The 55,585-nt window shown below is 61.3% G+C and carries 56 protein-coding genes, 2 tRNA genes and 1 pseudogene (1 of these 59 cut by a window edge); 41 read left to right on the top strand and 18 right to left on the bottom strand.

The features are described 5' to 3' along the window. Together B7X30_RS06115 and B7X30_RS06110 are read left to right on the top strand one after the other, a co-directional pair. Nucleotides 1-1,114: the 3' portion of an HDOD domain-containing protein gene (locus B7X30_RS06115; protein WP_286729848.1), read on the top strand. Its footprint begins 47 nt before the window's first position; the window shows 1,114 of its 1,161 coding nt (coding positions 48-1,161); its start codon lies off the left edge, out of view; the stop codon is at nt 1,112-1,114. Further along, nucleotides 1,108-1,743 carry a GGDEF domain-containing protein gene (locus B7X30_RS06110; RefSeq protein WP_286729847.1) on the top strand — a complete coding sequence of 212 codons (636 nt, stop codon included), beginning with the start codon at nt 1,108-1,110 and terminating at the stop codon, nt 1,741-1,743. The genes B7X30_RS06115 and B7X30_RS06110 overlap by 7 nt, the downstream gene beginning before the upstream one ends. Nucleotides 1,744-1,760: 17 nt before the next feature. On the opposite strand, the gene B7X30_RS06105 is transcribed toward B7X30_RS06110, so the two are convergent. The 5 genes from B7X30_RS06105 to yjgA form a co-directional block, all read right to left on the bottom strand. Continuing rightward, entirely contained in the window at nt 1,761-2,918 is a 1,158-nt protein-coding gene (locus B7X30_RS06105) for an ABC transporter ATP-binding protein (protein WP_286729845.1), read from the bottom strand. Continuing rightward, on the bottom strand, nt 2,906-3,730 hold the full coding sequence (locus B7X30_RS06100; protein ID WP_286729843.1) for an ABC transporter permease: 825 nt from the start codon (nt 3,728-3,730) through the stop codon (nt 2,906-2,908). The genes B7X30_RS06105 and B7X30_RS06100 overlap by 13 nt, the downstream gene beginning before the upstream one ends. 196 nt (nt 3,731-3,926) lie before the next feature. Further along, the gene (locus tag B7X30_RS06095) at nt 3,927-4,877 is read right to left on the bottom strand and encodes an extracellular solute-binding protein (protein ID WP_286729841.1); all 951 of its coding nucleotides are present in this window, start codon (nt 4,875-4,877) and stop codon (nt 3,927-3,929) included. Nucleotides 4,878-4,974: 97 nt separating this feature from the next. Beyond that, nucleotides 4,975-5,598, bottom strand: a complete 624-nt coding sequence (gene mog / locus B7X30_RS06090) for a molybdopterin adenylyltransferase (RefSeq protein WP_286729840.1) — start codon at nt 5,596-5,598, stop codon at nt 4,975-4,977. After that, a complete protein-coding gene (gene yjgA / locus B7X30_RS06085) occupies nt 5,576-6,148 on the bottom strand; it encodes a ribosome biogenesis factor YjgA (RefSeq protein ID WP_286729839.1) in 573 nt (190 codons plus the stop codon). Before yjgA ends, mog begins: the two co-directional genes overlap by 23 nt. Nucleotides 6,149-6,238: 90 nt before the next feature. Between yjgA and pmbA the strand changes: the two genes are divergently transcribed. From pmbA to B7X30_RS06070, 3 genes are all read left to right on the top strand, one after another. Further along, nucleotides 6,239-7,594 (top strand): metalloprotease PmbA, encoded by a 1,356-nt coding sequence (gene pmbA / locus B7X30_RS06080; RefSeq protein ID WP_286729838.1) that lies wholly within the window; start codon nt 6,239-6,241, stop codon nt 7,592-7,594. A gap of 231 nt (nt 7,595-7,825) precedes the next feature. Continuing rightward, nucleotides 7,826-8,908: a TRAP transporter substrate-binding protein gene (locus tag B7X30_RS06075; protein WP_286729837.1), complete on the top strand. Its 1,083-nt coding sequence runs from the start codon at nt 7,826-7,828 to the stop codon at nt 8,906-8,908. Between the two features lie 134 nt (nt 8,909-9,042). After that, nucleotides 9,043-10,128 (top strand): TRAP transporter substrate-binding protein, encoded by a 1,086-nt coding sequence (locus B7X30_RS06070; RefSeq protein WP_286729836.1) that lies wholly within the window; start codon nt 9,043-9,045, stop codon nt 10,126-10,128. Nucleotides 10,129-10,178: 50 nt separating this feature from the next. Here the strand turns inward: B7X30_RS06070 and B7X30_RS06065 are convergent, their stop codons facing one another. Next, nucleotides 10,179-11,087 (bottom strand): LysR family transcriptional regulator, encoded by a 909-nt coding sequence (locus tag B7X30_RS06065; protein ID WP_286729834.1) that lies wholly within the window; start codon nt 11,085-11,087, stop codon nt 10,179-10,181. Nucleotides 11,088-11,178: 91 nt separating this feature from the next. Between B7X30_RS06065 and B7X30_RS06060 the strand changes: the two genes are divergently transcribed. Then, entirely contained in the window at nt 11,179-12,243 is a 1,065-nt protein-coding gene (locus B7X30_RS06060) for a DMT family transporter (protein ID WP_286729832.1), read from the top strand. Here the strand turns inward: B7X30_RS06060 and B7X30_RS06055 are convergent. The 5 genes and pseudogenes from B7X30_RS06055 to B7X30_RS06035 all read right to left on the bottom strand — a co-directional run. Then, a pseudogene (locus B7X30_RS06055) lies at nt 12,217-12,531 on the bottom strand (phosphatase PAP2 family protein); the annotation flags it as partial. The gene B7X30_RS06060 and the pseudogene B7X30_RS06055 overlap by 27 nt on opposite strands. A 183-nt stretch (nt 12,532-12,714) precedes the next feature. After that, a complete protein-coding gene (locus tag B7X30_RS06050; protein WP_286729830.1) occupies nt 12,715-13,212 on the bottom strand; it encodes an RDD family protein in 498 nt (165 codons plus the stop codon). 35 nt (nt 13,213-13,247) lie between these two features. Then, nucleotides 13,248-13,928 carry a DUF3106 domain-containing protein gene (locus B7X30_RS06045; protein ID WP_286729828.1) on the bottom strand — a complete coding sequence of 227 codons (681 nt, stop codon included), beginning with the start codon at nt 13,926-13,928 and terminating at the stop codon, nt 13,248-13,250. Then, the gene (locus B7X30_RS06040) at nt 13,928-14,347 is read right to left on the bottom strand and encodes a DUF3619 family protein (protein WP_013123714.1); all 420 of its coding nucleotides are present in this window, start codon (nt 14,345-14,347) and stop codon (nt 13,928-13,930) included. Before B7X30_RS06040 ends, B7X30_RS06045 begins: the two co-directional genes overlap by 1 nt. Further along, complete coding sequence (locus B7X30_RS06035) at nt 14,344-14,907, bottom strand: RNA polymerase sigma factor (RefSeq protein WP_286729826.1); 564 nt, start codon at nt 14,905-14,907, stop codon at nt 14,344-14,346. Before B7X30_RS06035 ends, B7X30_RS06040 begins: the two co-directional genes overlap by 4 nt. A gap of 376 nt (nt 14,908-15,283) precedes the next feature. On the opposite strand from B7X30_RS06035, the gene B7X30_RS06030 reads away from it, so the two are divergent. From B7X30_RS06030 to dusA, 11 genes are all read left to right on the top strand, one after another. Further along, nucleotides 15,284-17,074: an acetolactate synthase 3 catalytic subunit gene (locus tag B7X30_RS06030; RefSeq protein ID WP_013123712.1), complete on the top strand. Its 1,791-nt coding sequence runs from the start codon at nt 15,284-15,286 to the stop codon at nt 17,072-17,074. A 188-nt stretch (nt 17,075-17,262) separates the two neighbouring features. Continuing rightward, nucleotides 17,263-17,754 carry an acetolactate synthase small subunit gene (gene ilvN / locus B7X30_RS06025; protein WP_013106403.1) on the top strand — a complete coding sequence of 164 codons (492 nt, stop codon included), beginning with the start codon at nt 17,263-17,265 and terminating at the stop codon, nt 17,752-17,754. A gap of 75 nt (nt 17,755-17,829) precedes the next feature. Next, the gene (gene ilvC / locus B7X30_RS06020) at nt 17,830-18,846 is read left to right on the top strand and encodes a ketol-acid reductoisomerase (protein ID WP_286729823.1); all 1,017 of its coding nucleotides are present in this window, start codon (nt 17,830-17,832) and stop codon (nt 18,844-18,846) included. An 86-nt stretch (nt 18,847-18,932) separates the two neighbouring features. Beyond that, on the top strand, nt 18,933-19,574 hold the full coding sequence (locus tag B7X30_RS06015) for a phosphatidylserine decarboxylase (protein WP_286729821.1): 642 nt from the start codon (nt 18,933-18,935) through the stop codon (nt 19,572-19,574). Nucleotides 19,575-19,616: 42 nt separating this feature from the next. After that, nucleotides 19,617-20,510 (top strand): CDP-diacylglycerol--serine O-phosphatidyltransferase, encoded by an 894-nt coding sequence (pssA, locus tag B7X30_RS06010; RefSeq protein WP_286729820.1) that lies wholly within the window; start codon nt 19,617-19,619, stop codon nt 20,508-20,510. 62 nt (nt 20,511-20,572) lie between these two features. Then, nucleotides 20,573-20,648: transfer RNA gene (locus B7X30_RS06005), tRNA-Gly, on the top strand. 170 nt (nt 20,649-20,818) lie between these two features. Next, a tRNA-Cys gene (locus tag B7X30_RS06000) sits at nt 20,819-20,892 on the top strand. 295 nt (nt 20,893-21,187) lie between these two features. Continuing rightward, nucleotides 21,188-21,754: a serine O-acetyltransferase gene (locus B7X30_RS05995; RefSeq protein WP_013106399.1), complete on the top strand. Its 567-nt coding sequence runs from the start codon at nt 21,188-21,190 to the stop codon at nt 21,752-21,754. A gap of 100 nt (nt 21,755-21,854) precedes the next feature. After that, nucleotides 21,855-23,006 carry a glycosyltransferase family 4 protein gene (locus B7X30_RS05990; protein WP_286729819.1) on the top strand — a complete coding sequence of 384 codons (1,152 nt, stop codon included), beginning with the start codon at nt 21,855-21,857 and terminating at the stop codon, nt 23,004-23,006. Next, nucleotides 22,993-24,516 (top strand): lipopolysaccharide biosynthesis protein, encoded by a 1,524-nt coding sequence (locus B7X30_RS05985; RefSeq protein WP_286729818.1) that lies wholly within the window; start codon nt 22,993-22,995, stop codon nt 24,514-24,516. The genes B7X30_RS05990 and B7X30_RS05985 overlap by 14 nt, the downstream gene beginning before the upstream one ends. Before the next feature lie 83 nt (nt 24,517-24,599). Next, nucleotides 24,600-25,658, top strand: a complete 1,059-nt coding sequence (dusA, locus tag B7X30_RS05980) for a tRNA dihydrouridine(20/20a) synthase DusA (protein ID WP_286729816.1) — start codon at nt 24,600-24,602, stop codon at nt 25,656-25,658. Here the strand turns inward: dusA and mnmH are convergent. Next, a complete protein-coding gene (gene mnmH, locus B7X30_RS05975) occupies nt 25,628-26,755 on the bottom strand; it encodes a tRNA 2-selenouridine(34) synthase MnmH (protein WP_286729815.1) in 1,128 nt (375 codons plus the stop codon). The two genes, dusA and mnmH, sit on opposite strands and share 31 nt — an antisense overlap. After that, nucleotides 26,752-27,375: an arylesterase gene (locus tag B7X30_RS05970; RefSeq protein ID WP_286729892.1), complete on the bottom strand. Its 624-nt coding sequence runs from the start codon at nt 27,373-27,375 to the stop codon at nt 26,752-26,754. Before B7X30_RS05970 ends, mnmH begins: the two co-directional genes overlap by 4 nt. A gap of 105 nt (nt 27,376-27,480) precedes the next feature. Here B7X30_RS05970 and B7X30_RS05965 point away from each other — a divergent pair, with 105 nt between their 5' ends. Both B7X30_RS05965 and rlmB read left to right on the top strand, forming a co-directional pair. Further along, nucleotides 27,481-28,074 (top strand): ABC transporter ATP-binding protein, encoded by a 594-nt coding sequence (locus tag B7X30_RS05965; RefSeq protein ID WP_286729814.1) that lies wholly within the window; start codon nt 27,481-27,483, stop codon nt 28,072-28,074. Beyond that, nucleotides 28,071-28,799, top strand: a complete 729-nt coding sequence (rlmB, locus tag B7X30_RS05960) for a 23S rRNA (guanosine(2251)-2'-O)-methyltransferase RlmB (protein ID WP_013106392.1) — start codon at nt 28,071-28,073, stop codon at nt 28,797-28,799. Before B7X30_RS05965 ends, rlmB begins: the two co-directional genes overlap by 4 nt. 7 nt (nt 28,800-28,806) lie before the next feature. Here rlmB and B7X30_RS05955 read toward each other — a convergent pair whose 3' ends face one another. Further along, complete coding sequence (locus B7X30_RS05955; protein ID WP_286729813.1) at nt 28,807-30,114, bottom strand: DUF3422 family protein; 1,308 nt, start codon at nt 30,112-30,114, stop codon at nt 28,807-28,809. Between the two features lie 427 nt (nt 30,115-30,541). On the opposite strand from B7X30_RS05955, the gene rpsB reads away from it, so the two are divergent. From rpsB to B7X30_RS05875, 16 genes are all read left to right on the top strand, one after another. Beyond that, the gene (gene rpsB / locus B7X30_RS05950; RefSeq protein WP_013106390.1) at nt 30,542-31,300 is read left to right on the top strand and encodes a 30S ribosomal protein S2; all 759 of its coding nucleotides are present in this window, start codon (nt 30,542-30,544) and stop codon (nt 31,298-31,300) included. 120 nt (nt 31,301-31,420) lie between these two features. After that, nucleotides 31,421-32,299: a translation elongation factor Ts gene (gene tsf, locus B7X30_RS05945; protein WP_156054779.1), complete on the top strand. Its 879-nt coding sequence runs from the start codon at nt 31,421-31,423 to the stop codon at nt 32,297-32,299. A gap of 140 nt (nt 32,300-32,439) precedes the next feature. Then, entirely contained in the window at nt 32,440-33,150 is a 711-nt protein-coding gene (pyrH, locus tag B7X30_RS05940; RefSeq protein ID WP_286729811.1) for a UMP kinase, read from the top strand. Between the two features lie 86 nt (nt 33,151-33,236). Further along, on the top strand, nt 33,237-33,797 hold the full coding sequence (frr, locus tag B7X30_RS05935) for a ribosome recycling factor (RefSeq protein ID WP_286729809.1): 561 nt from the start codon (nt 33,237-33,239) through the stop codon (nt 33,795-33,797). Between the two features lie 66 nt (nt 33,798-33,863). Further along, entirely contained in the window at nt 33,864-34,601 is a 738-nt protein-coding gene (gene uppS, locus B7X30_RS05930) for a polyprenyl diphosphate synthase (RefSeq protein WP_286729808.1), read from the top strand. Nucleotides 34,602-34,625: 24 nt separating this feature from the next. Further along, on the top strand, nt 34,626-35,468 hold the full coding sequence (locus B7X30_RS05925) for a phosphatidate cytidylyltransferase (protein ID WP_276709405.1): 843 nt from the start codon (nt 34,626-34,628) through the stop codon (nt 35,466-35,468). Next, a complete protein-coding gene (gene ispC / locus B7X30_RS05920) occupies nt 35,465-36,670 on the top strand; it encodes a 1-deoxy-D-xylulose-5-phosphate reductoisomerase (protein WP_286729805.1) in 1,206 nt (401 codons plus the stop codon). Before B7X30_RS05925 ends, ispC begins: the two co-directional genes overlap by 4 nt. A gap of 9 nt (nt 36,671-36,679) precedes the next feature. Next, the gene (gene rseP, locus B7X30_RS05915) at nt 36,680-38,044 is read left to right on the top strand and encodes an RIP metalloprotease RseP (protein WP_286729803.1); all 1,365 of its coding nucleotides are present in this window, start codon (nt 36,680-36,682) and stop codon (nt 38,042-38,044) included. Further along, nucleotides 38,044-40,347, top strand: coding sequence for an outer membrane protein assembly factor BamA (bamA, locus tag B7X30_RS05910; RefSeq protein ID WP_414718220.1), 2,304 nt, complete (start codon nt 38,044-38,046; stop codon nt 40,345-40,347). The genes rseP and bamA overlap by 1 nt, the downstream gene beginning before the upstream one ends. A gap of 96 nt (nt 40,348-40,443) precedes the next feature. Next, nucleotides 40,444-40,929 (top strand): OmpH/Skp family outer membrane protein, encoded by a 486-nt coding sequence (locus tag B7X30_RS05905; protein WP_156055315.1) that lies wholly within the window; start codon nt 40,444-40,446, stop codon nt 40,927-40,929. A gap of 32 nt (nt 40,930-40,961) precedes the next feature. Beyond that, a complete protein-coding gene (lpxD, locus tag B7X30_RS05900; protein ID WP_286729801.1) occupies nt 40,962-42,029 on the top strand; it encodes a UDP-3-O-(3-hydroxymyristoyl)glucosamine N-acyltransferase in 1,068 nt (355 codons plus the stop codon). Continuing rightward, a complete protein-coding gene (gene fabZ, locus B7X30_RS05895; RefSeq protein WP_013106379.1) occupies nt 42,026-42,475 on the top strand; it encodes a 3-hydroxyacyl-ACP dehydratase FabZ in 450 nt (149 codons plus the stop codon). Before lpxD ends, fabZ begins: the two co-directional genes overlap by 4 nt. Nucleotides 42,476-42,483: 8 nt before the next feature. Continuing rightward, nucleotides 42,484-43,275, top strand: coding sequence for an acyl-ACP--UDP-N-acetylglucosamine O-acyltransferase (gene lpxA, locus B7X30_RS05890; protein WP_286729798.1), 792 nt, complete (start codon nt 42,484-42,486; stop codon nt 43,273-43,275). Nucleotides 43,276-43,279: 4 nt separating this feature from the next. Beyond that, on the top strand, nt 43,280-44,431 hold the full coding sequence (gene lpxB / locus B7X30_RS05885; RefSeq protein WP_286729797.1) for a lipid-A-disaccharide synthase: 1,152 nt from the start codon (nt 43,280-43,282) through the stop codon (nt 44,429-44,431). Next, nucleotides 44,428-45,072 carry a ribonuclease HII gene (rnhB, locus tag B7X30_RS05880; protein WP_286729795.1) on the top strand — a complete coding sequence of 215 codons (645 nt, stop codon included), beginning with the start codon at nt 44,428-44,430 and terminating at the stop codon, nt 45,070-45,072. The genes lpxB and rnhB overlap by 4 nt, the downstream gene beginning before the upstream one ends. Further along, a complete protein-coding gene (locus B7X30_RS05875) occupies nt 45,069-45,857 on the top strand; it encodes a TrmH family RNA methyltransferase (protein WP_013106375.1) in 789 nt (262 codons plus the stop codon). Before rnhB ends, B7X30_RS05875 begins: the two co-directional genes overlap by 4 nt. 3 nt (nt 45,858-45,860) lie before the next feature. On the opposite strand, the gene B7X30_RS05870 is transcribed toward B7X30_RS05875, so the two are convergent. Continuing rightward, entirely contained in the window at nt 45,861-46,919 is a 1,059-nt protein-coding gene (locus B7X30_RS05870; RefSeq protein WP_286729793.1) for a DegV family protein, read from the bottom strand. A gap of 12 nt (nt 46,920-46,931) precedes the next feature. Then, a complete protein-coding gene (ppsR, locus tag B7X30_RS05865; RefSeq protein ID WP_013106373.1) occupies nt 46,932-47,750 on the bottom strand; it encodes a posphoenolpyruvate synthetase regulatory kinase/phosphorylase PpsR in 819 nt (272 codons plus the stop codon). Between the two features lie 140 nt (nt 47,751-47,890). Here ppsR and ppsA point away from each other — a divergent pair, with 140 nt between their 5' ends. The 6 genes from ppsA to dnaB all read left to right on the top strand — a co-directional run bounded on the left by ppsA (nt 47,891) and on the right by dnaB (nt 53,371). Beyond that, complete coding sequence (gene ppsA / locus B7X30_RS05860; protein ID WP_286729790.1) at nt 47,891-50,278, top strand: phosphoenolpyruvate synthase; 2,388 nt, start codon at nt 47,891-47,893, stop codon at nt 50,276-50,278. A gap of 157 nt (nt 50,279-50,435) precedes the next feature. Then, nucleotides 50,436-50,798 carry a 30S ribosomal protein S6 gene (gene rpsF / locus B7X30_RS05855; RefSeq protein WP_013106371.1) on the top strand — a complete coding sequence of 121 codons (363 nt, stop codon included), beginning with the start codon at nt 50,436-50,438 and terminating at the stop codon, nt 50,796-50,798. Continuing rightward, the gene (gene priB, locus B7X30_RS05850) at nt 50,795-51,112 is read left to right on the top strand and encodes a primosomal replication protein N (RefSeq protein ID WP_286985907.1); all 318 of its coding nucleotides are present in this window, start codon (nt 50,795-50,797) and stop codon (nt 51,110-51,112) included. Before rpsF ends, priB begins: the two co-directional genes overlap by 4 nt. Before the next feature lie 3 nt (nt 51,113-51,115). Further along, complete coding sequence (gene rpsR / locus B7X30_RS05845) at nt 51,116-51,406, top strand: 30S ribosomal protein S18 (RefSeq protein ID WP_013123685.1); 291 nt, start codon at nt 51,116-51,118, stop codon at nt 51,404-51,406. Between the two features lie 15 nt (nt 51,407-51,421). Further along, a complete protein-coding gene (gene rplI / locus B7X30_RS05840; RefSeq protein WP_276709475.1) occupies nt 51,422-51,874 on the top strand; it encodes a 50S ribosomal protein L9 in 453 nt (150 codons plus the stop codon). A 138-nt stretch (nt 51,875-52,012) separates the two neighbouring features. Continuing rightward, the gene (dnaB, locus tag B7X30_RS05835; RefSeq protein ID WP_041608999.1) at nt 52,013-53,371 is read left to right on the top strand and encodes a replicative DNA helicase; all 1,359 of its coding nucleotides are present in this window, start codon (nt 52,013-52,015) and stop codon (nt 53,369-53,371) included. A 23-nt stretch (nt 53,372-53,394) separates the two neighbouring features. Here dnaB and B7X30_RS05830 read toward each other — a convergent pair whose 3' ends face one another. Together B7X30_RS05830 and B7X30_RS05825 are read right to left on the bottom strand one after the other, a co-directional pair. After that, nucleotides 53,395-55,071 (bottom strand): PhoH family protein, encoded by a 1,677-nt coding sequence (locus B7X30_RS05830; protein ID WP_286729779.1) that lies wholly within the window; start codon nt 55,069-55,071, stop codon nt 53,395-53,397. Nucleotides 55,072-55,329: 258 nt separating this feature from the next. Further along, on the bottom strand, nt 55,330-55,585 hold a 256-nt coding region (locus B7X30_RS05825; protein WP_286729777.1), incomplete at its 5' end, for a peroxiredoxin.

The raw sequence follows: 55,585 nt of genomic DNA, 5'->3' as shown, positions 1-55,585 counted from the left end.
CGCCGAGAACCGGCTCCTGCCGTCGCCCAGCGCGGTCGCGCTTGAACTCATGCGCGCGCTGGAGCGGCGCGATCTGGGTATGCGCGACATCGCCAACATCGCGCGCAAAGACCCGGCCCTGGTGGCGCGCATGATTCAGCTCGCCAACTCGGCCATCTTCGCGGGCATGCGTCCCGCGGTGGCCATTGAAGAGGCGGTGCTGCGCATTGGCACGGGCGGGCTGGCGCGGCTGGCCATTGCGCTGTCGCTCATGCAGGCGAGCAAGGCCACGGATATCGAAGGTTTCGATCTGCGCCGGTTCTGGATGACCTCGATCCAGCGCGGTCTGGTGTTCCAGTATCTGTCGCAGCGTGTGGGCAAGATGCCCAGCGCCGAAGCCTTCAGCCTGGGCCTGCTCGCCGATGTGGGGCAACTCGCGATGGCTGTCAGTCTGGGCGCCCAGGCGGTCTATATCGAAGCCGAAGGTTCGGTGCAAGGGTTGCTGGCTCAGCAGTTGCAACAGTACGGCTACGACCAGGGCGACGCCAGTGCGGTGCTGCTCGCGCACTGGGGCTTTCCGCAGACCTTGGCGCAGGCCGTGCGTATTCGGCCGCAGACGCCGGGGGCTGCTGGCAGCCGTGAAGCGCAGCTGGGCGAGTGCGTGGCGCTCAGCCGCAGCCTGCAGCTTCGCCCAGGTAGTGTGGCGGCCGATGCCGGGCAGATGCGCAGCCTGGCCGAACATCTCCAGCTCAGCGAAAGCGATCTGCAAGGTGTGCTCGCCAGCGCAGCACAAGACATGGCGGGCATGGCCGCGGTATTCGAGATGAAGCTCGAACAGGCCGAGGTGGATACCGAGTTCGACCGCCTGCGCCGCGCTCTGGCCACTCCGCCGCTGCTCGACGAACCCATTGCCGACGAAGTGCTGATTGTGTCGAAAGACGCCGCGCTGCGTCTTGGCCTGCGGCAGGCGCTGGAATCGGCTGGGCACGCGCTCGCCGAAGCCGCCACCCCGGCCGAGGCGTTTGAGATCGTGCAGATTCAGGGGCCGCGGGTGGTCGTGCTCGATTGGGCCGACGGCGACAGCGTGGCGGCGCTCTGCCGCAGCCCTTTGCCCCCGTCTTGCCGCAAATGCTGATCGCCAAGGTGCAGACCGGAGCGCGCGCCACGCGGGTGCTGGCCGCTGCCGAGGCCGAGCGCAGCCACGGCTTGCGCACCCTGCGCACGCTCGAGCAGCGCAACGCCGAGTTGCTGCAGGCCGCGGGTACCGACGAACTGACTGGCCTGGGCAACCGCCGCGCGCTCGACGCTTTTTTGCCACCGCTTTTCGCCCAGGCCGTGGCCGAGGGCCAGCCGCTGGCGTGTCTGATGTTCGACCTCGATGAGTTCAAGCGCATCAACGACCGGCTGGGCCATGACGTGGGAGATCAGGCCTTGCGTGCCGTGGGGCGTGTGCTGCGCCAGCAGTCGCGCGGCATGGATTTTGTTGCACGGGTGGGAGGCGAAGAGTTTTTGATGCTCTGCCCGCAAACGACCGAAGAGGCCGCGATGCGCGTGGCCGAGCGCATCCGCGCCGCCATTGCAGTCCCACAAGCCGATTTGCCGCCCTTGTCGGTCAGCGTGGGGGTGGCTCTGGGCGCCGCGGGTTTTGCCGACGCCGCATCGCTCATCCGTGCCGCCGATCAGGCTTTGCTGCAGGCCAAGCGCCTGGGGCGCAACCGGGTTTGCCTGGCGCCGACTGCTTCCTCTGCGGCGGCGAGCAATTGATCTGAATGATCTGAATTTCAGACCAGCAGATGCAGGTTGGCCTGCCGGATACGCAGGCCAAGGGGGCCGCCGATTTCCAGCGCGAGTTCCCGCCAGAGCGTCGGCAAGGAGTAGGTCTCGGCTTCCAGCCCGCAGGGCAGCGCACAGCGCAGCCGCCACAGTGGGCCTTCGCATCGGGCTTCGATCAGGCGGGCCGTCAGGGTGAGGCTGTCGTCGTCTTGAGTCACTAAAGCCGAGGCCGATGCCGGGCAGGGATGCACCGCCTCGGCGCGAACGGCCAGGGTGACTCGGGCGCCGACTTGCAACTCGGCGCCAGCAGGCAGCGTGCCGCGCCAGTCCAGCATGGGCTGCGCTTCGATGCCGAGCGAGAGCACGTCCTGTGCGCCCAGCCGCGACTGTGCCAGCACTTGAAGCGGCCACAAATTGTCCACACCCGCCAGTCGCGCCGTGGGCAGATCGGCCGGGCGCTCGAACACTTGTTGTGGCGTGCCTGCCTGCAGCAGACGCCCGCCATCGAGCACGCCCACGAGGTCGCCCAGCAGGCGTGCGTCCACCGGGTCGTGCGTCACCAGCACGGTGGTAATGGCACGCTCGCGCAGCAGTGCAGCCAGGGTGCGTCGCAAGCTAGGGCGGGCCTCGGGGTCGATGGCCGAGAAGGGTTCGTCGAGCAGCAGCAATTCGGGCGCACCGACCAGCGCCCGTGCCAGCGCAACCCGCTGCCGCTGGCCACCGCTGAGTTGGTGCGGGTACTGGTTCAACCAGGGCCGTAGATCGAGCGCGTCGAGCAGCGGATCGAGATCGGCCTGTGCGCCTCGGCCGAACTGCAGATTGCGCGCAATCGTCCAGTGCGGAAACAGCGCATCGCGCTGGAACATATAGCCGATGCGGCGCTTCTCCGGCGGCTGGGCGGTGAGGTCTTGCGCGCCCAGTTGCACCTGCCCGGCGCGCGCGGGCAGAAAGCCGGCGAGAGTGTCGAGCAGGGCGCTCTTACCCGCGCCGTTGTGGCCCAGCAAAACCAGGGTCTGGCCGGGCGGAACTTGCAGATCGACGACGGCCGACTGCCAGGCGCCGATGCCCCATTGCAGCCCGCGTAAACGCAGAGCGCCAGGCACGCCATGAGCCGGGCTGGTGACTGCGGGCGTTGCCAGGACGGTGCGTTGCGTCAGTGCAGCCATGCCTTTTGCCGGTCTTGCGCGGGCTGCGGCGCGCGTGCCGAGGCGAGCAGCCTCAGTCCCCAGAACAGCGCCATGACCACCAGCAGAAACAGCACCGAAGCCGCCACGGATTGCCGCAGCCCGGACTGCAGGAACAGGTCGTAGATGCGTATGGGCGCGGTCATCGGGTAATAGGCCAGCAGCACCACAGCGGCAAACTCGCCGATGGCGCGGGCGAAGCACAGCGTCAGCCCAGTGCCAATGCCCTGACGGGCCAGCGGCAGGGTGACGCGGCGAAATACCTCCCACGGCGCCGCGCCCTGAATGCGCGCGGCGCGCTCGATCTGCAGGTCCACCGCCTCGAATCCGCCGCGGGCGGCGTTCACCGCATAGGGCAGGCCGACATAACTCATCGCCAGCACGATGCCGGCAAACGTGCCCCAGAACTCCAGGCCGATGTGGGCCAATGGTGCGCCCAGCCAGCCGCCCCGGCTGAACACCAGCAGCAGCGCGATGCCCGCAATGGTGTGCGGAATGGTGAGCGGCAGATCGACCAGCGCTTCCACCGCGCTCTTGCCACGAAACTGCTGCCGCGCCAGCACATAAGCCAGCGGTACGGCGAACATCGCAGCCAGCACCGTGCTGAACAGCGCCGCGCCCAGACTCAGGCCAATGGCGCTGCGCACATCCGCCATCGCCGCCACCTGCCGCAGATCGCCCAGCGTGGGGTGCAGCAGCAGGGCCAGCAAGGGCAGGGCGATGAAGGCCAGCAGCGTCGCGCCGATCAGGCAGAACACCCAGAACATCGGGCTGCGCGCCTCACGCCTCAACATGGTTTGCGTTCCTCGGCGAGGTAATCACAGTGACACGCCCGCCGGGCCGCCCCAAGGGCGTGGCGCCCCTTGAGGGGCAAGCCAAGCGCAGCGCAGGCTTTCGGGGTGGGCATAAGGCCACGCCCGCCGGGCCGCCCCAAGGGCGTGGCGCCCCTTGAGGGGAGAGCCAAGCGCAGCGCAGGCTTTCGGGGTGGGCTCATCTTGGCCAGGCCACTGTGAGTTTGCGCAGGTCCGCAGGAACTTTGTCGCGGTTCATGGCGTAGGCTTGCTTGAGCGGAATGAAGCCATTGGCCGCAATGACCTTTTGCCCTGCTGGTCCGAGCAGGTAGGCGATGAACTCCTTCGCCAGCTTGGGGTGCGGGGCGGTCGTTGGGATCGTGACCGCGTAAATGATGGGACGGCCGGAAAGTTCGCCGTTCTTGGTCTTGGCGCTGGCCTTGGCGTAGTCGGCGTCGAACTTGGGATCGCTGAGATTGATCTGCGGCGGCAGGTCGATGGACTCCATGTGATGCTGCACGGCATCGGAGCGGTAGATGGCGAGATAGTCGATTTGACCGAGCTGCAGCGCCGAGATCAGATCGGTCTCGGTATCGCGCATATTGCTCTCGGGCGAGTTGGCCAGCACCTTGGCTTCAAGGTCGGGCTGTTTGTAGTAGCGGCCGGCCAGATCGAGCATCTGCAGAGTTTGATAGCCCGAGGGATCGGTGTTGGGGTTGGATCGCCCGATCTGCACGCCGGGTTCGGAGAGAATTTTCCACCAGTTGTCGGCGTTGATCTCTTTTGCGCCCTTGCTCTTGGGGGTGTAGATGAAGGTGATGGCGTTGCCCAGAAAGCCGATGGACCAGTCGGCCGTGGGTTTGTTGCCCTCATCGCCCTTGAACATGTACTTGGGGATGACCGAATAGTCGGCCACCGCCACTACGTCCGCCGGCTGGTGCAGAACAGTGACCTGCTTGACCATTTTGACGCTGCCGCCGAATTGCGGCTGCACGGTCACGCCGGGATGCAGCTTCTCGAAGCCGCGTGCCAGGGTGGTGAAGGTTTTGCCGAGAGTGCCCGCGGCGAACACGGTCAGGGTTTCAGCCTGGGCCGTGGTGCAGGCGGCAGCCAGCGCCAGTGCGCTCAAGGTGAGAGGGAGTGTTTTCATCGGGTGCATTGCAAGTCTCCTGTCGTTGTGCATTTTGAGCATAACGCGAAAGGCCGACGTTTGTCGTGCCCGCAGAAAGCAAGGTGGTGAGAGCGTGTTACGAAACCCGTGGCGGCCGCTGCGCCGACTTGGGGCGGAAGGCCACGCACACTGCGGGGTCGGTTTCCAGATACGGCCCGCCGATCAGATCGACGCAATACGGCACCGCGGCGAACAGGCCCGGCACGGCGCTTTGCCCGGCGGCGTCGCGCACGCCTTCGAGCGTTTCGGCAATCGACTTGGGCTGGCCCGGCAGATTGATGATCAGCGTTTTCGCGCGGATGACTGCGGTTTGCCGCGAAAGAATGGCGGTGGGCACGAAGTGCAGGCTGATGCGGCGCATCTGTTCACCGAAGCCGGGCATCTCCTTGTCGGCCACATCCAGCGTGGCCTCCGGGGTGACGTCGCGCGGAGCGGGGCCGGTGCCGCCCGTGGTCAGCACCAGGTCGCAATGCTCGGAGTCCACCAGTTCGCACAGCGTGTTGGCGATCTGCAGGCGGTCATCGGGTATCAGCCGTTCGACAAAGCTCACCGGGTTGAGCAAGGCGCGCCCGAGCCAGTCGCGCAAGGCGGGAAGGCCCTTGTCTTGGTAGATGCCGGTGCTGGCACGGTCGCTGATGGAGACTAGGCCGATGCGCACCGGATCGGCGGCGGACGTTTCAGAAACTGGGGAGGGGTTCATCGTCGGCGGGATGGTGAGGTATGTCGTGCGCGGCGATGGCCGCTTTGACGAACTGGAAAAGTTGACGGGTGAGTCGCGGCGGCTTGTCGGCGCCGACTTCGGCGCGTGCGCCGCGCACGAGCTGGCGCAATTGTTGCGCGTCGGTGCTGGGGTATTTGTCGAGGAATTCGGTCTGCGCCTGGTCGTCGGCCAGCAGAACGTCGCGCCAGCGCTCCAGCGCGTGCATGCGGGCGACGCTGGCGCGGTCGTCCTGGGTGGCTGCGGCAATGACCGCGCGCACTGCGTCGGCATCGGTCGAACGCATCAGCTTGCCCACATAAAGGGTCTGGCGCTTGCGGCCGCCATGCGCGGTGATGCGCTGTGCTTCTAGCACGGCATCTCGCAGGGCTTCGGGCAGATCGGCCTGCCGGATGGTGTGGGCTGGCAGACTGATCAGTTGTTCGCCCAGTTCTTGCAGTGCGAGCATGTCGCGTTTGACCTGGCTTTTGCTCGGCGGTCGGTCGTCGGGTGGATCAAAGGCGGGGCCGGTGGGGCGATGCGGGAATTTCATGGCTCTTATTATCCGTTGAGTTCATGCGTGCCCTGGCCACCTGCCCATCCTGGACAGTGAGCCGGGCCGCCAAAAAAGGAATGCCATATCGTGGGACGTTTCGCCTACAACAAATCGCAGTTTCAGGATCTCGCCCAGCAGGCGCTCGAACAGGCGCTCAAGGTCGGCGCCTCGGACGCTCAAGTGGAAGTCTCCGAAGGGCAGGGCATGTCGGTCGGCGTGCGCAACGGCCAGATCGAGAACGTGGAGCACAACCGCGACAAGAGCCTGTCCATCAGCGTGTTCGATGGCCAGCGCCGCGGCCATGCCAGCACGTCGGACTTTTCGACAGAGGCCATTGCGCGCACCGCGCAGGCGGCGTTCGACATCGCCCGCTACACCGCCGAAGACGACTGCGCCGGGCTGCCCGAGGTGGAGCTGCTGGCCATCGGTCGGCAACAGCCGCAGCTCGATCTCTATCACCCCTGGGATCTGACGCCGCAGAGCGCGGCCAAGATCGCGCTGCGCGCCGAGAAGGCCGCGTTCGCCGTGGATCCGCGCATCCGCAACAGCGAAGGCGCCAGCGTATCCGCGCAAGAGTCGCACTTCGTATTGGCCAACAGCCGCGGCTTCTGCGACGGCTACGCTACCTCGTCGCATAGTCTGTCGTGTGCGCCCATTGCAGGCCGCGGCGACGATATGCAGCGCGATTACTGGTGGACGTCCGAATGCGACCCCGCCGACCTGGCTTCTCCCGAGGCGGTGGGGCGTTACGCCGCAGAGCGGGCGTTGTCGCGGCTGAAGGCGCGCAAGCTGTCCACGCGCAAGTGCCCGGTGTTGTTCGAGTCGCCGCTGGCCTCCGGCCTGATCGGCAGCTTCACCCATGCCATCAGCGGCGGCGCGCTGTATCGCAAATCCTCTTTTTTGCAAGACAGTTTGGGACAGCAGGTGTGGGCCGATCACATCGACCTGATCGAAGACCCCACCCTGCCCAAACGCCGCGGCAGCGCGCCGTTCGACAGCGAAGGTGTGGCCACGCACAAGCGCAGTTTGGTGGACGGCGGCGTGGTGCAAGGCTATCTGCTTGGCACTTATTCGGCGCGCAAGCTCGGCATGCAGACCACCGGCAACGCCGGCGGCGCGCACAACCTGCTGCTGCAAAGCCGCCTCACGCAGGCCAAGGATGATCTGCGCGCCATGCTGCGCAAGCTCGACACCGGGCTGTTTGCTATCGAACTCATGGGCCACGGTGTCAACTATGTGACGGGCGACTATTCGCGTGGGGTTATGGGGTTTTGGGTGGAAGGCGGAAAGATCCGCAATCCCGTGCAGGAGATCACCATTGCGGGCAATCTGCGCGACATGCTGCGCAACGTGGTGGCCGTGGGCGCGGATACGCACACCTATGGCAGCAAGACCACGGGCTCCATCCTGATCGACGGCATGACGGTGGGCGGCGCGGGCTGAGTTTGCCGAGCCCCTCGCACAAGGCCGTCTTCGGGCGGCCTTGTCGTTTGCGCGTCCGCATTGTTGACTTCAAGTCAAAGCTGATTCGCGCCAGAGTCAGGAATCCTTCGCGCTTACCCGCAATGATGCGAATGGTTACATAAGTTACGATGGTCACGTCGGGTCAAGCCGTCTCGCGACTGCAGAAGAACTCACATCCCGATCCTTTTTTATTCCCCTTCCGGAGACTCCATGGAACGTCGCTTCTTTGTCAAACACGCCGGTCTCGCCGGCATCCTCGCTGCCGGTACCGCCCCGGCCGTCATGGCCCAGCAATCGGTACGTTGGCGTCTGGCCTCCAGCTTTCCCAATTCGCTCGACACCATTTATGGCGCCGCCAATGTGTTCGCGCAGAAGGTCAAAGACCTGACCAACGGCAAGTTCGAGATCTCGGTGCACGCCGCTGGTGAACTGGTGCCCGCGTTCGGCGTGGTCGATGCCGTGCAACAAGGCACGGTGGAGTGCTGCCACACCGCGCCGTATTACTTCTTCGGCAAAGACCCGACCTTCGCGCTGGGCGGCACGGTGCCGTTCGGCTTCAACTCGCGCCAGATGACGGCCTGGATGTTCCAGGGCAACGGTCTCAAGCTCATGCGCGAGTTCTACAGTCAGTACAACTTCCTCAACTTCCCCTGCGGCAACACCGGCGCGCAGATGGGTGGCTGGTTCCGCAAGCCGATCAAGAGCCTGGCCGACATGAAGGGCCTGAAAATGCGCATCGGCGGTTTCGCTGGCAAGGTGATCGAGCGCATCGGCGTGGTGCCGCAGAACATTCCCGGCGGTGACATCTACCCCTCGCTGGAAAAAGGCACCATCGACGCGGCGGAGTGGATCGGGCCCTATGACGACCTGAAGCTCGGGTTCTACAAAGTGGCGAAGAACTACCTGTACCCCGGCTGGTGGGAAGGCGGTCTGGAGCTTGACCTCTATGTCAACCAGAAGGCCTACAACGCGCTGCCCGCAGACTACAAGGCGGCGGTCGATGCTGCGACGGCCTATGCCCACGTCAATATGCAGGCTGCCTACGACGCCAAGAACCCCCCGGCGCTCAAGGAACTGGTGGGCAAGGGCGCCAAGCTGCAAGGCTTCCCCAAAGACGTCATGGAAGCGGCGTACAAGGCGGCCAACGATCTTTACAGCGAACTTTCCGCAAACAATCCGAATTGGCGCAAGGTCTACGCCGACTGGGTGAAATTCCGCAACGACGACATTCTGTGGTTCCGTTTTGCCGAGAACGAGTTCGACCGTTTCATGTCCACACGCAAGCTCACCTGAGCGCTGCCCCTAGCCAAAAAGCCCGCTTCGGCGGGCTTTTTTCAGGGCGTTTGGGACGGGTCAATACAATTGGAATCATCTTGATATGAAATGAATCATCTGTATCGAGAGTGACTCATTTACCCGGAGACCCTATGGAACGCCGTTCATTTGTCAAACACGCCGGCCTGGCCGGTATTCTCGCGGCGGGTAGCGCGCCCGCCGTAGTCATGGCCCAGCAGTCCGTGCGCTGGCGCCTGGCGTCAAGTTTTCCCAATTCGCTCGACACCATCTTCGGTGCGGCCAACATCTTCGCGCAGAAGGTCAAGGAAGCCTCGGGCGGCAAGTTCGAAATCAGCGTCCATGCTGCCGGTGAACTGGTTCCACCCTTCGGCGTGGTCGACGCCGTGCAACAAGGTACGGTGGAGTGCGCGCACACCGCGCCGTACTACTTCTTCGGCAAGGACCCGACCTTCGCCCTGGGCTGTGCCGTGCCCTTCGGCATGAACTCCCGCCAGATGAGCGCCTGGATGTATCAGGGCAACGGCCTCAAGCTCATGCGCGAGTTTTATGCAAACTACAACATCATCAGCTTTCCTTTGGGCAATACCGGCGCGCAGATGGGCGGCTGGTTCCGCAAGCCGATCAAGAGCCTGGCCGACATGAAGGGCCTGAAAATGCGCATTGGCGGCTTCGGCGGCAAGGTGATGGAGCGCATCGGCGTGGTGCCGCAGAATATTCCAGGCGGTGACATTTATCCCTCGCTGGAGAAGGGCACCATCGACGCGGCGGAGTGGATCGGCCCTTACGACGATCTGAAGCTGGGCTTCTACAAGGTGGCGAACAACTACCTGTATCCCGGTTGGTGGGAAGGCGGCCCGCAGCTCGACCTGTATGTGAACCAGAAGGCGTACAACGCTTTGTCGCCGGAATACAAGGCCATGGTGGAACTGGCGGCCTCGCATGCGCACATCAATATGCAGGCCATGTATGACGCCAAGAACCCTCCCGCGCTCAAGGAATTGGTGGGCAAAGGCGCCAAGCTGCAAGGCTTTCCGAAAGACGTGATGGAAGCGGCGTTCAAGGCGTCCAACGACCTTTATAACGAGCTTTCAGCGAGCAATCCCCGTTGGAAAAAGGTCTACACCGACTGGGCCAAGTTCCGCAACGACGACATTCTCTGGTTCCGTTTTGCGGACAACGAGTTCGACCGTTTCATGGCCACGCGCAAATTCACCTGATGTGCGCAGAAGTGGTCTGATGAAAACGCCCCGCAAGTCGGGGCGTTTTTTTATTCCAGGGCGGCGGCAAGATGGTCGATCAGTGCACGCAAGGTGGGCGACACAAAGCGGCTCGGCGGATAGAGTGCGTAGGCACGGCCGCCATAATTTCCGAGGAAATTCCAGTCCGGCAAGACCTGCAAGGCAGACCTGTTCTCCAATGGGGGGCGCGCCACATAGTCAGGCAAGGTGCAGAGCCCCAGACCGGCCAGCATGGCCTCCAGCCGCAATGCGCTGTGATTCACGGTATAGCGACCCTGCACGACGACTTCAGTCTCAGTGTCGCCCTGCCGAAAACGCCAGCACCTGTCGTGAGCATCTTCGCCTAGGGGAAGGCAGCTGTGCACCGCCAGATCGGACGGATGAGTAATAGCCGGGTGGGCCGCAAGATACGCGGGCGCTGCGCATAGAACCTGCTCTACCTGCATCAGTTCGCGCGCGGCAAAGCCTTCGGGCGGATGACGCGTGACGCGGATCATCAGATCGACGCCCTCGCGAAAGGGATCGACCTCATGGTCGGTGGCGATCAATTGCAGTTGTACCTGGGGCCATTGCGCCAGAAACTGCAAGAGCAAGGGATGCAGCACATGCCGGGCAAATGCCTTCGGGGCGCTGATGCAGATCGAACCCTTCGGCGTTCCGGCTATTTGTTGCGGCACTTGCAAGACGGCTTGCGCCGCGGCGACCAACTCGCCGCAGCGCACGCGCGCCGCGTCTCCTGCGGCGGTCAGACGGAGTTGTCGCGTCGTTCGCAGGATCAGCTGAATGCCGAGGTGTTTTTCCAGGCGAAAGACCTGACGGCTCACCGCCGAGGGCGTGGTGCCAAGCTGCCGTGCGGCTGCGGAGAAACTCCCGAACTCAGCGACTCGCAGGAAGGTCACCATTTCAGGCAGAACGCTCAAAAACGCATTTGTACTCACGGCGCAATAGTCCTGTTCCGGTGGAGGGTCTGGTTTGCCAGGGATGCACGCCCAACAATGGGACAACGCTCCATCTTATGCAGGTCTTTCGATGACAAATCCGCCTATCAAGCGCGCGGCCTCAGCGCCCGCATTTCATGCGCTCAACCTGGGTGTGCCTGAAGTGCTGCTTCTACTGGTTGCAGCAGTTTGGGGTGGCAGTTATGGGGTGACCAAATTGCTGGCTCAGCAGTGGCCGGTGCTCGACTTGCTCACCCTGCGTTTTGGTTTGACCTTTCTGATCTTGTCGCCGACCTTGCGTCCCCTGTTTACGGCGCAATGGCGAGGCGGATTGGCGGTCGGCTCGATACTGGGGCTCAACCTGCTGGCCGTGTTTCTCTGCGAAACCTACGGCGTCACGTTGACGACTGCAGCAAACGCCGCTCTGCTCATCAGTCTTTGTGTCGCGCTGACGCCACTGGTCGAATGGACGCTATTGGGGCAGCCGCCCACCTTGCGCGCGTGGCAGGCGGCGGGTTTGTCGGTTATCGGAGCGGGCTTGCTGTCGGCAACATCGGGAATTGGCCGCCCGGGCTTGGGCGATGCGCTGGTGCTTCTCGCTGCCTTGCTGAGGGCCGTGATGGTGACTCAAACCAGACGGCTTGCAGCCCGTCATGCCTTGCCCGCACAGACTTTGACCGCCGTTCAATCGGGCGTGGTGACGGTGGGGTTGGCTGCCCTGGTGTGGGTCTGGCGCGGGCCACACTGGCCGTCCATTCCCCTGCGGGCCAGTTTCTGGGCCGGGATGGCGTTTCTGGTGTTGCTGTGCACCGTATTTGCTTTCTTTGCGCAGAACTATGCGGCGTCGCGCACGAGCCCCAGCCGGGTCTCGTTGTTGATGGGTAGCGAGCCGTTGTTTGGCGTGTTGGTTGGCGTTGCTCTGCTGGGCGAGAAGATGACGATACCGGGCTGGCTGGGAGGTGGTCTGATGGTGTTTGCAGCTTGGCATGCCACTCGCCTTCCGAATCAGACGAATGAGACGGCGTCTGCCTTATGCGGGCTTCGCACCCCGAATCCACAACCTGGCGAGCCCGTGCGCCACCAAGACGCACAGGGCGCCCACGAACGCCCCGCCGATCACGTCAGCCGGGAAGTGCGCGCCGACGGCGATGCGTGACCATGCCACCCAAAGCGCGAACAGCCACAGCACGACGCTCCAGGGGCGGGGCAGCGAAAAGGCCAGACTTGCGGCGAGCACCATGGCAAATGCCGCGTGACCCGAGGGAAAGCTGTGCGCAAACTTGGGTTCTCCAAGTACATGAACCATCTGCGGCCCGAAAACCTCAAGCGGTCGCGGAAAGTGAGCCCAGGGTTTGAGTACGCCGTAAATCGAGACAAACAACAGCAGATTGGCCCAGGCGTAGACCAGCACGCTGCGCAGAGAAATCAACCGGGGCCAGCGCATCGCGAGGGTCAGCAGCAGGCCGAGGTAGACCGGCAGCAGATGATGGTCGCCCAAGGCGGTGCCCAGGCGTGCGGCGTTGTTCCACACCGGGTTGTCTCCGGCGTGATTGATGGCGAGGAACAGGCGGGCGTTCCAGCCGTCCCATGCGTACCAGAGGGCATGAGGGTCGAGTTTCATGGGCGGTTATCCGTTTACGGGCACCAGGCGCGTGCCCGCGAGTACATCGTGCAGATACTGACGGTCTTTGCGCAGCAGGCTGGTGCCGGCCCACAGCAAAATGCCCGCAGCGAGCAGCCAGCCGGTCTCCTCTGGTGAAAGATGCAGGGCCGCAGCCAAGGTCAGGGCGGGGACGACCCAGAGCCAGGCCAGAACGGCGCGCCATAGTGCCCGCCCAAGGCCGAGCGGCGCCCCGCTTGGGGTGACCAGAGCGATTTTCCAGACCTTCATGGGCAGCGTTTGCCGACCTGCACTCCAGAACCCGGCACCATAGCCGGTGAGCGCAACGAATTCTGCGACTTGGAGGATGACTCGGTGTGTTGCCGACGCCTGCGGCAAACCCAACAAGTGCAGTAGCCCTAGCGTGACCGCCGCAGTGACCAGGGACAGGCCCAGCAGTATGAGCCCTTCATAGGTGAGGCAGGCCAGGCGTCGGCGCAGTGGGGGCGCGTTTAGAGAAAGCATGGATTTGGGCGAAGGCGTGCGCCCGCAGCACGAACTTAGCGGGCCGGGCAGCGCAGCACATCCGCACAAGGCACGGCAGCGGAGGCGGTTTTGGCGGGTATCGGCGCCGATGCGGGGAGAGGCGGCTGGGGCGCGGGTTTGACGGGCGGCTTGACAGGTGGCTTGACAGGCTGCGCGTGGCTTGCAGCAGCCTGTTTTTCCTGCAAATATTTGCCCACCTGTCCGGGGTGGGGCTTGGGATGCCGGGCTTCTTCCTTGAGCCGTTCACGTTCGGCCTGAGGCAGTTTTTGGTAGGCCTCCCAGGCTTCGCGGCGGCTTTGCTGCGGCGTCTTGCCGGTGGAGAGAAAATTTTCGCGCGCCAGACGACGTTTTTCCGGACTGAGGTGCGCCCACTCATTCATCCGCTGCTGCAGGGTTTTTTGCTGCTGCGGACTCATTGCGGGATAGCGGGCGGCGATGTCGAGCCATTTTTTCTTGCGGTCGTGATCGAACTCGCTCCAATCGGCTTTCAGGGGGGCAAGAATGTGCTGCTGCGTCGCGCTAAGGTGTTGCCAGCTCGGCGGCGCTTCAGCCGCATGCGCCGGAGTGACGCAGAACAGCAGGGCCACGAACAGGAACAGCAGCAAGGCGGACTGAAACAGAGCCGACTGAAACAGGGCAAACTGAAACAGGAGGGGGCGCTCCATCAGGCGTGGAGGACAGGGGCGCAAAGTCATCAGCGCTCCAGCTTGAGGTAGCGGGCAAATCCGGGATCGGCATAGGCCGCTGGCGGCAAATCGCCCAGCAAAAGGGCGGTGTCGATGTCGGCCGTGACGCGGATGAACCGTTCCTGTTGATAGTCTTGCAAGACCAGCAGGCCGACGACCAGCACGATCAGCGGCAGAACGGCGCCGAAACGAAACAGCCACGACCTCCAGAGCGAGGGACCCGCCAGCGAAAGGGCGCGGCCCTGCGCGACGGCAGCAGTTGCCGAAACGGGCTGAATCTGGGCGACCGCCATCAGCCGCAAGGCCTTGAGGCGCTCGGACTGTTCGGGAGTGATCTGCCGCTCGGCCTGTTGCAGCCGTGTGGCGAGTTGCTGCGCAAGGCGGGCTTCGACTTTGGGGCGCAGCGGATCGGTTGCGTCGTTTTTCATGAGTAGCCCTGGGCTTTCAAGACGCGTGCCAGCGAATGGATGGCGCGCGAGCAATGCGTTTTGACGCTGCCTTCCGAGCAGCCCATGGCTTGCGCGGTTTCGGCAACGTCGAGTTCCTCCCAATAACGTAACAAAAACGCTTCCCGTTGACGTGCGGGCAAACGCGAAATTTCAGTTTCGAGATGTTTCAGGATCTGCATGCGCTGAACCTGGGTTTCGGCGCTCTCGAGATGCTCGCTCAGTGCTTCGAGTTCCAGCGTTTCGAGCAGGTCAAATTCGCCCTCGCTGTCCTGAGATTCAAAATCCGACAGATTGCTGAAAAGCGCGTTTCGCACCTTGCGCTTGCGATGCCAGTCGAGAATGGCATTGGTCAGAATGCGCTGGAACAGCAGCGGCAACTCCTGGCGCGGTTTGTCGGCGTATTTGGTCGCCAGGCTGATCATCGCCTCCTGCACCAGATCCATCGCGGCGTCGTCGTCGCGCGTCGAGAACGCGGCACGCAAAAAGGCGCGCTTGTCGATACTGGCGAGGAATTCGTTGAGTTCTCGTTCGGTGGCCATCGAGTCGGACGTCGTGCGGTCCGTGAGGATGAGAGGCAACTGCACATTATGCAATGGCGCATCGTTGCACCAAATGGGCTACAGGACGGGCTCATGAAGCTCAACCAGCCGACCGGCGTCGGGGTGACGTTGGGGCGTCAGTCCGTTCTGATGCGAGACCAAAATCCCCACGGTCATGTGCAGCAGTGCTGCGCTGCACTACACTACCTAGCTCCGTTTGGTCTGAGCCTCCGTGCAGCAACAAGGTGAGATGCGATTTGCATTGCCTGCCGCGCCCACAACGTTCCAGATCGTACGTGTATCCCAAAGGCCGGCCACAAGCGGGTGCCGAGGGAGACCTGAAGTCTTTCGTCAGAGAAATTCACAAGGTGAACTCATGGAAATGAATCGCACAGAACACAAGTCGGCCGCTACGGCCGCATCAAAGTCCGGCGCGGCAAGCGCGCAGGAACTCACCGGGGCAGAAATCCTGGTGCGATGCCTTCAGGAAGAAGGCGTCGAATTCATGTGGGGCTACCCCGGCGGGGCCGTGCTCTACATCTACGACGAGCTCTACAAGCAAACCTCGATCCAGCATGTACTGGTGCGGCAGGAAGCGGCCGCGGTTCATGCCGCAGACGCGTATGCCCGTGCGACGGGCGAGGTCGGCGTGGCCCTGGTGACCTCCGGGCCGGGGGCGACCAACGCCATCACGGGCATTGCCACGGCCTATATGGACTCGATTCCGATGGTGATCATCACCGGGCAGGTGCCGACGACGGCCATCGGGCTGGATGCGTTTCAGGAATGCGACACCGTGGGCATCACCCGCCCGGTGGTCAAACACAATTTCCTGGTCAAGGATGTGCGCGATCTGGCGGCCACGATGAAAAAGGCGTTCCACATCGCCCGTTCGGGTCGGCCGGGCCCGGTGGTGGTGGATGTGCCCAAGGATGTGTCGCGCCATACCACTCAGTTCGAGTATCCCAAGACCGTGGAGATGCGCTCTTACAACCCGGTGCGCAAGGGCCACGGTGGCCAGATCCGCAAGGCGGTGCAACTGCTGCTCTCGGCCAAGCGTCCTTACATCTACACGGGCGGTGGCGTGGTGCTGGCGAATGCGTCTCCCGAACTGCGCAAGCTGGCCGACCTGCTGAAGTATCCCTGCACCAATACGCTGATGGGGCTGGGCGCGATGCCCGGCGAAGACCCGAAGTTTCTCGGCATGCCCGGCATGCACGGCACCTTCGAGGCGAACATGGCGATGCAGCATTGCGACGTGCTGCTCGCGGTGGGCGTGCGGTTCGACGACAGGGTGATCGGCAATCCGGGGCATTTTGCGCAAAACCAGCGCAAGATCGTGCATATCGATATCGATCCTTCCTCCATCTCGAAGCGGGTGAAGGTGGACGTGCCCATCGTGGGCGATGTCGGCGAGGTGCTGCGGGAACTCATCGATCAGCTCGAACAGTCCTTCAAGGCGGGCAACAAGAACGACGGTGGCGCGCTGGCGGCTTGGTGGGCGCAGATCGAGGAATGGCGCAAGCGCGACTGTCTCGCCTATGAGCATTCGACCGAGGTCATCAAGCCGCAGGCTGTGATCGACACGCTGTACGAACTGACCAAAGACCGCGAGACCTATATCTGCTCTGATGTGGGACAGCATCAGATGTGGGCCGCGCAGCTCTATAAATTTCCCGAGCCGCGGCGCTGGATCAATTCGGGCGGTCTCGGCACCATGGGCGTGGGTCTGCCCTACGCCATGGGCATCAAGCTGGCCAAGCCCGAAGCCGAAGCCGTTTGCGTCACCGGTGACGGCTCCATCCAGATGAATATCCAGGAACTCGCCACCTGCCTGCAATACGGCACGGCGGTGAAGATCATTCTGCTTAACAACCGCTATCTCGGCATGGTGCGGCAGTGGCAGGAGATCGAGTACGAAGGCCGCTATTCGCATTCCTACATGGATTCCTTGCCCGACTTCGTCAAGCTCGCCGAAGCCTATGGTCATGTGGGCATCAAGGTGGACAAGCCCGAAGACCTGCGTCCCGCCATGGAGAAGGCGTTTGCGATGAAAGACCGCACGGTCTTCCTCGACATCTCGGTGGACCCCACAGAGAACGTCTGGCCCATGGTGCAGGCGGGTCGGGGGATCACCGACATGTTGCTCGGTTCGGAGGATCTCTGATTTTTGAACGGCGCGAGGCTTTGGGGTTTGGCCGTAGCGGCGTCTCACCGGACGCCGCGCCCTGCCAAACGCCAAGCCCGCGCTTTCGACAACCGCGTGCGCTGTTATGCACGCTTCCATCATCAATCTCGCAGCAGCCAGGCGACGCTTACCGGCGCCGCACGAAGCCTGCGTAGAGGAGTGAATTCATGAAACACATCATTGCCGTTCTGCTGGAAAACGAACCCGGTGCCCTGTCGCGTGTGGTGGGCTTGTTCTCCGCTCGGGGCTACAACATCGAATCGCTGGTCGTGGCGCCCACGGAAGATGCCTCGCTGTCGCGCATGACCATTGTCACCAGCGGCTCGGAAGAGGTCATCGAGCAGATCACCAAGCACCTCAACCGGCTCATCGAAGTGGTCAAGGTCGTCGATCTCACCGAGGCTTCCTTCATCGAGCGCGAGCTCATGTTGATCAAGCTGCGGGCCGTGGGCAAGGAGCGCGAAGAGATCAAGCGCATGTCCGACATTTTCCGCGGCCACATCATCGATGTGACCGACAAGTCCTACACCATCGAACTGACCGGCGACGCCGCGAAGCTCGACGCTTTTATCCAGGCGGTCGATCCCACGGCCATTCTGGAAACCGTGCGAACCGGCAGCTGCGGAATTGGCCGCGCCGAGCGTATCCTGCGCGCCTGATTCCAAGACGGCGCATCTTTTTTGTGGCGTGGAGCGTCCCGCCAAGAACACAATACCTCAACTTCAGGAGCCAATATGAACGTTTATTACGACAAAGACGCCGATCTCTCCCTCATCAAAGGCAAGAAGGTCACCATCGTGGGTTACGGCTCGCAGGGCCATGCCCATGCCCAGAATCTGAATGACAGTGGCGTGAAGGTCACCGTCGGCCTGCGCAAGAACGGCGCATCCTGGGACAAGGCCAAAAAAGCCGGCCTGAAGGTCGCCGAGGTCGAAAAGGCCGTTGAAGGCGCCGATGTGGTGATGATGCTCATGCCCGACGAGAACATCGCCGAGGTCTATCGCAATGCCGTCGAGCCGAACATGAAGAAGGGGGCTGCACTGGCCTTTGCGCACGGCTTCAACGTGCATTACGGCCAGGTTCAGCCGCGCGCCGATCTCGACGTCATCATGATCGCCCCCAAGGCGCCCGGCCATACCGTGCGCAGCACCTACACCCAGGGCGGCGGCGTGCCGCATCTGATCGCGGTGCATTCCGACAAGTCGGGCAAGGCGCGCGATCTGGCGCTTTCTTACGCTGTGGCCAACGGCGGCGGCAAGGCCGGCATCATCGAAACCAACTTCCGCGAAGAGACCGAGACCGATCTGTTCGGTGAGCAGGCGGTGCTGTGCGGCGGTACGGTCGAACTGATCAAGGCCGGTTTCGAGACTCTGGTCGAGGCCGGCTATGCGCCCGAGATGGCCTATTTCGAGTGTCTGCATGAACTCAAGCTCATCGTCGATCTGATCTACGAAGGCGGCATTGCCAACATGAACTACTCGATCTCCAACAACGCGGAGTACGGCGAGTATGTCACCGGGCCGAAGGTCGTCACCGAGGACACCAAGAACGCCATGCGTCAGTGCCTCAAGGACATCCAGACGGGTGAATACGCCAAGAGTTTCATTCTGGAAAACCGCGCCGGTGCGCCCACCTTGCTCTCGCGCCGCCGTCTGACCTCCGACCATCAGATCGAACAGGTCGGTGAGAAGCTGCGTGCGATGATGCCTTGGATCAAGGCCAACAAACTGGTGGACAAATCGAAGAACTGATCTTCGGACCCTTTGACTCTCACAACACCCGGCCCCTGCCGGGTGTTGTGCTTCATGCCGGGCCTTCCGGCGACTAAACTCCACCCATGACTTATCCCCATCCCATTCTGGCCCGCGAAGGCTGGCCCTTTATTGCCAGCAGCGTGCTGCTTTCCGCGATCGTTTGGGCGCTCGCCGGGTTCTGGTGGTCATTGCCGATCTGGCTGCTGACGATTTTCGTGGTGCAGTTCTTTCGTGATCCCGCCCGTCCGATCCCTCGCGATCCGCTCGCCGTTCTCAGCCCGGCTGATGGCCGCATCGTGGCCATTACGCATGCGTTCGACCCTTACGCCGGGCGCGATGCCCTCAAAATCAGCGTGTTCATGAACGTGTTCAATGTGCATTCAAACCGTGCCCCGGTGGACGGCGCCTTGCGCGATGTGCAATATTTCCCGGGTAAATTTGTGAACGCCGATCTCGACAAAGCCTCCGAGCAAAACGAGCGCAATGCGCTGGTGATCGATTGCGATGGTCGCGTGGTGACTGCCGTGCAAGTCGCCGGCTTGATTGCCCGGCGCATCCTTTGCTACGTCAAGGCGGGCGATGCCCTGCAGCGCGGGCAACGGTTTGGATTCATCCGGTTTGGTTCGCGTGTCGATGTCTATTTGCCGTTGGACACACAGTCGCGCGTTTCGATCGGAGACAAGGTTTACGCCAGCAGCACCGTGCTGGCCGATTTCGCTGCCTGAAGTCCTTTTCTTAAGACGTCTATTCGTTCAGAGAGGTTGAGCATGTCGCGAAATGTGGCCCAATTTCCCCCGCAGGCCAGTTTGTCGGAACGGACAGATGCGCCTCCAGAAGCCGATACGCCCCGGTCGCCGGAGGTGACCTATCAGCCGCCTGAGTCTGACGACGATCCTGCACACCGTCGTCGGCGCGGCATTTATCTTCTGCCCAACTCCTTCACCGCTGCCGCGTTGTTCTGCGGCTTCTACGCCATCGTGATGGCGATGAGCGGGCGATACGACTCCGCGGCCACGGCCATCTTCGCCGCCATGGTGCTCGACAGCCTCGATGGCCGGGTTGCGCGGATGACCAATACCCAAAGCGAATTCGGCGCCCAGTTCGACTCGCTCGCCGACATGGTGTCGTTCGGTGCGGCCCCTGCGCTCATCATTTATGAATGGTCGCTGCGCGGTTTGGGTAAGCTGGGCTGGTTGGCCGCCTTTGTGTATTGCGCAGGGGCTGCTCTGCGGCTTGCGCGTTTCAACACCAATGTTGCGGTGATCGACAAACGCTACTTTCAAGGCCTGCCCAGTCCGGCCGCTGCCGCGCTGGTGGCCGGTTTTCTCTGGATCATGACGGATGCCGGTGTGCAGGGCGCGCATGTCGCCTGGTTCAGTTTTGTCATCACGCTTTTCGCCGGACTCACCATGGTGACCAACGTGCCGTTCTACAGCTTCAAGGACGTGAGCTTTCGCCGCAGCGTGCCGTTCATCAGCATCTTTCTCATCGTGCTGTTGATCGGTCTGATCGCGTACCAGCCTCCGCTGGTGTTGTTTGGCTTGTTTGTTCTATATGGATTGTCCGGCTACGGCGTCTATGTGTGGCATCGTCTCAAGGGCCGCCCGGTTAGCGTGATCGCCACCTCAGTGGACGAGCCTGACGAACGCGGCTTGCATTGATCAATCTTTTTACGAGCGAGTGTTGACAAGCGGTTCAGGCGCTGCGAAAATAATTGTTTTACGCGGGAATAGCTCAGTTGGTAGAGCGCAACCTTGCCAAGGTTGAGGTCGCGAGTTCGAGTCTCGTTTCCCGCTCCAAATTCTCAGCAAAAAAGGGAAGCCAAGCTTCCCTTTTTTGTGTCCGGTGCATGTTGTCGCTTTCCTGTGACGACACAGGGTTTGACCAATGGCAGATCAAGTCTCGGTCAGCGCTGCAGCATCCTGCGGTTTTGCGTACGATCTCTAACCTTTACGCAGCCAAGTCGCCCGGCGGGGTGGCAGAGTGGTTATGCAGCGGCCTGCAAAGCCGTCTATGCCGGTTCGATTCCGACCCCCGCCTCCAAATATCTGTAAAAACAACAGCTTACAGGATTGGCCCACACTAACACTGTGGGCTTTTTTTCGTCTTTCGGACATCAATTCGTCCCTGCAATGACCCTGTAGTGACCAAGAACTCCCATTTTCCGGGGGGGGCAAGGGCCGCGTCCCATCTGCTCGACGTTACGCCTCCGCAGGTCTGCTTGGGCTTTCTTGCAGCACCATCCAGCACTGGATCAGCGTCGCTCAGTTGGGGGAGTGCAAGGCAACATTTGAGTGCAAAAATAGATACCGACTGAAATCGCAAAAGGGAGCGCAGCTTGATCAAATCGTACGCAGACTACCAAAGGTATCTCGAGGCGGACCGCATCGCTTTGGGGGTGAATTCGCGCTGGGCCTGGCTGTTTGACGAAATTTTTCAATTTCAGCGCTTGCTTAGAAAAGTCGAATTTCTCACAAACTGTGAGAAAAATTCTTTTCGGCGCCGCCTTGCGGTATATCGTTTTCGTAAGCTTTCGATCAAGCTAGGGTTCTCGATACCGATCAATGTTTTTGGCCCAGGCCTTGCAATTTTGCACTACGGCACGATCGTCGTGAATTCCGGGGCAAGAATTGGTTCGAATTGCAGAATTCATACAGGCGTGAATATCGGAGCGCAGCTTGGCAGAGGAAACGAAGTGCCAAGAATAGGACACAATTGTTATATTGCACCAGGGGCAAAAATTTTTGGTGCGATAGAGATTGGGGACAATACAGCAGTGGGCGCCAATGCGGTAGTCAATAAAAGCTTTCCAGAGGGTAATGCAACTATCGGCGGAATTCCTGCGAAGGTCATTTCACAAAAATCGACTAAAGGACTTTTTGTTCATGGAGATTCTCGATTTTGAGAGACGTGCCAGATCGCGTCATTAATTCTCTTTTTTAAAGTTTATGCAGTTTATCTAAATTGGCATTTCATTCAATATGCATGCCCCAATACGTATATTAATGGTTGTTGACGGACGCTATCCTGCAACGGGTGGTGCAGAGATGCAGGCCCGGCTACTTAGTCGGTCATTCGCCGCTGCCGGCCACGAGGTGCGCGTTCTGGTGCCGCAGCTGGACCGCTCGCTCCCGTTCGCCGATCGGGTCGATGGTATTCCGGTACTAAGATTGGGATATCCGAAAATAAAGGGACTTGGTGCGATATTGCTCAATCTAAATTTTGCGCTCTGGTTGTTGAGGCATCAAGGTGAATTTGATGCTATTCACATTCATATGATGCATAATCTAGCCGGGGCGGCGGGATGGATTAATCGATGGCTGAAGCCAACTCTTATAGTCAAAGTTTCGGGCGCCGCGGAGTTTCAAGGGGGCATTCTCGACCCAAAATTAATGACAAAGCCTGTTCACTGGATTTTGCGGAAAGGCGCCCAGCGTCTCGATGCCTATCAATGCATCAGCAAGATGACGGTGAAAATCATGCTGGAAGCTGGCTTCGCCAAGGAGCGCCTGCATCTTCTGCCGAATGCAGTGGATTTGGTGCACTTTGCATACAAAGGGACTAGAGATCAGTCTTCACTTCGTGCTGTGTTTGTCGGGCGCCATGTCCCGGTAAAAGGGCTGGATGTCTTACTGGAGTCCTGGGTGAGGGTATCCTTGCAATCACCTGATGCACACTTGACTCTTGCCGGTGATGGACCGGAGAGAGAAAGGTTGATGACGCTTTCCCGGCAGTTGGGCATTGAGAACAGTGTTTCTTTCCCTGGTTTGGTGCAGGATGTGCCGGCACTTTTGTCCTCGCACAATTTGTACGTGCAGGCCTCGCATCAGGAGGGTCTACCCAATGCGGTTCTCGAGGCGATGGCAAATGGACTGCCAACGGTTGCCACCCAGATCAGTGGTCATGAAGATGTGATCACTCATGGCGTGACGGGCTTACTTGTGCGTCCAAATCATGCCGATGAGTTGGCGGCGGCGATTAGTCATTTGGCTGAGAACCCAAGCTTAAGGCAAGAGATGGGCGCAACTGCCCGGCGATTTGTTGAGCAATACTTTTCTACTGAAGCGGTCATGCAATCGCTTTTAGCTGTCTACACTCAGCCAAGTGCTACACTGAGCCATCCAATGACTAAGGCAAAAATCAATGCTAATCGGTAAGGATGCCGTGGTTAGGGCAAAGGGTGAAAAGCGTGGAGTACTTGCACGCCTTTTTCAGCATACTTCAAATTATTCGATTGGTAGTGTGCTGGTTATGTTGGCCAGCATCATCTCTTTTCCAATTCTCACTCGGATTTTTTCGGTTGCGGAATATGGAACAATGGCATTGGTTACCTCTACGATCCTATTTTTAGTAGGAATAGGAAAACTTGGCCTACAACACTCGGTAGTACGTTATTACAGCGAGGTTGAGGCGGGGACGAGGAAAAATACTGCGACGCAGTTTTTTTCTACCGTATTATTTGGAATGATTGTCGTTGGGTTGGCTGTGACCTTGCTCAGTATTTTGGGGATCCGTTTTGTGCCCACGGCCTGGTTGTCAAATGAGCAAACAAAATACTTGATTATATTGGCGTCGCCACTGATTTTTATCCGTGTGGTGGATAGTGCGATGTACAACATGCTCCGTGCTCAACAAAAAAGCGGAATTTACAGCACCTACTTCACGGTTAGGAAATATCTTGGGCTGGGTTTGATATTTTTTGTGCTTTTTTATGTTTCACGCACTTTGGAAGGGTTTTTTATTTCTTCCATGGTGGGTGAATTTATTGCTGTAGCAGTGATAATTTTTTACTATGCGAGGCAGCACGTTTTTGATGTGCGGCAGTTTGACAAGCCGCTCTTCATATCGATGTTGGTGTTTGGATTGCCTTTGCTTGCTAGCGAGCTTTCTATGCTGCTGCTGAATATGGGTGGGCGCTACATCATAAATTATCAACTCGGGCCAGAGCCTTTAGGGGCATTTTCCGCTGCGTTTAATTTTAGTGATTATTTGCAAGGGGTGTTGACTGCTTCCTTTGCGCAGGCGGTTGTGCCGATGTACTTCAGGATGTGGGAGCAACAGGGACGCGGGAAAACTATTGAATTCATTCAACAAGCCCTCAAATATTATATTGCGCTAGCACTCCCTGTATTGGGTGGCATGGCTGCTGTAGGTCCTGAATTACTCCGGCTTCTGGCCTCTTCAAAATATGACGTAAGTGCAACATTGATCGTATTTATCGTTGGGGGCATGCTGGTTTCTGGCGGGACTCCAATTTTTAGTGCCGGTATCTACATCAATAAACTAACTAAAGTCGTCATGTATTCGGTATTGACGGCCGCTGCCGTAAATATTGTATTGACAGTTCTGCTTGTTCGCCCATTTGGTATTGAGGGAGCTGCTTTTGCTGCACTAGTCAGCTACATCTTGTACACTGTCATGGCGGCCTATTATGGTCGCAAAGTGGTAAAAATAAACATCCCGTGGTTTGATGTATTAAAATATGGATCATTCACTCTAATAATGTATGTTGTGGTGGTTTACATTGATCCGCCGGATCTGGCTTTTCGAATTTTTTCTCAAATTATTGTCGGCGCGCTTGTGTATGGTGCTTTGATTATTATTTTTGACCGGCAGTTGCGAAATCTATTGCGACAAGGTGTCGCAAAGTTGATGAGCGCGCGATAATTTTTGTATGTGCTGGCTGTACGATTTTAATATTCATCTCGATGATATTATTTTTTCTGTTCTTTTTCTGAATTTTCTCACTGATGCTTTCAGCGCTTTCCATTGCCCCGATGCTCGATTGGACGGATCGACATTGCCGCTATTTTCATCGTCTGATTACACAGCGAGCTTTGCTTTACACGGAAATGGTGACGACTGGGGCGTTGCTATATGGAGACGTGGCGCGGCATCTTGATTACAGTTCGCATGAACACCCTGTTGCGCTGCAGTTAGGCGGTAGTGAGCCAGTTGATCTGGCCCGTTGCGCCAAACTGGCACTCGAATGGGGTTATGACGAAATCAATTTGAACTGTGGATGCCCCAGTCCTCGGGTGCAGCGCGGGGCATTTGGGGCTTGTTTGATGGCGGAACCCTCCCGGGTGCGCGATTCGGTTGCTGCCATGGTGGAGGCGGTTTCAGGCACGATCCCGGTTACGGTCAAGCACCGCATTGGTGTCGACCATGAGGATAGTTACGGTTTTGTGCGCGATTTTGTGGGAACGCTGTCGCAAGGCGGTTGTGAGACGTTTATCGTGCATGCCCGTTCCGCATGGCTTGATGGCCTCAGCCCGAAGGAAAACCGCGATATTCCACCGCTGCGGCCAGAGTTCATTCTGCAGTTGCGGCGCGACTTTCCAGAACTTGCCTTTGTGCTCAATGGCGGCATCAAGACGGGGCAGCAGATCGGCGAGTGGTTGCCGCAGGTTTCCGGCGTGATGGTGGGGCGGGCGGCTTATCAAGACCCGTGGAGTCTGTCGACTTGGGATCAAGAATTTCTGGGGAATGCCGATTCGGCTGCGCCTGAGCGCGAAATCGTCGAAGAGCAAATGTGCGCCTACATCGCGGCGTGGAAGGCAAAGGGCTTGCATCCGCAGGCGATTACCCGGCATATGCTCAATTTGTGGAAGGGGCAACCCGGTGGGCGTCGCTGGCGGCAAGTGTTGAGTAATTCGAGTTTGTTGTCCACGCTGTCGGTGCCTGAGCTATTCGCGACGGCAAGACGCGCCCGCCTGTCGGCCGAACTCGACGAAGCGATGGAGTCAAATCAATCCAGCCAACCCGGCCAACTTGGTCAACCGTTGACGGCTTCGGCTTGCGTCTGAACGCTCGCCCTGGCGGGCGATTCTGAACGGATTTCTGCGGTTGACAGTGCCACGACCTTCAGCGCGGCGTCGCGGAAAGACTCTCCGTCAATGCCCTTGAGCGCGACGACAGGCGCGGCGTCGAACGCCCGAAAATGGTTGGACATCGACCGGGTGTAGCTCGGGTCGTAGTGGTGCTGCAGGATGTCTGCAGTGAAAGCGGCAAGCTCGCCTTGTGTGATGAGTTCCTGCCAGCGTTCGACGGTTTCGGCGCCTCGCAAGGCGCGCAGGCTGGCCAGGCGCTGCAACAGCAGGGGGCGATCGGCAGACAACTGGGCGTAGTCGGCTAGCAACAGCGCAACGCGCAGGTTGGTTTCGAGCTCCAGGGTGATGCAATGCCCCTGGCGCATCTGCTCCATCAGCGCATCGGGGACGTGAAGGGCGCCAATCTTCTTGCTCTCTGCCTCGACAAATACCGGGCGGTTCGGATCGAAGCGGCGCAGATCGGCCCACACGCGGGTCTCGAACAATTTTTGCGAGGGCTGCGTTTCACCCGGTTCCAGTCCCAGCACGGAACCTCGATGCTGTGCCAGCGCCTCGAGATCGAGCACTTGCGCCCCGACCTCGCGCAGTGATTGAAGCAGACGGCTCTTGCCGCAGCCGGTACGGCCGCAGATGACGTGAAATTGAAGTTGCCCGGACCGTTGCTCCAGATCGGCGCGCAGGGCGCGGCGCAAAGACCGATAACCGCCCTGCACCAGAACCACGGAAAAACCGATGCGTGCCAGGATGTGGGCCATCGCGCCCGAGCGGTTGCCGCCGCGCCAGCAGTACACCAGAGGCGTCCAGGATTTGGGCAACTCGGCCGCATGCGCCTCGATGTGGTTGGCGATGTTGCGGGCGATCAGCGTGGCGCCGCGCTTATTGGCGACGAAGGGATCGACCTGGGCGTAAAGCGTGCCGACTTCGGCGCGCTCGGCGTCGTCGAGCACCGGCCAGTTTTGGGCGCCAGGCATGTGATCGAGCGCGAATTCCGACGGGCTGCGCACGTCGATCACGGCGCTGAAAGACTGCAGCTTCTGCAGCGCTTCTGCTGCATCCATGACGCGGGGGTTCATGGCGCCGACCCCGCGGCAGGCAGGGCCAGCAAAGGGGCGAGGTGCGGCCAGACGGTATCGAGCATGGTGGGTTGCGCTTGCGCGGTGGGGTGAATGTTGTCGGACTGAAACCAATCGGGATGGCCGACGACGCCAGAAAGCAGAAACGGGACCAGCGCCACACGCTGCGATTTTGCAACCGCCGGAAACACGGCCGCAAAACGTGCGGTGTACGCCGGGCCGTAGTTTGGCGGAATCTGCATGCCGACCAGCAAAACACGCGCGCCCGCCTTTTTGCACAGTGCGACCATACGGTTCAGATTGTTCTGCGTTTGCTGCAAGGAAAGACCGCGCAGGGCATCGTTGCCGCCCAGTTCGATGATGACTACGCGCGGCTTGTCGCGCGCGAGCAGGGCGGGCAGCCGGGCCAGCCCGCCCGCTGTGGTGTCGCCGCTGATGCTGGCGTTGACCACGGTCCAGCGCGGCTCTTTGGCTTCGAGCCGCTGGCGTAGCAGATCGACCCAGCCTTTTCCCGTCTCCAGCCCGTATCCGGCAGACAGGCTGTCGCCCACCACGAGCAGAGTGGCTATGGGCGTGGATACAGGCGGTATGGCGGCCCGCGCGGCGCCCGCTAGCCCCATGCCCGCCGTCAGCGCCGACACCACAAGCCCCAAGACCTTGCGCCGCGACAGCGGGGGCGGGCTTTCTACAATCAACGGCTTTCCATTTTTCATAACAAGGCTTCCATGACGGTCGATGTGATTGTCGCGCAGGATCTGGGCAAGACCGTTTCCGATGTCGGCGACGCCCTGACCATTCTTCACGCGGTGCAACTGCGAGTTCCTGCGGGACAGAGCGTGGCCATTACCGGCGCGTCGGGCTCGGGGAAATCCACGCTGCTGGCTTTGCTCGCCGGCATGGATCGGCCCAGCACAGGCCAGGTGTGGATCGACGGCGTTGATCTCGAAAGCCTCGACGAGAACGGCCGGGCCGATCTGCGGGCGCAGAAAATCGGCTTCGTGTTCCAGAATTTTCAGCTCATCGACCACTACACCGCGCTGGAAAACGTGGTGCTGCCTCTGGAAATTTCCGGGCGTGCTCACGGCGCGGTGGACGCCGCAACGACCTTGCTGCACGCCGTGGGGCTGGGCGAGCGACTGCATCATCGCCCGGCCTTGCTGTCAGGCGGTGAGCAACAGCGCGTTGCCCTGGCCCGCGCCTTCGTGGGCCGACCCCGGCTGGTCTTGGCCGACGAGCCGACGGGCAATCTCCGCTGCGACCGCGTTTGCACCATGCACGCCGGTCACTTGACCGAACAACCCCAGGCGGTGGCTGCATGAAGCCGCTCTACGGATTTCACGCGGTGGGCGCACGCCTGCGTGCGGCTCCCGCCTCGGTGCATGCGGTGTATGTCGATGCCAGTCGGCGCGATGCGCGCATGCAGCAATTCTTGCGCAAAGTCGAGGCCTCGGGCGTGGAGCTGAAAACCCTCAGCGCCGAGCGCCTGACCGCGCTGGCGGGCACCGACCGTCATCAGGGCGTAGTGGCGCAGGTCGATGACTTGCCGACTGTGCACGACCTGCACGCCGTGCTCGATGCCGTGGAGGGCGCGCCGCTGGTGCTGGCGCTCGATGGCGTGACCGATCCGCACAACCTCGGCGCCATTCTTCGTACTGCCGACGCGGCGGGGGTGCATCTGGTCATTGCGCCGAAAGATCGCGCGGTCGGGCTCAACCCCACCGTGGCCCGCGTGGCCAGCGGCGCGGCGGAAACCGTGCCCTATCTCATGGTGACCAATCTGGTGCGCAGCCTGGGCGAATTGCAGGATCGTGGCCTGTGGGTGATGGGTACTGACGAGGCCGCGACCGACGATGTCTACGCCGCCAACTGGACGCAGCCCGCGGTGCTGGTGATGGGCGCCGAGGGCGCCGGCATGCGCCGTCTGGTGCGCGAGACCTGCGATCAGCTGCTGCAGATTCCCATGCTCGGCGCAGTGGAGAGCCTCAACGTCTCCGTCGCCGCCGGGGTTTGTCTTTACGAGGCCGTGCGTCAACGGCGCGCCTGAGCCTGATCTATCGGGCTTCGCTGGCGCGCTCCAAGCGGTGATGCATGCGCTGCAACGCAATCCAGACAATCAGGGCGATGATCGGGATGGAAATGCCCTCGGCCAGCTTGGGCTTGATGTGTAGCCAGGGTTCGGCCGCTTCGAACAAATGGCCCACCAGCGAGGCCATGTAGTACGTGATCGCGGCGACCGACAGGCCCTCGACCGTCTGCTGCAGGCGGAGTTGCAGGAACTGCCGACGGTTCATCGACGCCAGCAAGCTGCGGTTTTGCTGCTGCATGGCCACTTCCACCCGCGTGCGCAGCAGATTGCTGCAGCGTGAAACCCGCTCGGAAAGCGCCTGCTGTCGCCGTGCCGCCCAGCCGCAGGTTTGCATCGCGGGTGCCAGCCGTCGCTCCAGGAATTGCCCGATGGTCTGCAGGCCGAAGATCGGTTTTTCGTGCAGTTCGGTCACACGCCGGTTGACCAAGTCGTAGTACGCATTCGCCGCGGTAAACCGGCCGTGAGAAGCGGCATAGACGCCTTCCACGGCAGACGCCAGCAAAGTCAGACGATCCAGGGTTTTGTGGTCGCGCTTCGGCTCGGCGTCTTCGGCGCCGCCGTTGCTGCCGATGGCGTCCATGATGCTCACCAGATCCTGCTCGTATCGGTTGAGTTGGGGGGTGAGTTCGCGAGCGACCGGCAGCGTCAGCAAAGACAGCAGGCGATAAGTCTCGATTTCGAGCAGGCGCTGCACCAGTCGCCCGCGCCGCCGCGCCGACATGGCCTTGCTCAACACAATGAAGCGGGTAAAGCCGTCGGGCGCAATGCGCAGATCGGTGAAGACCTGTGCATGACCGTCGGCCACATCCGACCCGACCAGTGCATCAATGTCCAGCACCGCGGAAAAATCAGGCAGGGTGTCGCAGCCCAGTTCGCCCTCGGGCATGACGGCGACGTGGTTGGCGCACAGGCGTTGCCCCGGAATGCGCGCCAGCCATTCCGCCGAAACGCGGTCGCAGGCGCAGCGTTCAAACAGCGGATCTTCGGGGCCGAGGGCCTCGTGCGTAATGAAGGTGTAGCTGACGAACTCGCCGTGGCGCTCCCAGCGCAGGCGCACCGGGCCGATCTGCTCCGTGTGAAACATGCTGCCAATTGCTGGCGGCGGCAGGTGCAGATTGCCGAGCAGTTCACTGAGGTGTTCGAACGCCTGTTGCGACTCGGACGGGCTGACCAGCATCACTTGATGGCTGACCTGCGCCGGCGCACCTACTCGCTCGAACGGGCGGGCGTGAATCTCGTTGTGAAGCTGCTGACGTAAAGGATGTTCGGACATAAGAGACGAGCGGCGAGCTGAAAAAGAAAGAGTGGAGGACGCAGGACGGGGCCGAGCCCGTCAGTCGGTCTGGGTGGGCGGAAGTCTGCTATGATGCTCGGGTTTTGTGCGGTGCGGAATGAACGCATAAAAAGCGTTCAGAAAGCACCGGGCCAGCGCAACAAAAAGTGACTAGCCCGCATCAAGCAGCACAAAACAGAAGCACAGAGCGCGCCATGCTACCAACGCGAATGAGGGAGTGATTTGATGGATCGCTCAAAATTCAGCACGAGGTCATTGTGTGGCTCAAACTGTGGCGCAAACCACCCGCAAACCGACTCAACCAGGTGTTGAGCCACTGCCGAAGTTACCCGGTGCTTGCACTGGAGAATTTGGGCGGCGTGCCAATCAGAGCCGGATTTCAGACCCAACTTGGATTGGAAACTTTATGTCAGTCTCAATGCGTCAAATGCTGGAAGCCGGGGTGCACTTCGGTCACCAAACCCGCTTCTGGAATCCCAAGATGGCCCCGTACATCTACGGCCATCGCAACAAAATCCATATCGTCAACCTCGAAAAGACGCTGCCGATGTACTTGGAGGCGGCGAAGTTCGCTCGCCAACTGGCTGCGCGCCGCGGCACCATTCTGTTCGTCGGCACCAAGCGTCAGGCGGGTGAAATCGTGCGTGAGCAGGCCGAGCGTTGCGGCATGCCCTATGTCGACCAGCGCTGGCTCGGCGGCATGCTGACCAACTTCAAGACGGTCAAGACCTCGATCAAGAAGCTCAAGGACATGCAGGCCCAGGCGGCCGAGGGTGTGCTCGAGCAGATGAGCAAAAAAGAAGCGCTGACCTTCCAGCGCGAAATGGATAAGCTGGAAAAGTCCATCGGCGGCATTCAAGACATGGCGGCTCTGCCCGATGCAATTTTCGTCATCGATGTGGGCTACCACAAGATCGCCATCGCCGAGGCGAAGACGCTGGGCATTCCGGTGATCGGCGTGGTCGATACCAACCATTCCCCGCTGGGCGTGACTCACATCATTCCGGGCAACGACGACTCGGCCAAAGCCGTGATGCTGTACGCGCAGGGCATGGCCGATGCCATCCTGGAAGGCAAGAACGACGCGGTCAATGAAGTCGTGCAAGCCGTCTCCGAGGGCGAAGAAGAATTCGTCGAAGTTCAGGAAGACGCGCCTGCCGCCTGACGGGGCCAAGATGATCCTGCTGCAACGGCCCGATTCACCGGCCTGAAACACCCCGGGGCTGCGATACACAGCCCCTTTTTTTCAACTGCGTTTCTAGTTTCGACTTCAAGGAGTTCAACAATGGCGGCAATTACCGCAAGTATGGTGGCAGAACTGCGTGCCAAGACCGATGCCCCGATGATGGAGTGCAAAAAGGCGCTGACCGAGGCCGAAGGCGATATGGATCGCGCTGAGGAAATCCTGCGCGTCAAGCTCGGCAGCAAGGCCAGCAAGGCGGCTTCGCGTGTGACGGCCGAAGGCATCGTGGCGGCCTATATCAACGGCACGACCGGCGCGATGATCGAGCTGAACTGCGAAACCGATTTCGTGGCCAAGAATGACGATTTCCTGGCCTTCGGCAAAGACCTGACCCAGTTGATCGCGGCGCAGAACCCTGCCGACGTGGCGGCGCTGTCGGCACTGACGCTCGATGGCGAAACCATCGAGGCGCGCCGCAGCAAGCTGATCGGCAAGATCGGCGAGAACATGACCATTCGTCGCTTCAAGCGTTTTGCGGGCGATCACAAGCTGGTGAGCTATCTGCACGGTACGCGCATCGGCGTGATGGTCGAGTTCACCGGCGACGAAGTGGCCGCCAAGGATGTGGCCATGCACATCGCCGCGATGAAGCCGGTGGCGCTGTCGTCGTCGCAGGTGCCCGCCGAACTGATCGAGAAAGAGCGTTCCATCGCCTCGCAAAAAGCGGCCGAGTCGGGCAAGCCCGCCGAGATCATTGCCAAGATGGTTGAAGGCTCGGTGCAGAAATACCTCAAGGAAGTCTCGCTGTTCGATCAGGTGTTCGTCAAGAACGACAAGCAGACGGTCGAGCAAATGCTGAAATCCGCCAACACCACGGTGCACGGCTTCACCATGTACGTGGTGGGTGAGGGCATCGAAAAAAAGTCGGAGAATTTTGCGGAAGAGGTGGCCGCGCAGATGGCTGCAGCCAAGCAAGGTTGAGCGCCGTTGCCCGGCTGACCGGGGCCGATTGGGGCCAATTGGGTCGATTGGGCCCGGTCGCCTAGCACCTTGTCGTCTCGCTTCTTTGCAGCTTCTCCAACTCGGCCTTTTCGCCTTTCTACCGCTCGCCAGGAGTCACCATGTCCGGATACAAACGTGTTCTGCTCAAGCTCTCGGGCGAGGCCCTGATGGGCGATGATGCTTATGGCATCAATCGCGCCACCATCGAGGCCATGGTGCGGGACATCGCCGAGGTGGTGCATTCTGGCGTGCAGCTGGCGATTGTCATCGGTGGCGGCAACATCTTCCGCGGAGTGGCGGGGGGCGCTGTGGGAATGGACCGGGCGACGGCGGACTATATGGGCATGTTGGCGACGGTGATGAATTCACTCGCGCTGAGCGACGCCATGAAGCACGCCGGGCTGAATCCGCGCGTGATGTCGGCCATCGCCATCGACCAGGTCGTCGAGTCTTATGTGCGGCCCAAGGCGCTGCAGTACCTCGAGGAAGGCAAGTCGGTGATTTTTGCCGGCGGCACGGGAAATCCGTTCTTCACCACCGATACGGCCGCCGCGCTGCGTGCAGCCGAGGTTGGTGCCGAGGTCATGCTCAAGGCGACCAAGGTCGATGGCATCTACACCGCCGATCCGGCCAAAGACCCGCAGGCCGAGCGTTATGCGCGCATCAGCTTCGATGAGGCGATCGCGCGGCGCTTGCAGGTGATGGACGCGACGGCCTTTGCGCTATGCCGTGAGCAGAAGATGCCGATTCGCGTATTCAGCATTTTCAAGCCGGGGGCGCTGATGCGCGTGGTTCAAGGCGCGGACGAAGGCACGGACGTCTACGTCTGATTACCATCGCAGTCTTTGAGACCCGCGCCGCGCTGCTTTTTGCGCAGCGGGTTTTGTTTTTTCCCGATCTGTTTTTGGAGTACATCATGGGAATCGCAGAGATCAAGAAAAACACCGAAGAAAAAATGCACAAGTCGATCGAGTCGCTCAAGCTCGATCTGGCCAAGGTGCGTACCGGACGCGCGCATACCGGCTTGCTCGACCATGTGATGGTGGATTACTACGGCACCATGATGGCGATCAATCAGGTGGCGAACCTGAATCTGGTCGATGCCCGCACCATCAGCGTGCAGCCGTGGGAAAAGAAAATGGTTCAGGCCGTCGAAAAGGCGATTCGTGAGTCCGATCTGGGTCTGAATCCCCAGACGCAGGGCGACATCATTCGCGTGCCCATGCCTGCGCTGACCGAAGAGCGCCGTCGCGATCTGGTCAAGGTCATCAAGCAAGAAGGCGAGGGGGCCAAGGTGGCCGTGCGCAATTTGCGCCGCGATGCGAACCAAAGCCTCAAAGACCTCGTCAAAGCCAAAGAAATCTCCGAAGACGACGAGCGCCGCGCGCAGGACGAGGTGCAGAAAATCACCGACCGCTGCATTGCCGAGATCGACAAACAACTGGCGCAAAAAGAAGCGGAGATCATGGCGGTCTGACGGGAGCCAGCGGATTGTTCCGCTGCTCTGATCGGCGTTCCAAGCTGTGTTTCTCATATTGATGGCATGAGCAAGAAAACCATCGCCAAGCGCGACCCCTCCACGCTGCCACGCCATGTGGCGGTGGTCATGGATGGCAACGGACGCTGGGCGCAGCGAAGGTTCTTGCCGCGTTCCTCGGGGCATAAATTCGGTGTTGACGCGCTGAAAAAAATCGTGCGTCACTGTGCGGAGATCGGTGTGAAGCACCTCACGGTGTTCGCGTTTTCTTCTGAAAACTGGGCGCGGCCGGCAGAGGAGGTGCAGACCTTGATGGACCTGTTCGTCAAGGCGCTACAGCGCGAGTCTGCGGAACTGGCCAGACAAGGCGTGCAGTTGCATGTGGTGGGCGATCTGTCGGCCTTTTCTGCCGAGATGCGCGCGCTCATCGACCAGTCCGAGGCGTTGACCCGCCAAAATGACACGCTCGTGCTCAACGTGGCGCTCAACTATGGCGGGCGTTGGGACGTGACGCAGGCGGCACAAGCCCTTTTTGCCGCGCAGGAGGCCCCCACGCAGCAAGCGCTGGCGCGGCATCTGGCCCTGTCGCACTCGCCCGACCCGGATCTGCTGATCCGCACCGGGGGCGAGCATCGCATCAGCAATTTCCTGCTCTGGCAACTGGCCTACACCGAGCTCTATTTCAGCGATATTCTCTGGCCCGACTTCAATGCCGAAGCCTTTGACGCAGCGCTGGCCGATTTTGCCAGCCGCCAGCGTCGTTTCGGTGGCGTTCCCGAGGCCAAATCGCCCGCCGCGGCCTGAGGCGGCGAGCGGCGCATCTGCATCATGTTGCGACAGCGCGTCCTGACCGCCCTGGTGTTGATGGCACTTTTGCTGCCTACCTTGTTCTGGCGCGATCCCCTGCCATTTGCGCTATTGGCGCTGGCGTTTTGTGCTGTGGGCATGGGCGAGTGGGCGCGGCTGGCTGGCTATCAAGGCTTTAGCGCGTTGTCTTTCTGGGCTTTGCTCTGGGCGGCGATTGCGGCGGCTTTGCTCTGGCTACTGCAACAGCAGGCCTGGCAGATGGCTTCAGCCTGGCGCTGGTTCTGGCTGGCCTGCAGCATGGCATGGTTGCTCGCGTTGGGGCTGAGTCTGCCGAAGGCCCGCCTGCCCGCGGCGCTGCGTCATCCTTTGGCGCTCACTCTATTGGGCTTTTTGCTGTTGCAGGCCGCTTGGCTGGCGCTGGTCCAACTACGCGTGCAGGGCGCGCTTTTCATGCTGTCTTTGCTGGCGCTGGTTTGGGTGGCGGATATTGCGGCGTACTTTGGCGGCAGGGCCTGGGGGCGCAGCAAACTCGCGCCGTCGATCAGCCCTGGCAAGACCCGTGCCGGGGCCTGGACGGCTCTGATCGCCACGCTGTTCTACGCTGCAGTCTGCGCGAGTCTGGCGCCGATATACCCCAATTATTTTTCGCGACTCAACACGCAGTTCGGCGGATTCGGGCTCGCGATTCTGGTCGTCGTGCTGCTGGCGTTTGCCATTGCGGGCGACCTGTTCGAGTCCCTGCTCAAACGCGCGGCGGGGCTGAAAGACAGCGGTAAGTTGCTGCCGGGACATGGCGGCGTGCTGGACCGCATCGACGCGCTCTTGCCCGTGTTGCCCCTGGCCTTGCTGCTGCTGGCGCTATGAAATCGGTCACCATTCTCGGCTCTACCGGCTCGATCGGCGCCAATACGCTGGCCGTGCTGGCGCTGCACCCAGAGCAGTTTCGGGTGTTTGCCCTGGCAGCCCACAGCAATGCCGACAAACTGTTTGCGCAGTGTCTTGAATTTCGTCCGAACTACGCCGTGCTCGGCAGTGCGCAGGCGGCCAGCAGCCTGCAGCAACGTTTGCGCGCCGAGCATTGCCCGACGGAAGTATTGAGCGGCCCCCGGGCGCTCGACGACGTGGCGGCCGCGCCCGAAGTCGATCTGGTCATGGCCGCCATCGTGGGCGCCGCCGGTCTGTCGGCCAGTCTCGCAGCGGCCCGTGCCGGCAAACGGCTGCTGCTGGCCAATAAAGAGTCGCTGGTCGTCGCCGGCGATCTACTGTTGCAGGCCTTGGCGCAAGGAGGCGGCGATCTCATTCCCATCGACAGCGAACACAGCGCCATTCAGCAAAGTCTGCCCGATGATCGCAGCCGCTGGCAGGCGGACGTGCGCAATATCGTGCTGACCGCTTCGGGCGGGCCGTTTCGCCAGCGTGCCGCGCACACCTTGCAGGCGGTCACGCCGACGGAGGCCTGTGCCCACCCGAACTGGAGCATGGGCGCGAAGATCTCGGTCGATTCCGCCACCATGATGAACAAGGCGCTGGAGGTCATCGAGGCGCACTATCTGTTCGGCATGCGGCCCGAACAGATCGAGGTGCTGATCCATCCCCAGAGCATCGTGCATTCGATGGTCAACTATCACGACGGCTCGGTGATTGCCCAACTCGGGCAGCCCGATATGCGCACCCCTATCGCCTACGGCCTGTCCTATCCCGCCCGCATGGCCTCGGGCGCGCCGTGGCTCGACCTGGCGCGCGTGGGACGGCTCGATTTCGAACAACCCGATCCCCAGCGGTTCCCGGGCCTGGCCTTGGCCTTCGAGGCTCTGCGCATGCCGGTGGGCGCCTGCGCCGTGCTCAATGCCGCCAACGAAGTGGCCGTGGACGCCTTCCTTCATCAGCGCATCCGGTTTACCGATATTCACCGGATCAATGCGGATTTGCTGGCAAGTGCACAATGCGCGGGCTGTGATTCCCTGGAGGCCCTGGCTGAACTAGACGTCCATACGCGACTCCAAGCGCAACAGCGCGTCGCGCAACTCTCTCCCTCCGGGCGGGGCGGCGCGGCGCTACTGGCCTGACGCGAAACCATGAACCTGCTCATCACCCTGCTGGCGTTTGCCTTTGCACTCGGCGTGCTCATCACCATCCACGAGTTCGGTCACTACCGTGTGGCCGTGGCGTGCGGCGTCAAGGTGCTGCGGTTTTCCATCGGCTTCGGCAGACCCTTGCTGCGCTGGACGCGAGGCGCCGACAAAACTGAATTCACCCTGGCCTGGATTCCGCTCGGCGGCTATGTGAAGATGCTCGACGAACGCGAGGGCGAAGTGGCCGAGGCCGAACTGCCGCGTGCGTTCAACCGACAAAGTCTGTCCAAGCGCGCGGCCATCGTTGCAGCAGGGCCAGCGGCCAATCTATTGCTCGCTACCCTGCTGTTTGCCGTGGTGGCGTTCGCTGGCGTGCGCGAGCCGGTTGCCATACTGGGCGCGCCGCCGGTTCATTCGCCCGCTGCCGCAGCGGGAGTGCAGGGCGGTGAGCGTGTCTTGGCGGTCGTGCATGACGGCTCGCAGGAAGCCGTGCAGAGTTGGACGGGGCTGCGCTGGACGCTGCTGAACGCTGCGATGAACGGCGATCGCCTCGCGCTCGTTGTCGAACGAAAAACGGACAGCCCGACGCAACAAATTGCTCTCGATTTTTCTTCGAGCATGCGAGCGGCGGAGAGCACCGGGTTTCTCACCAGCTACGGCTTGCATCTGCAGAGCCCGCCGGCCGAGATTCGGGAAGTGGTCGCAGGTGGCCCGGCGCAGCGCAGCGGCCTGCTTGCCGGCGACCGGATCGTCGCAGTGGACGGCAAACCCATCGTCTCGGCAGACGCCCTGATGCGCTCCATTCAAACATCGGGTGGCAAGCCGATGCAGCTTGAGGTGCGTCGCGATGGCCGTACTTTCCAAACCCAGTTGCAGGCGAAACCGGTGCAGGTCAATGGCCAGTCAGTCTGGCGCATCGAGGCCATGCTGGGCGGCGAAATTCCCACAGTGAAAATCGAGCGCAATCCGCTGCAGGCCTTGCAGGACGGCGTACAGCGCACCTGGGATCTTTCGGCCCTGACCCTCAAGACCCTCGGGCGCATGGTGATCGGCCAGGCTTCGCTGCAAAACTTGAGCGGCCCGGTCACGATTGCCGATTACGCGGGTAAAAGCGCCGAGCTGGGCTGGATGGCGTATCTCAGCTTTCTGGCCGTGGTCAGCGTCAGCCTGGGTGTGCTCAATCTGCTGCCTTTGCCCATTCTGGACGGAGGGCATCTCCTGTATTATGCGTACGAGGGATTGACCCGTCGCAGCGTTTCGCAACGCTGGCAAGAAAGGCTGCAGCAAGGCGGTCTCGCGGTCATCGCCATGATGATGGCCATCGCCCTCTACAACGATCTGGTTCGCTTGCTCGGCCAGATGCACTAATCCAGCTCGAGGTCAATTTGAGGTTTTCTCCCGCACTTCGTTGTGCGACGGCGGTTGTGATCGCTGTTGCAGGCGTGCAAGCACACGCAGCTGAATCGTTCACCATCAAGGACATCCGGGTTGACGGTCTGCAAAGAACCGAACCCGGTACCGTGTTCAGCTATCTGCCGTTTCGGGTCGGTGAAACCTACACGCCCGAGGGTGGGGCGGCGGCCATTCGGGCCTTGTTCGCCACCGGGCTGTTCAAGAACGTTCGTATCGAAACCGACAACGATGTGGTGACCCTCATCGTCGAGGAGCGTCCGACGATTGCCGGGGTCGAGTTCGCCGGAACCAAGGAGTTCGACAAAAAGGCCTTGACGACGGCGCTCGCCTCCGTGGGGCTTGCCGAGGCCCGGCCTTACGACCAAGCGTTGATCGATCAGGCCGTGCAGGAACTCAAGCAGCAATATCTGGCCAAGGGCTTCTACGGCACCGAGGTGAATGTCACGACCACGCCGCTGCCGCGCAACCGGGTGAACGTGTTGTTCACCGTAGTCGAAGGGCAGATTGCCAAGATTCGTTCCATCCGCGTCGTGGGCAACAAGGTGTTCGGCGAAGGCACGTTGCTGGGCTTGTTTACCCTCAGCACGCCGGGTTGGCTGAGCTGGTACACCAAGGACGATCAGTATTCCAAGGCCAAGCTCAATACCGATCTGGAGACCCTGCGTTCCTACTACCAAGACCGGGGCTATCTCGATTTTCGCATCGACTCTACGCAGGTGGCTCTGTCGCCCGATAAAGACGGCATCTATATCACCGTCAACGTGCACGAGGGGCCGAAGTACACCGTGTCGGGCTACCAACTCGCGGGTAACTATCTCGGGCAGGACGATGAATTCCGCGCACTGGTCAAACTCAAGCCGGGCGAGACTTACAGTGCGCAGGCGCTCAACGAGAGCGTCAAGGCCATCACCAATCAGTTCGGCGTGTATGGCTATGCCTTCGCCCGGGTCGAGGCCAAACCGGTGATCGATCGTCAGACGGATCAGGTTTCCTTCACCATCACCGCCGATCCGGGTAAGCGCATCTATGTGCGCCGCATCGATATCGCGGGCAACACCCGCACGCGCGACGAAGTGATTCGCCGTGAATTCCGGCAATTCGAAGACTCCTGGTACGACTCCGACCGCATCAAACTCTCGCGCGACCGGGTGGATCGTCTGGGTTACTTCAAGGGAGTCACGCTGCAGCCGCGTGAAGTGCCGGGCACCAACGATCAGGTCGATCTCGACATGAACGTGGAGGAGAAACCTACGGGCAGTCTGTCTCTGGGCGTGGGCTTTTCGAGTGCGGACAAACTGTCGTTCAACGCCGGCATCAGCCAAGACAATATTTTTGGCAGCGGCAACAACCTCGCGGTCGACTTCAACACGTCGAGCTACTACCGCACGCTGTCGGTGTCGAGCACCAATCCGTACTTCACCGAAGACGGCATCAGCCGCACGGTGAATGCGTATTACCGCACCATCCAGCCATACACCAGCCAGGGTAGCAATTACAAGATCGTCACCCCGGGGTTCAACCTTCAGTTCGGCATTCCGTTCACCGAAGAAGACCGGGTGTTTTTCGGCGCCGGTTATGAGCGCTACACCCTGGACCTCTCTCCGGGTGCGCCGGCCTCCTACATCGCCTATGTCAACCAGTTCGGCAAGACATCCAGCGGCATTCCGCTGACCATCGGCTGGCAGCGCGACAGCCGCAACAGCGCCCTGGTGCCCACCGATGGCCGCTATCAGCGCCTGAGCTTCGAGATCAGTCCGTTCAGCACCCTGCGCTACGACCGCATCACCTATCAATACCAGCAGTATCTGCCGCTTACGCGAACCACCAATCTCGCGTTCAACGGTTTGATTGGTTATGCCCACGGTTTGAACGGCCGCCCCTTGCCGGTGTTCAAGAATTTGTACGCCGGCGGTATCGGCACCGTGCGTGGCTTCCAGCAAAGTTCGCTGGGCCCGCAAGATGCTCAGGGCAATGCGCTGGGCGGGGCCAAAATGCTGATTGCCGATTTCGAGTATCAGTTTCCTTTCCCCGGCACCGGCGCGGACAAATCGCTTCGCATGTCGGTGTTCAATGACAACGGCTATGTGTGGGGCGAGAACCAGAAAGTCAGCCTGAGCGATATGCGCTCGTCCATTGGTATCGGCGTGTCCTGGATTTCACCCATTGGCCCGTTGAAGTTCAGCGTGGCCAAGGCGGTTCGCTACAAGTCCACCGATAAACTCCAGAGTTTCCAGTTCACGGTTGGCGCCGGTTTCTAACCTCATACGATTTCCATGAAATTCCACACCCCATCTCTATCTCGCACTCTTCTGGCCGCGGTTTGTGCCACCGCGTTTTTGATCAGCACGCCTGTCATGGCGCAGACGGCAGCGCCCGCGGCTGGTACGGCGGCCAACGCACCCTTCAAGATCGGCTTCATCAACACCGAACGGGTGCTGAAAGATTCAACCCTGGCCAAGGCGGCCCAGCAGAAGCTGGAGGCCGAGTTTTCCAAGCGCGATAAGGATCTGCAGGACATGGCGGCCAAGATCAAGGCGGCCAACGAGAGCCTGGAAAAGAACGGTCCGGTCATGTCGGATGCAGATCGCATCAAGGCGCAGCAGAATCTCGTGGACATGAACCGCGAATTCCAGCGCAAGCAGCGTGAGTTTTCCGAAGACCTCAATGCCCGCCGCAACGAAGCGCTGGCCTCGGTGCTCGACAAGGCCAACAAGGTCGTGCGCGACATCGCCCTGAAAGATCACTACGACATCATTTTCCAGGAAGCGGTGTACGTCAATCCGCGCATCGACATCACCGACAAGGTGCTCAAAGCGCTGGATGCTCAGTCGGGCAAGTGAGCCAGTCGGCTGTGTCGACGCCTGGCATCTCTATGGATGGCCTCACGCTTGAGCAGATTGCGGCCCGGCTTGGCGGCGAACTCATCGGAAACGGGCAAGCGGTCGTTCAGCGCCTGCGGCCTATCGGCTCGGCCACTGAAACCGACATCACCTTCCTGAACCGGGACAAGCTGCGCCCGCAACTGGCCGAGACCGCGGCCGGTGCGGTCATCCTGCCCGAGTCGCTTCGCGGTGCGTTGCCGCGCTCGGGCAATGCGATTGTCGCCCGCGATCCTTATTTGTATTACGCACACCTGTCGCAGTGGTTCTGGGCCTTGCGGCAGCCGCCGTTTGAGCCGGGGTGTCATGCCACCGCGCAGATCGATCCTGCGGCTCAGGTTTCTCCCGCTGCACGGGTGGACGCCTTTGCGGTCATCGAGGCGGGTGCGCAAATTGGGGAAGCGGCGCATATCGGGGCAGGCTGCTTCGTGGGTCGCGATGCCGTGATCGGCGCCGGCTCGGTGCTTCATCCGCGCAGTAGCGTGGCCTGGGGGTGTCGACTCGGAGCGCGTTGCGTATTGCAGTCGGGCGCGGTGGTCGGCAGCGATGGCTTTGGTTATGCGCGGGATGCCAGCGGCGCCGGAGTGAAGATCGCCCAGGTCGGCATTGCCGTGTTGGAAGACGATGTAGAGGTGGGAGCGAACAGCACCATCGACCGCGGTGCGCTCGACAATACCGAAATCGGCTTGGGCGTGAAAATCGACAATCTGGTACAGATTGCTCACAACGTGCGCATCGGCGCGCATACCGCGCTGGCGGGTTGCGTGGGCATATCGGGCAGTGCGGAGATCGGCGCCTACTGCTTTATCGGCGGAGGGGTCGGCATTGCGGGACACTTGAGCATTGCCGATGGCGTGGTCATCGGCGGCATGTCGCTGGTCTCGCGCTCCGTGCGTCAGCCGGGTATGTACACCGGCGCTTTCCCGCTGGATACCCATGCCAACTGGGAGCGCAATGCGGCGACCGTGCGCCAGTTGCATCAACTGCGAGACCGCATCCGCCGTTTGGAACAACATATAGAACAACACACCGAGTCTTTGAAAACAGAACCATCGACATGACGACCACGCAAGACATCACGCAAATCCTTGAACTGCTTCCGCATCGTTACCCCATGCTGCTCGTCGATCGCGTGGTCGAGCAAGTGAACGGCAAGTACATCAAGGCCTACAAGAACATCACTTTCAACGAGCCGTTTTTCACCGGTCATTTCCCGCAGAAGCCCATCATGCCCGGTGTGCTCATTCTTGAGGCGCTGGCGCAGGCTTCGGGCATTCTGGCGTTTGGTTCGGTGGGAAAAACACCGGCGCAGGGGTCGCTGTATTACTTGGTGGGTATCGACAATGCGCGCTTCAAACAGCCCGTTATTCCGGGCGATAGGCTCGATCTGTACGTCGAGATGACGCGCAATATGCGGGGCATCTACAAGTTCACGGCGGAGGCTTCGGTCGAGGGCCGCGTGGTCGCGCAGGCCGAATTGATGTGCACCGAGCGCAGCGTGCCCTGAAGGCCAGCATGCCCAAGATTCATTCCACGGCGCAGGTCGATCCGGGCGCGGAAATCGCCGACGATGTCGAGATCGGCCCCTACGCCCTGGTCGGCCCCAAGGTGCGCATCGGTGCGGGCACGCGCGTGGGCGCGCATGTCATCATCGAAGGGCGAACCCGCATTGGCGCCGACAACCGGCTGCATCCGTTCAGCGTGATCGGCGGCGAGCCACAGGACAAGAAATACAAAGGTGAAGATACGGCGCTGGAGATCGGCGACCGCAATGTGATCCGCGAATACTGCACCCTGCACATCGGCACGGTACAAGATGGCGGCATCACCCGGGTCGGAGACGACAACTGGATCATGGCCTATGTGCATATCGCGCACGACTGCCAGGTGGGCCACCACACCATCTTTGCCAACAATGCGCAGCTGGCCGGCCATGTTCATGTGGGCGATTGGGCCGTGCTGGGCGGCTATACCGGCGTGCATCAGTTCGTGCGCATCGGTGCCCATGTGATGACCGGTATCAGCTCGGTCATTCTGCAGGACGTGCCGCCCTATACCCTGGTGGCGGGCAATCCAGCCAAACCGCACGGCATCAATGCCGAAGGGCTGAGGCGCAGAGGCTATTCGCCCGATCAGATCGCCGCGCTGCGCGCCGCCTACCGTGTGCTGTATCGGCGGGGGTTGTCGCTGGAGCAGGCACGCACCGCCCTGGCCGATCTGCTGGCCGAGCGGCCGCAGTCGGCCGAGGCGCTCGGCGTGCTGCAGGCGTTCCTGGCTGAGGCTGGGCGTGGCATCGTCCGGCCCTGAGCGGATGATGACCGCCCGTGCTTCGGCGACATTGGCCTTCGTCGCTGGTGAGGCTTCCGGCGATCTGCTGGCCGGGCATTTGCTCAGGGCCCTGCACGACCGGGCGCCTGGTCTAAGCAGCGTGGGCATCGGCGGGCCGCGCATGCAGGCCGCGGGTTTCGATGCCTGGTGGCCCAGCGAACGGCTCGCGGTGAATGGCTATGCCGACGTGCTGGCGCGCCTGCCCGAACTGCTGCTGATGCGCCGGCGTTTGCGCGGGTGCCTTCTGGCCGAACCGCCGGCGGTGTTCGTCGGGGTGGACGCGCCGGATTTCAATTTGCAGTTGGAACGTCGCCTGCGGCAGGCGGGTATACCGGTTGCGCATCTGGTGAGCCCGTCCATCTGGGCGTGGCGGCGCGAGCGCATCGAACTGATTCGCCAGGCTGTGGATCACATGCTCTGCATTTTTCCCTTCGAGCCCGCGCTCTATGCCGATACGGGCGTGAAGGCGACTTACATCGGCCACCCCCTGGCCGAGGTCATTCCCCTGGAGCCCGACCGCGAGGCGGCGTGCCGGGCGCTGGCTCTGCCCGCAGACGCCCGCTGTCTGGCCGTGTTGCCAGGGAGTCGTCGAGCCGAGGTGAAGCATCTCATCGCGCCGTTTTTGGCCGCCGCCGCTCTGCTGGTGCAGCGTGGCCAGATGTCACGGGTGGTTGTGCCGATTGCTCATGCGGGCCTGCGACCCATGGTGTTGCAGGCGGCGGCCGCTCATCCCGACCTTCCCTTGCACCTGATCGACGGTCAGTCGCACACCGTTCTCGCCGCCTGCCATCTCGCCCTGGTCGCCAGTGGCACTGCCACGCTGGAATGTGCCTTGTTCAAGCGGCCCATGGTGATCGGCTATCGCATGTCGGCGCTCTCTTACCGCATGATGTCGGGCCGGGGTTATCTGCCCGATGTCGGGCTGCCCAACATCCTCGCAGGCAAACGACTGGTGCCCGAGCTGTTGCAGCACGATTGCACCCCGCTGGCCCTGGCCGATGCGGCCAGCGACTTGCTGGAGCACCCGGCGCAATTGCAGCACCTGCAAGACCGCTTCGCCGATATGCACCTGAGTTTGCGGCGAGATACGGCCGCGCTGGCCTCGCAGGCCATTCTCGACATGATTCCGGCATGACGCAGACCGCCTTATTCGCCTTAGAAGACGGGGCTCCTGTTGCCCTGATTGCCGGCTGCGACGAAGTCGGGCGCGGGCCTTGGGCGGGACCGGTGGTAGCCGCGGCCGTGGTGCTCGATCCCGCCCATCCCATTGCCGGGCTGGCCGACTCCAAGCTGCTCAGCGCTCGCCGTCGCGAGGAACTCGATGCGCAAATCCGAGCACACAGCCTGGCTTGGAGCATCGCCGAGAGCTCGGTCGAAGAAATCGATCAGCGCAATATTCTGCAAGCCACGCTGCTGGCCATGCAGCGCGCCGTGGCGGTGCTTCCCTGCAAGATCGATCTATTGCTCGTCGATGGCAATCAGACGCCCCAGGTGGCCATGCCCTGTCGTGCCATCGTGGGTGGCGATGCGGCAGAGCCTGCGATCAGCGCGGCTTCCATCATCGCCAAGGTGTACCGCGATCGCCTGATGGCCGAGTTGGCGCAGCGCTACCCGGGCTATGGTTTCGAGCGCCACAGCGGCTACGGCACGGCGGCGCACCGCGCGGCATTGCTTACACTGGGGCCCTGCGCCGAACACCGCCGCAGCTTTGCCCCTATCCGCCGCCTGTTGGCTCAGTCTATTCGCCCTCCCACGTTGAAGGACGTCGTGTCGTGAAGCGTATTACCTCGGCTGAAAACCCGCTGATCAAAACCCTGCGCAGCCTGTCCACCGAACCGGGCGCGGTGCGCAAGCTCGGCCAGGTCTGGCTCGAAGGCATTCATCTCATCGAGGCCGCGCTCGCCGCTGGCCATGCCGCCGAGCCGCTGATCACCACCGATACAGGCCTGCTCGACCCGGAAATCGCGGCGCTGGTCGAGCGCGTCGGCACCACACAGACAGTGGTCTTGCATCAGGCCCTGTTCAACTGGATCACTGCGGTGGAGAACGGCCCGCCGGTGGGCATGCTGATCGCCCGTCCCAAGTCGTCCAAGCCCCGTCCGGGCAGTGCGCTCATCCTCGACCGGGTGCAGGACGCCGGCAATGTGGGCACCATGCTGCGCACCGCCGCGGCGTCGGGCTGCGGCGCGGTGTATCTGCTGCGGGGTTGCGCCGGGGTGTGGTCGCCCAAAGTGTTGCGCTCAGCCATGGGCGCGCACTTCGTCATTCCGGTATTCGAAGATCCGCCCTGGGAGCAGGTGCTCAACATCGTGCCGCGCCCGATCTATGCCACGCACATGCAGGCTGACACGGTGTTGTACGAACTCGATTTGAAGGAACCCGTGACCTGGATCTTCGGCAACGAAGGGCAGGGGATTTCAGATGCGCTGGTCGCCAAGTGTTCCGCGCTGGTGCGCATTCCCCAGGCTGATGGCGTGGAGTCGCTCAACGTCGCCGCGTCGGCGGCGATCTGCCTCTACGAGGGCGTGCGGCAGTCTCAGTTCAGCAAGACGCTGAGCTAGGTTTTAGCCCGCGGGCTTGCGCAGCAACGCCAGCGACAGCGACTGGGCCGAGGCCCAGACCCGGCCACCCAGACTCATGTGGGTGACGTGGAGCTTGACTTCATTTTCGGCGGCCATTTTTTTCAGCGCCTGCATTTCGGGCCAGTCGCGCAATTCGCGAATGCTGCCATCGAAGCTGAGCTGAATCACCGGGGCGGCAAGAGCGTTTGTCCAGATGGCTTGCGCCGCCGCGTCGATCACCCGCGACGCTGCCGATTTCCATTTGCTCGTCCGCGCTTCCAGACCGAACTCCCCGGCTTTGCAACTCAGCACCGGATAGCGGTGCATGATTTGCGTCAGGCGCGTGCTGCAGGCCTGCACCCAGGGAGACAGATCGGGATGCTCAAGCCGCCCCAGCGTGAAGGCGACATCGGCGGGATGGCCCGGCGCCAGCCACACCTCGGTCTGGTCGGCCAGCGTTTGGGCAAGCCGCCGCAGACCCGGGATATCGCCCATGCGCATCTCGGGAGAGTTCAGCAGCAGGCGCGCCTGCAGGGCCGGGCCGCTTAGCAGCGAACGGGTGTTGATCACCTCCAGGGCATAGTCGGGCCGGAGGTGACGTTCGCGGCGCAGGTGGGTGATTTCGTCCTGATGATCTTTGAACATCTGCTCCACGCTGCGGCTGGCCTCCACCAGGGCCGGGTGGGTGGCGAGCAGCAGCAGCCGGTCGAAATTGAGCGCCAGATGCGGATGCATGCGGTAGCTCAGCGCCTCGACGGATGGCGCGCTGACCTCGGCGCTGCGGATGCGCTCGTGGCTGAGCTGGCGCGATACGGTGCGGACTTCTGCCGTCCCTTTGTCCAGCAGCGTTCGGCCCGGCCACTGGATGGTCAGCGGCAGAATGCGCACCCGCCGGTCCGCCGCCATCGTGCCCGACAGATCGGTGCCCGCATCGACCATCAACCCAGTGAGCGGAATCTGCGCCCGGTCGGGGTCGATGGGCAACGCTTCCTCGCGCTCGGGAATTTTTTGTTGGGTCGAGGCGAATCCCAGTAGATAGGCGTTTTTATCGTCGTCGTGCATGGCGGGTAGCGCTCAATATTCCAGCCGATCCGGGCGGATCTGCTGCAGGATGGTGGTGGCGATCTCTTCGATGGACTTGTGCGTGGACGACAACCAGCGGATGCCCTCGCGCCGCATGAGTTTTTCCGCCTCACTCACTTCATAACGGCAGTTGTCGAGCGCCGCGTAACGGCTGTTGGGCCGCCGCTCGGTGCGGATTTCGCTCAGACGCTCGGGCGTGATCGACAGCCCGAACAGTTTGTGCCGCAAACCGTTCAGCCCGTCGGGCAGGCGCATGCGCTCGAAATCGTCGGGAATGAGCGGATAGTTCGCCGCCCTCACGCCATGCTGCATGGCGAGATAGAGCGAAGTGGGTGTTTTGCCGCAACGCGACACGCCCACCAGAATGACTTCGGCCTCGGTCAGATTGCGGGTGGACTGGCCGTCATCGTGCATGAGCGAAAAATTGATCGCGTCGATGCGGTTGTGATACTGCGGGCTGTAGGCGGCATCGGAAAATCGCCCGATGCGATGGTTGGATTTGGCCCCGAACGCCACTTCGAGCGGTTGCACGAAGCTGTTGAACATGTCGAGCACCAGCGCGCGTGCGCCCTGAATGATGTCGAGCACGTCCGGGTGCACCAGGGTGACGAACACAATCGGCGGCTTGCCCTCGGCGCGTTCGACCTCGTTGATGCGCTCGACCGCATGCACCGCTTTCTCCACCGTGTCGACAAACGGCAGGCGAATGCGGTGGGGCTGCACGTCGAATTGCGCCAGAACAGAGTTGCCGAAGGTCTCGGCAGCGATTCCGGTGCCGTCCGAGACGAAAAAGACCGAGCGGTTAGGCATGTGTCAGCGTTCAAAACCTAGAATGAGCCGCATTGTCAGTGTGACTTGCGAAGACGGCGATACCCACTCGAACAAGACCTGTCATTTTCGCCACAGACCACGCCGAGCCCAGTTTTTTCATTCTATGAAGGACTTTCATCATGACCCAGCAAAACACCGCCCACAGCGGCAATGAGCTCATTTTGCAGCTCGATGATGTGCGAATGAGCGACATCGATCAGGTCGGCGGCAAGAATGCGTCGCTTGGAGAAATGATCAGCCAGCTCTCCGGCAGCGGGGTTCGGGTTCCAGGCGGGTTCGCCACCACGGCGCACGCCTTCCGGCAATTCCTGCGTGCCGGGGGACTGGGGGAGCGCATCGAGACGATGCTCAAAGAGTTGGACGCCGACGATGTGCGCGCCCTGGAGCGCTGCGGCGCGCAGATCCGCCAGTGGGTGATCGAAACGCCGTTCCCGGCCGATCTGGAGCAGGCCATCCGCAGTGCCTATGCCGATCTCACTGCGGGCAATCCAGAGGCTTCGTTCGCGGTGCGGTCTTCAGCCACGGCGGAAGATTTGCCCGACGCTTCATTCGCCGGACAGCAGGAAAGTTATCTGAACGTGAGCGGCATCGACGCGGTGCTGGAAAAAATCAAGCACGTCTTTGCTTCGCTTTACAACGACCGCGCGATTTCCTACCGGGTGCACAAGGGCTTTGTGCACAGCGATGTGGCGCTATCGGCCGGTGTGCAGCGTATGGTGCGAAGTGACAAGGCGGTGTCCGGCGTGATGTTCACGCTCGATACGGAATCCGGCTTTCCGGATGTGGTGTTCATCACCGCGTCCTACGGACTGGGCGAGACGGTGGTGCAGGGCGCGGTGAATCCGGACGAGTTCTATGTATTCAAGCCGACCCTGAAGGCGGGCAAGGAGGCGGTGATCCGCCGCAATCTTGGCTCCAAACTGATCCGCATGGAGTTCGCACCCGCGGGTTCGCCGCATCTGGTGCAGACGGTCGATACCCCGTCCGAACTGCGCAACCGCTACTGCCTGACTGACGCCGAGGCGCAGGAGCTGGCGCGCTTTGCCATGACCATCGAGGCGCATTACCAGCGTCCGATGGACATCGAGTGGGGCAAGGACGGCATCGACGGCCACCTCTACATCCTGCAGGCTCGCCCCGAGACGGTGAAGTCCAACGGACACACGCGTACCGAACAGCGCTACACCCTGAAGGGCAAGGGTGCCGTGCTGGTCACGGGTCGTGCCATCGGCCAGAAAATCGGCGCCGGGCCGGTGCGGGTGGTGCATTCCATCACCGATATGCACCTCGTCCAGGCGGGTGATGTGCTGGTTACCGACATGACCGACCCGAACTGGGAGCCGGTGATGAAAAAGGCCGCGGCCATCGTCACCAACCGCGGGGGACGCACCTGCCACGCCGCCATCATCGCCCGTGAACTCGGCATTCCCGCCGTGGTCGGCTGCGGGCATGCGACCGACGTGCTCAAGGACGACATGCTGGTCACGGTGTCCTGCGCGCAGGGCGATACCGGCCAGATCTACGACGGTCTGCTCGAAACCGAAGTGACCGAAGTCGCCCGCGGCGCCATGCCCGAGGTGCCGACGAAGATCATGATGAACGTGGGCAATCCCACCCTGGCCTTCGATTTTTCGCAGGTGCCCAATCAGGGCGTGGGTCTGGCTCGTTTGGAGTTCATCATCAACAACAATATCGGCGTGCATCCCCGCGCGGTGCTGGAGTATCCGAATATCGACTCCGACCTGAAAAAGGCGGTGGAGAGCGTGGCGCGTGGCCATGTCAGCCCGCGTGCGTTTTATGTGGACAAGCTGGCCGAAGGAATCGCCACCATAGCCGCGGCGTTCTATCCCAAGCCCGTCATCGTGCGCTTGTCTGACTTCAAGTCCAACGAGTACAAAAAGCTCATCGGCGGCTCGCGCTATGAGCCGGACGAAGAAAACCCCATGCTGGGTTTCCGCGGGGCTTCGCGTTATGTCTCACCCGACTTTGCGCAGAGTTTCGAGATGGAGTGCGTCGCCCTCAAACGGGTGCGCGAACAGATGGGGTTGGACAACGTCGAGATCATGGTGCCCTTCGTTCGCACACTGGGCGAAGCAGAGGGCGTTATCAATCTGCTGGGCCGTCACGGCCTCAAGCGCGGAGAAAACGGCCTGCGCATCATCATGATGTGCGAAGTGCCGTCGAACGCCGTGCTGGCCAAGGAGTTCCTGCAATATTTCGATGGCTTCTCCATCGGCTCCAACGACCTGACCCAGCTCACCCTAGGGCTGGACCGTGACTCCGGCTTGGTGGCGCAGGCTTTCGACGAACGCGATCCGGCGGTGAAGGTGCTGCTGGCGCAGGCCATTGCCGCCTGCCGAGCCGAGGGCAAGTATGTGGGCATCTGCGGTCAGGGGCCGTCCGATCACCCCGATCTGGCGCAATGGCTGATGGAGCAGGGCATCTCGTCGATCTCCCTCAATCCCGACACCGTGATTGCCACCTGGCAACAGTTGGCGAAACATTGAGAGCCTCGAAGACGATTCGTCTATAATGCTTGGTTCCTTGCCGCACCGGTTGTGCCGGAATTGACGCTTTTGCGCTCCGGGCGGCTTCTATCCACAAGGACAGCGCGTAGGCCTCACCCTAAGGGGGCTGCGCCCTGCCGCATTTGAAGGAATCTGCATGCGTCACTATGAGATTGTGTTGATTTTCCACCCGGATCAAAGCGAGCAAGTGCCCGCGATGATCGAGCGCTACAAAAGCGCCGTGACCGCCAAGGCGGGCCAGATCCACCGGGTTGAAGACTGGGGCCGCCGCCAACTGGCCTATCCCATTCAGAAGCTTGCCAAGGCGCATTACGCCTGCATGAATATCGAGTGCGACCTGGAAACCCTGCGCGAACTCGAGCACAGCTTCAAGTTCAACGATGCCGTGCTGCGCAGCCTGGTGATCAAGACGGACAAGGCCGAAACCGCGCCTTCCATCATGATGAAGCAGGTCGAGCGCGACGAGGCTCGCAAGGCCCAACAGGAGCAAACAGCCTGAAAAATGGCCTGAATAGCGGCCAGATCAATCGGCTCGAACTTCAGGGTATTTTGGCCGAGCGGGGCGAACTCCGCTACACGCCGGCCGGAATCGAAGCGCTGGATTTTGTATTGCAGCATCAATCGACCCAGTTCGAGGCGGACATGCCTTGCGAAGTGCAGCTTCAGATCGGCTGTGTCGGGTTTGGAAAGATTGCTCACGAAATGCATCGTCTCAGTCCTGGAGTCCTGTTGCAAGTTTCCGGTTTTCTGCGTGCATCGCGTCGCGGCTCGCGCCAGATGAAGTTGCACGTCACACAATACATTGAGGTTTAAATCATGGCACCACCACGCAAATTCGACAAAAAAAACGACCCGAAGCGCGCTCGTCGCAACCAGCAGTCTTCGCTGTTCAAGCGCAAGCGCTTCTGCCGCTTCACCGTCGCCAAGGTTGAGAGAATCGACTACAAGGATGTCGATGTGCTCAAGGACCTGATCGCGGAAAACGCTCGCATCATTCCCGCCCGCCTGACCGGCACCAGCGCGCACTACCAGCGCCAGCTCAACACCGCCATCAAGCGCGCGCGCTTTCTGGCGCTGTTGCCCTACACCGACCTGCACAAGGGCTAATCCGGGGACGACATCATGCAAATCATTCTTCTCGAAAAAGTTCTGAACGTCGGCAATCTGGGTGACGTGGTCAAGGTCAAGGACGGCTACGCCCGCAACTTCCTGATCCCCAAGAAAATGGCGCGCCGTGCCACGGCCGCAGCCCTGGCGGAGTTCGAGGCGCGTCGCGCCGAGATGGAAAAGCTGGCCGCTGAAAAGCTGATGCAGGCGCAAGCCGCCGGTGAGAAGCTAGGTGGCCTGGTCATCACCCTGGTGCAGAAAGCCGGTGTGGATGGCCGCTTGTTCGGCTCCGTGACCCACGGCGACGTGGCCGAAGCCCTGGCCAAGCAAGGCATTGAAGTGAGCAAGTCGCAGGTTCGCTTCCCGGCGGGTCACGTCAAGACCACCGGTGAGCATCCGGTATCGATCGCCCTGCATACCGATGTCGTTACCGACATCACCCTGCAGGTCAAAGCCGAAGCGATGTAATCGCGGGGTTTTCGCGCTGGACACAAGGGCCGCGAATGCGGCCCTTGTTGTCTCTGCTTCGTTTCTGGTTTGTGCCGCCGCGTGCGGCACAATGCCAAGTCGCTTTTTATTTTTGGATGGCATTTGCCGCCCACCGCCATGCAAGACCAAGCCCTAGACGCCATTCGCACGCCGCCGCATTCCATCGAGGCAGAGCAGTCGGTGCTGGGCGGGCTGTTGCTCGACAACCAGGCATTCGACAAGGTGGCCGATCTGCTGGTGGCGGCGCAGTTTTACCGGTTCGAGCACCGGGCGATTTTCCAGGCCATCGCCGACCTGATCAATCTGAGCAAACCGGCTGACGTGATCACCGTGCTGGAGGCGCTGCAATCCATCGGCAAGCACGAGGAATGCGGCGGGCTGCCCTACCTGAATTCGCTGGCGCAGTGCGTGCCCAGCGCTGCGAACATTCGCCGATATGCCGAGATCGTGCGCGAGCGCGCGGTGCTGCGCCAACTGGTGACCATCAGCGACGAGATTGCACAGAACGCGCTCAACCCGCAAGGGCGGGGCGTGCAGCAGATTCTCGACGAGGCCGAGTCGCGTATTTTCGCCATCTCGGAGGAGGGGGCCAAGTCGGCCGCGGGCTTCCAGTCGATGAAGGGCCTGCTGGGTGAGTTGCTCAAGCGGGTGAGCGAGTTGGCCGAGCGCGGCGGCGCCGATACCACTGGGGTGCCCACGGGTTTTGCCGATCTGGACCGGATGACCGCGGGTTTGCAGCCTGGTGATCTGGTCATCGTTGCCGGCCGTCCTTCCATGGGCAAGACGGCGTTTTCGCTGAACATTGCCGAACATGTGGCGATTAATGAGCAACTGCCGGTGGCGGTGTTCAGTATGGAAATGGGCGCTTCGCAGTTGGTGTTGCGCGTGGTGGGTTCGATGGGGCGGATCGACCAGAGCCATCTGCGTACCGGCCAACTCTCCGAGGACGAGTGGACGCGTCTGCCCGAAACCATCGAACGCTTGCAAGACGTGCACATGCACATCGATGAAACCCCGGCGCTCAATCCGCTGGAACTGCGGGCACGTTCGCGACGTCTGGCCCGTCAGTTCGGCGGGCGGCTGGGCTTGATCGTGGTCGATTACCTGCAGCTCATGTCGTCGTCGCGAGACGGCGAGAACCGCGCCACTGAAATCTCCGAGATTTCACGCTCGCTCAAGGCTCTGGCCAAGGAACTGCATTGCCCGGTGATTGCCCTGTCCCAGCTCAATCGCGACCTCGAAAAGCGCACCGACAAACGACCGGTGATGAGCGATCTGCGTGAATCGGGCGCCATCGAGCAGGATGCCGACGTGATCCTGTTCATCTACCGCGACGAGGTCTACAACAAAGACTCGAAAGACGCCGGGGTGGCAGAAGTCATTATTGGCAAACAGCGTAACGGGCCGATCGGCGTGGTGCATCTCGCCTTCCTCAAGCCGCTGACGCGGTTTGAAAACCTGACGCGCGAATTCTGATCGCGCGCCAGTTTCTCCCGCGCTTACAGCACTTCGCTGGCGTAGTCGGCCAGACGGCTGCGCTCGCCTCTGGCCAGAGTGACGTGACCACTGTGGCCCCAGCCCTTGAAACGATCCACCACAAAAGTCATGCCTGAGCTGCCTTCGGTGAGGTAGGGCGTATCGATCTGCGCGATATTGCCCATGCACACCAGCTTGGTGCCGGGGCCCGCGCGGGTGATGAGGGTTTTCATCTGCTTGGGCGTGAGGTTCTGGGCCTCGTCGATGATGACGTATTTGTTGAGAAACGTGCGGCCCCGCATGAAATTCATGCTCTTGATCTTGATCTTGGAGCGGATGAGATCTTGCGTGGCGGCCCGGCCCCACTCGCCGCCAGAGTTGCCCCCTTCGCTCTGATTGAGCACTTCGAGGTTGTCGTCGAGCGCGCCCATCCAAGGGCCCATTTTTTCTTCTTCGGTGCCTGGTAGGTAGCCGATGTCTTCGCCCACGGGAACGGTCACGCGGGTTACGATGATTTCGTTGTACCGCCGGGCGTCCAGCACCTGAGACAGGCCCGCGGCCAGCGCGAGCAGGGTCTTGCCGGTACCGGCCTGTCCCGCCAGGGTGACGAAGTCCACATCCGGGTCCATCAGCAGGTTGAGGGCGAAGTTCTGTTCGCGGTTGCGCGCCGTGACGCCCCAGATGGCGTTTTTCTGGTGCGTATGGTCGCGCATGACCTGCAGCACGGCGGTGTTCGCGCGGATTTCCTTCACCCGCGCGTAGAGCGGCGGGGCGCTGCCGCTCTCCCAATAAACCGCCTGATTGACCAGCATCTGTGCGACGAACTTGCCCTGCACCCGGTAAAAGGTGTTGCCGCCCTGCTGCCAGCTTTCCACCGACTTGGCCTGCCGATCCCAAAAATCGGGCGGTAGCACCATCATGCCGGTGTAGAGCAGATCGGCGTCGTCGAGCGTCTTGTCGTTGGCGTAATCCTCGGCATGCAGCCCCAGGGCGCGGGCTTTCACGCGCATATTGATGTCCTTGGACACCAGCACCACAGGCCGCTCGGTATGAATGTGCGTGAGATCCTGCAGCACCGCCAGGATCTGGTTGTCCGCCTTGCCCTGAGGCAGTGCGATGGGCAGTTCGACATCGTGCGCGCGGGTCTGGAAGAACAGGCGTCCCTTGGCCTCCGCATGGCCGGTGCGATTCAGCGCGATACCCTGGTCGATGCCGCTGCCGGTATCGGCCACCAAAGCATCGAGCTCACGGCTGACCTGGCGGCCATTGCGCGCCACTTCCGACAGGCCCTTTTTGTGCGCGTCCAGTTCTTCCAGCGTGACCATTGGCAGATAGATGTCGTGCTCTTCAAAGCGGTAGAGCGACATCGGGTCGTGCAGCAGCACATTGGTGTCGAGGACGAACAGCTTGGCGGGTTGCTGGGCAATGGGTGCCCGCTTGGGCTGCACCGCCTTCTGGGCGGAACGATCCGCCGCAGCGGGGGCGGCCTCACGCGGTATCGGCTGGCGTGTTTGGCGCGTGGATGCCGCGGGCTGCGTCGCCGCCGACGCAACTGCGACAGTCGGCGCGGTCTCCTGAGGTATTGGGCGGGCCTTGTCGAGCGCCGTGGTTTTTCGCGAAGCGGAGGGCGTCTGTGTGGTCGACGGAGCAGCTTGGGTCAGCAGGCTGCCCATGGACTTGGGTGGGGGAGGCAGGGGCATGAGGCGTATGGATAGTCTTGCAGACGTGGGAAGGGGATGGAGTAGGAGATGCTGATTCAGGGGCGGCTGGACCAGCAAACCGCAACAAAAAAACCGCTGACCATCGCGAGACGGTACAGCGGCTTTCACATGGTTGGCCACCTCAGGATGAGATCTGCGCCTGCTGTCGATGCAGAGCATGCGCAACCCGCGATGAGTGCCCAGGGTGCTGCGGAGTCTGAGGTTCAAAACAAAGCGCCGCGTTGGGGTGATTGGGGCTCAGAGTTTCTGGATGACGTCGAGTACTTCGTCAACGTGCCCCGCGACTTTGATCCCGCGCCATTCCTGCCGCAGGACGCCATCAGCATCGATGACGAAGGTGCTGCGCTCGATGCCCTTGACCTTCTTGCCGTACATGATCTTGTTCTTCACCACGCCGAACATGTGGCAGAGCTTTTCTTCCGTATCAGCGATCAGGTCGAACGGCAGTTCGAGGTGCTCCTTGAACTTTTCGTGCGACAGCAGGTTGTCGCGC

The sequence above is a fragment of the Thiomonas sp. 13-64-67 genome (assembly GCF_002282795.1).
GTDB classification, from domain to species: domain Bacteria; phylum Pseudomonadota; class Gammaproteobacteria; order Burkholderiales; family Burkholderiaceae_C; genus Thiomonas; species Thiomonas arsenitoxydans.
This window is presented reverse-complemented; position numbering and strand designations above follow the sequence as displayed.

What these genes read in the sequence shown, in the direction of transcription:
- B7X30_RS06110 (WP_286729847.1), top strand. Translation starts at nt 1,108, where the DNA reads ATGCTGATCGCCAAGGTGCAGACCGGAGCGCGCGCCACGCGGGTGCTG.
- B7X30_RS06105 (WP_286729845.1), bottom strand. Translation starts at nt 2,918, where the DNA reads ATGGCTGCACTGACGCAACGCACCGTCCTGGCAACGCCCGCAGTCACC.
- B7X30_RS06100 (WP_286729843.1), bottom strand. Translation starts at nt 3,730, where the DNA reads ATGTTGAGGCGTGAGGCGCGCAGCCCGATGTTCTGGGTGTTCTGCCTG.
- B7X30_RS06095 (WP_286729841.1), bottom strand. Translation starts at nt 4,877, where the DNA reads ATGAAAACACTCCCTCTCACCTTGAGCGCACTGGCGCTGGCTGCCGCC.
- mog (WP_286729840.1), bottom strand. Translation starts at nt 5,598, where the DNA reads ATGAACCCCTCCCCAGTTTCTGAAACGTCCGCCGCCGATCCGGTGCGC.
- yjgA (WP_286729839.1), bottom strand. Translation starts at nt 6,148, where the DNA reads ATGAAATTCCCGCATCGCCCCACCGGCCCCGCCTTTGATCCACCCGAC.
- B7X30_RS06075 (WP_286729837.1), top strand. Translation starts at nt 7,826, where the DNA reads ATGGAACGTCGCTTCTTTGTCAAACACGCCGGTCTCGCCGGCATCCTC.
- B7X30_RS06070 (WP_286729836.1), top strand. Translation starts at nt 9,043, where the DNA reads ATGGAACGCCGTTCATTTGTCAAACACGCCGGCCTGGCCGGTATTCTC.
- B7X30_RS06060 (WP_286729832.1), top strand. Translation starts at nt 11,179, where the DNA reads ATGACAAATCCGCCTATCAAGCGCGCGGCCTCAGCGCCCGCATTTCAT.
- B7X30_RS06050 (WP_286729830.1), bottom strand. Translation starts at nt 13,212, where the DNA reads ATGCTTTCTCTAAACGCGCCCCCACTGCGCCGACGCCTGGCCTGCCTC.
- B7X30_RS06045 (WP_286729828.1), bottom strand. Translation starts at nt 13,928, where the DNA reads ATGACTTTGCGCCCCTGTCCTCCACGCCTGATGGAGCGCCCCCTCCTG.
- B7X30_RS06040 (WP_013123714.1), bottom strand. Translation starts at nt 14,347, where the DNA reads ATGAAAAACGACGCAACCGATCCGCTGCGCCCCAAAGTCGAAGCCCGC.
- B7X30_RS06035 (WP_286729826.1), bottom strand. Translation starts at nt 14,907, where the DNA reads ATGGCCACCGAACGAGAACTCAACGAATTCCTCGCCAGTATCGACAAG.
- B7X30_RS06030 (WP_013123712.1), top strand. Translation starts at nt 15,284, where the DNA reads ATGGAAATGAATCGCACAGAACACAAGTCGGCCGCTACGGCCGCATCA.
- ilvN (WP_013106403.1), top strand. Translation starts at nt 17,263, where the DNA reads ATGAAACACATCATTGCCGTTCTGCTGGAAAACGAACCCGGTGCCCTG.
- ilvC (WP_286729823.1), top strand. Translation starts at nt 17,830, where the DNA reads ATGAACGTTTATTACGACAAAGACGCCGATCTCTCCCTCATCAAAGGC.
- B7X30_RS06015 (WP_286729821.1), top strand. Translation starts at nt 18,933, where the DNA reads ATGACTTATCCCCATCCCATTCTGGCCCGCGAAGGCTGGCCCTTTATT.
- pssA (WP_286729820.1), top strand. Translation starts at nt 19,617, where the DNA reads ATGTCGCGAAATGTGGCCCAATTTCCCCCGCAGGCCAGTTTGTCGGAA.
- B7X30_RS05990 (WP_286729819.1), top strand. Translation starts at nt 21,855, where the DNA reads ATGGTTGTTGACGGACGCTATCCTGCAACGGGTGGTGCAGAGATGCAG.
- B7X30_RS05985 (WP_286729818.1), top strand. Translation starts at nt 22,993, where the DNA reads ATGCTAATCGGTAAGGATGCCGTGGTTAGGGCAAAGGGTGAAAAGCGT.
- dusA (WP_286729816.1), top strand. Translation starts at nt 24,600, where the DNA reads ATGCTTTCAGCGCTTTCCATTGCCCCGATGCTCGATTGGACGGATCGA.
- mnmH (WP_286729815.1), bottom strand. Translation starts at nt 26,755, where the DNA reads ATGAACCCCCGCGTCATGGATGCAGCAGAAGCGCTGCAGAAGCTGCAG.
- B7X30_RS05970 (WP_286729892.1), bottom strand. Translation starts at nt 27,375, where the DNA reads ATGGGGCTAGCGGGCGCCGCGCGGGCCGCCATACCGCCTGTATCCACG.
- B7X30_RS05965 (WP_286729814.1), top strand. Translation starts at nt 27,481, where the DNA reads ATGACGGTCGATGTGATTGTCGCGCAGGATCTGGGCAAGACCGTTTCC.
- rlmB (WP_013106392.1), top strand. Translation starts at nt 28,071, where the DNA reads ATGAAGCCGCTCTACGGATTTCACGCGGTGGGCGCACGCCTGCGTGCG.
- B7X30_RS05955 (WP_286729813.1), bottom strand. Translation starts at nt 30,114, where the DNA reads ATGTCCGAACATCCTTTACGTCAGCAGCTTCACAACGAGATTCACGCC.
- rpsB (WP_013106390.1), top strand. Translation starts at nt 30,542, where the DNA reads ATGTCAGTCTCAATGCGTCAAATGCTGGAAGCCGGGGTGCACTTCGGT.
- tsf (WP_156054779.1), top strand. Translation starts at nt 31,421, where the DNA reads ATGGCGGCAATTACCGCAAGTATGGTGGCAGAACTGCGTGCCAAGACC.
- pyrH (WP_286729811.1), top strand. Translation starts at nt 32,440, where the DNA reads ATGTCCGGATACAAACGTGTTCTGCTCAAGCTCTCGGGCGAGGCCCTG.
- frr (WP_286729809.1), top strand. Translation starts at nt 33,237, where the DNA reads ATGGGAATCGCAGAGATCAAGAAAAACACCGAAGAAAAAATGCACAAG.
- uppS (WP_286729808.1), top strand. Translation starts at nt 33,864, where the DNA reads ATGAGCAAGAAAACCATCGCCAAGCGCGACCCCTCCACGCTGCCACGC.
- B7X30_RS05925 (WP_276709405.1), top strand. Translation starts at nt 34,626, where the DNA reads ATGTTGCGACAGCGCGTCCTGACCGCCCTGGTGTTGATGGCACTTTTG.
- ispC (WP_286729805.1), top strand. Translation starts at nt 35,465, where the DNA reads ATGAAATCGGTCACCATTCTCGGCTCTACCGGCTCGATCGGCGCCAAT.
- rseP (WP_286729803.1), top strand. Translation starts at nt 36,680, where the DNA reads ATGAACCTGCTCATCACCCTGCTGGCGTTTGCCTTTGCACTCGGCGTG.
- B7X30_RS05905 (WP_156055315.1), top strand. Translation starts at nt 40,444, where the DNA reads ATGGCGCAGACGGCAGCGCCCGCGGCTGGTACGGCGGCCAACGCACCC.
- lpxD (WP_286729801.1), top strand. Translation starts at nt 40,962, where the DNA reads ATGGATGGCCTCACGCTTGAGCAGATTGCGGCCCGGCTTGGCGGCGAA.
- fabZ (WP_013106379.1), top strand. Translation starts at nt 42,026, where the DNA reads ATGACGACCACGCAAGACATCACGCAAATCCTTGAACTGCTTCCGCAT.
- lpxA (WP_286729798.1), top strand. Translation starts at nt 42,484, where the DNA reads ATGCCCAAGATTCATTCCACGGCGCAGGTCGATCCGGGCGCGGAAATC.
- lpxB (WP_286729797.1), top strand. Translation starts at nt 43,280, where the DNA reads ATGATGACCGCCCGTGCTTCGGCGACATTGGCCTTCGTCGCTGGTGAG.
- rnhB (WP_286729795.1), top strand. Translation starts at nt 44,428, where the DNA reads ATGACGCAGACCGCCTTATTCGCCTTAGAAGACGGGGCTCCTGTTGCC.
- B7X30_RS05870 (WP_286729793.1), bottom strand. Translation starts at nt 46,919, where the DNA reads ATGCACGACGACGATAAAAACGCCTATCTACTGGGATTCGCCTCGACC.
- ppsR (WP_013106373.1), bottom strand. Translation starts at nt 47,750, where the DNA reads ATGCCTAACCGCTCGGTCTTTTTCGTCTCGGACGGCACCGGAATCGCT.
- ppsA (WP_286729790.1), top strand. Translation starts at nt 47,891, where the DNA reads ATGACCCAGCAAAACACCGCCCACAGCGGCAATGAGCTCATTTTGCAG.
- rpsF (WP_013106371.1), top strand. Translation starts at nt 50,436, where the DNA reads ATGCGTCACTATGAGATTGTGTTGATTTTCCACCCGGATCAAAGCGAG.
- rpsR (WP_013123685.1), top strand. Translation starts at nt 51,116, where the DNA reads ATGGCACCACCACGCAAATTCGACAAAAAAAACGACCCGAAGCGCGCT.
- rplI (WP_276709475.1), top strand. Translation starts at nt 51,422, where the DNA reads ATGCAAATCATTCTTCTCGAAAAAGTTCTGAACGTCGGCAATCTGGGT.
- dnaB (WP_041608999.1), top strand. Translation starts at nt 52,013, where the DNA reads ATGCAAGACCAAGCCCTAGACGCCATTCGCACGCCGCCGCATTCCATC.
- B7X30_RS05830 (WP_286729779.1), bottom strand. Translation starts at nt 55,071, where the DNA reads ATGCCCCTGCCTCCCCCACCCAAGTCCATGGGCAGCCTGCTGACCCAA.